At 43.3% G+C, this 57,671-nt stretch carries 50 protein-coding genes and 1 other RNA gene (1 of these 51 running past the window's edge); 46 read left to right on the forward strand and 5 right to left on the reverse strand.

Going from position 1 to position 57,671, the window contains the following annotated elements; all coding sequences use genetic code 11:
* Nucleotides 1-195 precede the first annotated feature (195 nt).
* Nucleotides 196-480: a hypothetical protein gene (locus FZ952_RS05945; RefSeq protein WP_148880975.1), complete on the reverse strand. Its 285-nt coding sequence runs from the start codon at nucleotides 478-480 to the stop codon at nucleotides 196-198.
* A gap of 9 nt (nucleotides 481-489) precedes the next feature.
* Nucleotides 490-900, reverse strand: a complete 411-nt coding sequence (locus tag FZ952_RS05950) for an HIT family protein (protein WP_148880976.1) — start codon at nucleotides 898-900, stop codon at nucleotides 490-492.
* Nucleotides 901-974: 74 nt separating this feature from the next.
* On the opposite strand from FZ952_RS05950, the gene FZ952_RS05955 reads away from it, so the two are divergent.
* The 41 genes from FZ952_RS05955 to pepC all read left to right on the forward strand — a co-directional run bounded on the left by FZ952_RS05955 (nucleotide 975) and on the right by pepC (nucleotide 50,285).
* On the forward strand, nucleotides 975-1,706 hold the full coding sequence (locus FZ952_RS05955) for an ABC transporter ATP-binding protein (protein WP_187423876.1): 732 nt from the start codon (nucleotides 975-977) through the stop codon (nucleotides 1,704-1,706).
* The gene (locus tag FZ952_RS05960; protein ID WP_148880978.1) at nucleotides 1,703-2,749 is read left to right on the forward strand and encodes an ABC transporter permease; all 1,047 of its coding nucleotides are present in this window, start codon (nucleotides 1,703-1,705) and stop codon (nucleotides 2,747-2,749) included. The genes FZ952_RS05955 and FZ952_RS05960 overlap by 4 nt, the downstream gene beginning before the upstream one ends.
* A gap of 50 nt (nucleotides 2,750-2,799) precedes the next feature.
* Nucleotides 2,800-3,594 (forward strand): cell cycle regulator CcrZ, encoded by a 795-nt coding sequence (ccrZ, locus tag FZ952_RS05965; protein ID WP_037617278.1) that lies wholly within the window; start codon nucleotides 2,800-2,802, stop codon nucleotides 3,592-3,594.
* Nucleotides 3,591-4,229 carry a tRNA (guanosine(46)-N7)-methyltransferase TrmB gene (trmB, locus tag FZ952_RS05970; protein ID WP_148880979.1) on the forward strand — a complete coding sequence of 213 codons (639 nt, stop codon included), beginning with the start codon at nucleotides 3,591-3,593 and terminating at the stop codon, nucleotides 4,227-4,229. Before ccrZ ends, trmB begins: the two co-directional genes overlap by 4 nt.
* A gap of 190 nt (nucleotides 4,230-4,419) precedes the next feature.
* On the forward strand, nucleotides 4,420-4,908 hold the full coding sequence (rimP, locus tag FZ952_RS05975) for a ribosome maturation factor RimP (protein ID WP_187423881.1): 489 nt from the start codon (nucleotides 4,420-4,422) through the stop codon (nucleotides 4,906-4,908).
* Nucleotides 4,909-4,968: 60 nt separating this feature from the next.
* The gene (gene nusA / locus FZ952_RS05980; protein WP_304948729.1) at nucleotides 4,969-6,177 is read left to right on the forward strand and encodes a transcription termination factor NusA; all 1,209 of its coding nucleotides are present in this window, start codon (nucleotides 4,969-4,971) and stop codon (nucleotides 6,175-6,177) included.
* A gap of 11 nt (nucleotides 6,178-6,188) precedes the next feature.
* Nucleotides 6,189-6,485, forward strand: a complete 297-nt coding sequence (gene rnpM, locus FZ952_RS05985; protein WP_037617263.1) for an RNase P modulator RnpM — start codon at nucleotides 6,189-6,191, stop codon at nucleotides 6,483-6,485.
* A complete protein-coding gene (locus FZ952_RS05990; RefSeq protein ID WP_062201891.1) occupies nucleotides 6,478-6,777 on the forward strand; it encodes a YlxQ-related RNA-binding protein in 300 nt (99 codons plus the stop codon). The genes rnpM and FZ952_RS05990 overlap by 8 nt, the downstream gene beginning before the upstream one ends.
* 16 nt (nucleotides 6,778-6,793) lie before the next feature.
* Nucleotides 6,794-9,595: a translation initiation factor IF-2 gene (infB, locus tag FZ952_RS05995; RefSeq protein WP_148880982.1), complete on the forward strand. Its 2,802-nt coding sequence runs from the start codon at nucleotides 6,794-6,796 to the stop codon at nucleotides 9,593-9,595.
* Nucleotides 9,596-9,915: 320 nt separating this feature from the next.
* Nucleotides 9,916-10,266 carry a 30S ribosome-binding factor RbfA gene (rbfA, locus tag FZ952_RS06005; RefSeq protein ID WP_062201889.1) on the forward strand — a complete coding sequence of 117 codons (351 nt, stop codon included), beginning with the start codon at nucleotides 9,916-9,918 and terminating at the stop codon, nucleotides 10,264-10,266.
* A 179-nt stretch (nucleotides 10,267-10,445) separates the two neighbouring features.
* Nucleotides 10,446-12,077, forward strand: a complete 1,632-nt coding sequence (locus tag FZ952_RS06010) for a Na/Pi cotransporter family protein (protein ID WP_148880983.1) — start codon at nucleotides 10,446-10,448, stop codon at nucleotides 12,075-12,077.
* A 146-nt stretch (nucleotides 12,078-12,223) separates the two neighbouring features.
* Nucleotides 12,224-13,375: an N-acetylglucosamine-6-phosphate deacetylase gene (gene nagA, locus FZ952_RS06015; protein WP_148880984.1), complete on the forward strand. Its 1,152-nt coding sequence runs from the start codon at nucleotides 12,224-12,226 to the stop codon at nucleotides 13,373-13,375.
* A gap of 325 nt (nucleotides 13,376-13,700) precedes the next feature.
* Nucleotides 13,701-13,892 carry a hypothetical protein gene (locus FZ952_RS06020; protein ID WP_148880985.1) on the forward strand — a complete coding sequence of 64 codons (192 nt, stop codon included), beginning with the start codon at nucleotides 13,701-13,703 and terminating at the stop codon, nucleotides 13,890-13,892.
* Nucleotides 13,893-13,974: 82 nt separating this feature from the next.
* On the forward strand, nucleotides 13,975-14,817 hold the full coding sequence (locus FZ952_RS06025; protein WP_148880986.1) for an aldo/keto reductase: 843 nt from the start codon (nucleotides 13,975-13,977) through the stop codon (nucleotides 14,815-14,817).
* 304 nt (nucleotides 14,818-15,121) lie between these two features.
* A complete protein-coding gene (locus FZ952_RS06030) occupies nucleotides 15,122-18,109 on the forward strand; it encodes a type I restriction endonuclease subunit R, EcoR124 family (protein ID WP_148880987.1) in 2,988 nt (995 codons plus the stop codon).
* A gap of 433 nt (nucleotides 18,110-18,542) precedes the next feature.
* Nucleotides 18,543-19,295: a DUF6261 family protein gene (locus FZ952_RS06035; RefSeq protein ID WP_187423877.1), complete on the forward strand. Its 753-nt coding sequence runs from the start codon at nucleotides 18,543-18,545 to the stop codon at nucleotides 19,293-19,295.
* A 190-nt stretch (nucleotides 19,296-19,485) separates the two neighbouring features.
* Nucleotides 19,486-21,687, forward strand: coding sequence for an AAA family ATPase (locus FZ952_RS06040; protein WP_148880988.1), 2,202 nt, complete (start codon nucleotides 19,486-19,488; stop codon nucleotides 21,685-21,687).
* A gap of 31 nt (nucleotides 21,688-21,718) precedes the next feature.
* Nucleotides 21,719-22,456 carry a hypothetical protein gene (locus FZ952_RS06045; RefSeq protein ID WP_148880989.1) on the forward strand — a complete coding sequence of 246 codons (738 nt, stop codon included), beginning with the start codon at nucleotides 21,719-21,721 and terminating at the stop codon, nucleotides 22,454-22,456.
* A 21-nt stretch (nucleotides 22,457-22,477) separates the two neighbouring features.
* Nucleotides 22,478-23,698, forward strand: a complete 1,221-nt coding sequence (locus FZ952_RS06050) for a restriction endonuclease subunit S (protein ID WP_148880990.1) — start codon at nucleotides 22,478-22,480, stop codon at nucleotides 23,696-23,698.
* 23 nt (nucleotides 23,699-23,721) lie between these two features.
* Nucleotides 23,722-24,474 (forward strand): hypothetical protein, encoded by a 753-nt coding sequence (locus FZ952_RS06055; protein WP_148880991.1) that lies wholly within the window; start codon nucleotides 23,722-23,724, stop codon nucleotides 24,472-24,474.
* Between the two features lie 46 nt (nucleotides 24,475-24,520).
* A complete protein-coding gene (locus FZ952_RS06060) occupies nucleotides 24,521-26,128 on the forward strand; it encodes a type I restriction-modification system subunit M (RefSeq protein ID WP_148880992.1) in 1,608 nt (535 codons plus the stop codon).
* Between the two features lie 477 nt (nucleotides 26,129-26,605).
* The gene (locus FZ952_RS11785; protein WP_262366338.1) at nucleotides 26,606-26,950 is read left to right on the forward strand and encodes a CPBP family intramembrane glutamic endopeptidase; all 345 of its coding nucleotides are present in this window, start codon (nucleotides 26,606-26,608) and stop codon (nucleotides 26,948-26,950) included.
* A gap of 602 nt (nucleotides 26,951-27,552) precedes the next feature.
* Nucleotides 27,553-28,470 carry a glycine--tRNA ligase subunit alpha gene (gene glyQ / locus FZ952_RS06070; protein WP_148880994.1) on the forward strand — a complete coding sequence of 306 codons (918 nt, stop codon included), beginning with the start codon at nucleotides 27,553-27,555 and terminating at the stop codon, nucleotides 28,468-28,470.
* 2 nt (nucleotides 28,471-28,472) lie between these two features.
* A complete protein-coding gene (glyS, locus tag FZ952_RS06075) occupies nucleotides 28,473-30,512 on the forward strand; it encodes a glycine--tRNA ligase subunit beta (RefSeq protein WP_148880995.1) in 2,040 nt (679 codons plus the stop codon).
* Nucleotides 30,513-30,534: 22 nt separating this feature from the next.
* On the forward strand, nucleotides 30,535-30,792 hold the full coding sequence (locus FZ952_RS06080) for a DUF896 family protein (RefSeq protein ID WP_148880996.1): 258 nt from the start codon (nucleotides 30,535-30,537) through the stop codon (nucleotides 30,790-30,792).
* 272 nt (nucleotides 30,793-31,064) lie between these two features.
* On the forward strand, nucleotides 31,065-32,015 hold the full coding sequence (gene rsmH / locus FZ952_RS06085; RefSeq protein ID WP_062201870.1) for a 16S rRNA (cytosine(1402)-N(4))-methyltransferase RsmH: 951 nt from the start codon (nucleotides 31,065-31,067) through the stop codon (nucleotides 32,013-32,015).
* 5 nt (nucleotides 32,016-32,020) lie between these two features.
* A complete protein-coding gene (gene ftsL / locus FZ952_RS06090) occupies nucleotides 32,021-32,344 on the forward strand; it encodes a cell division protein FtsL (RefSeq protein WP_037615236.1) in 324 nt (107 codons plus the stop codon).
* Nucleotides 32,334-34,619, forward strand: coding sequence for a penicillin-binding protein PBP2X (pbp2X, locus tag FZ952_RS06095; RefSeq protein WP_148880997.1), 2,286 nt, complete (start codon nucleotides 32,334-32,336; stop codon nucleotides 34,617-34,619). The genes ftsL and pbp2X overlap by 11 nt, the downstream gene beginning before the upstream one ends.
* A gap of 1 nt (nucleotide 34,620) precedes the next feature.
* On the forward strand, nucleotides 34,621-35,604 hold the full coding sequence (gene mraY, locus FZ952_RS06100; protein ID WP_148880998.1) for a phospho-N-acetylmuramoyl-pentapeptide-transferase: 984 nt from the start codon (nucleotides 34,621-34,623) through the stop codon (nucleotides 35,602-35,604).
* A 100-nt stretch (nucleotides 35,605-35,704) separates the two neighbouring features.
* Nucleotides 35,705-37,048 carry a DEAD/DEAH box helicase gene (locus FZ952_RS06105; RefSeq protein ID WP_148880999.1) on the forward strand — a complete coding sequence of 448 codons (1,344 nt, stop codon included), beginning with the start codon at nucleotides 35,705-35,707 and terminating at the stop codon, nucleotides 37,046-37,048.
* A gap of 209 nt (nucleotides 37,049-37,257) precedes the next feature.
* Nucleotides 37,258-38,064 carry an amino acid ABC transporter permease gene (locus FZ952_RS06110; protein WP_148881000.1) on the forward strand — a complete coding sequence of 269 codons (807 nt, stop codon included), beginning with the start codon at nucleotides 37,258-37,260 and terminating at the stop codon, nucleotides 38,062-38,064.
* The gene (locus FZ952_RS06115; RefSeq protein ID WP_148881001.1) at nucleotides 38,064-38,807 is read left to right on the forward strand and encodes an amino acid ABC transporter ATP-binding protein; all 744 of its coding nucleotides are present in this window, start codon (nucleotides 38,064-38,066) and stop codon (nucleotides 38,805-38,807) included. The genes FZ952_RS06110 and FZ952_RS06115 overlap by 1 nt, the downstream gene beginning before the upstream one ends.
* A 107-nt stretch (nucleotides 38,808-38,914) precedes the next feature.
* Nucleotides 38,915-39,139, forward strand: a complete 225-nt coding sequence (locus tag FZ952_RS06120; protein ID WP_037615226.1) for a DUF4059 family protein — start codon at nucleotides 38,915-38,917, stop codon at nucleotides 39,137-39,139.
* A gap of 66 nt (nucleotides 39,140-39,205) precedes the next feature.
* Entirely contained in the window at nucleotides 39,206-40,117 is a 912-nt protein-coding gene (trxB, locus tag FZ952_RS06125; RefSeq protein WP_148881002.1) for a thioredoxin-disulfide reductase, read from the forward strand.
* A 295-nt stretch (nucleotides 40,118-40,412) separates the two neighbouring features.
* The gene (locus tag FZ952_RS06130) at nucleotides 40,413-43,895 is read left to right on the forward strand and encodes a GBS Bsp-like repeat-containing protein (protein ID WP_148881003.1); all 3,483 of its coding nucleotides are present in this window, start codon (nucleotides 40,413-40,415) and stop codon (nucleotides 43,893-43,895) included.
* A 156-nt stretch (nucleotides 43,896-44,051) separates the two neighbouring features.
* On the forward strand, nucleotides 44,052-45,449 hold the full coding sequence (locus FZ952_RS06135) for an amino acid permease (protein WP_148881004.1): 1,398 nt from the start codon (nucleotides 44,052-44,054) through the stop codon (nucleotides 45,447-45,449).
* A gap of 216 nt (nucleotides 45,450-45,665) precedes the next feature.
* A complete protein-coding gene (locus tag FZ952_RS11585) occupies nucleotides 45,666-45,824 on the forward strand; it encodes a hypothetical protein (protein ID WP_156956252.1) in 159 nt (52 codons plus the stop codon).
* A gap of 158 nt (nucleotides 45,825-45,982) precedes the next feature.
* Nucleotides 45,983-47,443, forward strand: coding sequence for a nicotinate phosphoribosyltransferase (locus FZ952_RS06140; protein ID WP_037614377.1), 1,461 nt, complete (start codon nucleotides 45,983-45,985; stop codon nucleotides 47,441-47,443).
* A complete protein-coding gene (gene nadE / locus FZ952_RS06145; protein WP_148881005.1) occupies nucleotides 47,440-48,264 on the forward strand; it encodes an ammonia-dependent NAD(+) synthetase in 825 nt (274 codons plus the stop codon). Before FZ952_RS06140 ends, nadE begins: the two co-directional genes overlap by 4 nt.
* A gap of 47 nt (nucleotides 48,265-48,311) precedes the next feature.
* Complete coding sequence (locus FZ952_RS06150) at nucleotides 48,312-48,875, forward strand: GNAT family N-acetyltransferase (RefSeq protein ID WP_148881006.1); 564 nt, start codon at nucleotides 48,312-48,314, stop codon at nucleotides 48,873-48,875.
* Between the two features lie 72 nt (nucleotides 48,876-48,947).
* Nucleotides 48,948-50,285 carry an aminopeptidase C gene (gene pepC, locus FZ952_RS06155; RefSeq protein ID WP_148881007.1) on the forward strand — a complete coding sequence of 446 codons (1,338 nt, stop codon included), beginning with the start codon at nucleotides 48,948-48,950 and terminating at the stop codon, nucleotides 50,283-50,285.
* A gap of 191 nt (nucleotides 50,286-50,476) precedes the next feature.
* Here the strand turns inward: pepC and pbp1a are convergent, their stop codons facing one another.
* Both pbp1a and recU read right to left on the reverse strand, forming a co-directional pair.
* Nucleotides 50,477-52,645: a penicillin-binding protein PBP1A gene (gene pbp1a, locus FZ952_RS06160; protein ID WP_148881008.1), complete on the reverse strand. Its 2,169-nt coding sequence runs from the start codon at nucleotides 52,643-52,645 to the stop codon at nucleotides 50,477-50,479.
* Nucleotides 52,638-53,240 carry a Holliday junction resolvase RecU gene (recU, locus tag FZ952_RS06165; RefSeq protein WP_037617697.1) on the reverse strand — a complete coding sequence of 201 codons (603 nt, stop codon included), beginning with the start codon at nucleotides 53,238-53,240 and terminating at the stop codon, nucleotides 52,638-52,640. Before recU ends, pbp1a begins: the two co-directional genes overlap by 8 nt.
* 67 nt (nucleotides 53,241-53,307) lie before the next feature.
* Here recU and FZ952_RS06170 point away from each other — a divergent pair, with 67 nt between their 5' ends.
* The 5 genes from FZ952_RS06170 (at nucleotide 53,308) to FZ952_RS06190 (ending at nucleotide 57,413) form a co-directional block, all read left to right on the forward strand.
* Nucleotides 53,308-53,835 carry a DUF1273 domain-containing protein gene (locus FZ952_RS06170; protein WP_148881009.1) on the forward strand — a complete coding sequence of 176 codons (528 nt, stop codon included), beginning with the start codon at nucleotides 53,308-53,310 and terminating at the stop codon, nucleotides 53,833-53,835.
* A 71-nt stretch (nucleotides 53,836-53,906) separates the two neighbouring features.
* Entirely contained in the window at nucleotides 53,907-54,242 is a 336-nt protein-coding gene (gene gpsB, locus FZ952_RS06175) for a cell division regulator GpsB (RefSeq protein ID WP_148881010.1), read from the forward strand.
* Nucleotides 54,243-54,261: 19 nt separating this feature from the next.
* An RNA gene (gene rnpB / locus FZ952_RS06180) (RNase P RNA component class B) lies at nucleotides 54,262-54,629 on the forward strand.
* A gap of 198 nt (nucleotides 54,630-54,827) precedes the next feature.
* Nucleotides 54,828-55,985, forward strand: a complete 1,158-nt coding sequence (locus FZ952_RS06185; protein WP_148881011.1) for a class I SAM-dependent RNA methyltransferase — start codon at nucleotides 54,828-54,830, stop codon at nucleotides 55,983-55,985.
* A 15-nt stretch (nucleotides 55,986-56,000) separates the two neighbouring features.
* Nucleotides 56,001-57,413 carry a cell division site-positioning protein MapZ family protein gene (locus FZ952_RS06190; RefSeq protein ID WP_410468289.1) on the forward strand — a complete coding sequence of 471 codons (1,413 nt, stop codon included), beginning with the start codon at nucleotides 56,001-56,003 and terminating at the stop codon, nucleotides 57,411-57,413.
* Between the two features lie 107 nt (nucleotides 57,414-57,520).
* Here FZ952_RS06190 and FZ952_RS06195 read toward each other — a convergent pair whose 3' ends face one another.
* Nucleotides 57,521-57,671 carry the final stretch of an S-ribosylhomocysteine lyase gene (locus FZ952_RS06195; protein WP_148881013.1) on the reverse strand. The gene runs 332 nt beyond the window's last position, so the window shows 151 of its 483 coding nt (coding positions 333-483); its start codon lies beyond the right edge, outside the window; it ends in the stop codon at nucleotides 57,521-57,523.

Here is a 57,671-nt window from a genome sequence, read left to right on the forward strand (position 1 = left end):
AATCTAGAATGATGATATTTTTGTCTTTAATTTCGAGTAGGTTTGTGATAAAATTTAATTGTTCCATAAGATTCTTTCTAATGATGGTTTCGTTGCTTTTCATTATAGGTCTTATGGGACTTTTTTTCTACAACAAAATAGGCTCCATAATCCCTGCGGTGGATTTACCCACTACAGAAATTATAGAGCCGTTTTTTATTGATAGGATTCCCATAAATCCTTTATTTGTTCAATTTGAATCGTCGCTTGGTTTTCAAGGACTTTGTATTTGTAGCTTAAATCCTGAGTGATGTCTTTTAAGTTGTCTCTTTGTTCTTGGATGATGGCAAGGTTGCGTTGGATATTAGCTAGATTGTCCTGGATCTTGTCTAAGATATCCGATGTTTCAGTGACTTCTTCTCGGATTTTTTGGCGGTTTTCAACCAGCTTATAGCTGGCTGCTGCGGAACCGATAAAAAGGAGAATATTTGAAAGTTTCATAGTTCCTCCTTAAGCTTGGGCAATTTTCGCTGCTAATTCAGCCAAGGCTGTAAAATCTGGTTCGTGAGTTTCAAAGCTAATTTGCAGGCCATCCGTCTCCTCATAGCGAGGAGCTAGATGGACGTGGGTGTGAAAGACAGTTTGACCAGCGATTTCTTCGTTGTTATTAAGGATATTCATCCCCTTGGCTTTCGTTACCTTCATGACTTTGCGGGCAATGTCCGGTACACGGGCGAAGAGTTGACTAATGCTATCTGCATCCATTTCCAGAAGGTTTCGGAAATGTTGTTTGGGAACAACCAGAGTATGGCCAGGTGTGACCTGAGAAATATCTAGGAAGGCCAGTACTTGGTCGTCTTCATAGACTTTAGAAGCTGGAATTTCCCCTGCAATAATTTTACAAAAAATACAATCAGCCATAAATGATACCTCTATTCGCTAGTTTTTGTTATAATTTAAAATATAAGAACATTATACCAGAATTTGGAGAAAATATGTTAGAAATCAAGGGTCTTACAGGAGGCTATATCAATATTCCTGTCTTAAAAGATATCAGTTTTGAGGTTGGCGACGGTCAATTGGTTGGTCTGATTGGTCTTAATGGTGCCGGCAAGTCTACTACGATCAATGAAATCATCGGCTTTCTAACGCCCTATAAGGGAGAGATTCGGATTGACGGCTTACAGCTGCGGGAAAATCCCAGTGCTTATCGCAAGAAGATCGGTTTTATCCCTGAGACGCCTAGTCTCTATGAGGAGCTGACCCTGCGTGAGCATATTGAAACGGTGGCCATGGCTTACGATATCGAGCAGGAAGCTGCTTTTGAGCGCGTGGAAGGCCTGTTAACTATCTTCCGGCTCAAGGATAAGCTGGACTGGTTTCCGGTGCATTTTTCCAAGGGGATGAAACAGAAGGTCATGATTATCTGTGCTTTCGTGGTAGATCCTAGTCTTTTTATCGTGGATGAGCCTTTTTTGGGTCTGGATCCCGTAGCTATTGCAGACCTTATCCAGCTCTTGGAGGAGGAAAAGAAAAAAGGCAAGTCCATCCTCATGAGTACCCACGTTCTGGATTCAGCTGAGAAGATGTGCGATAGCTTTGTGATTTTGCATAAAGGACAGGTGCGTGCCAAGGGCAATCTAGCTGAGTTGCGAGGACAATTTCAGATGCCAGAAGCTAGTCTCAATGACATCTATCTGGCCTTGACGGAAGAGGCTGCGGTATGAAAGAAGTATTTGCTAAACGCAAGCAGGATTTCCGTCAGCAGTGTCTGAAATACCTGCGTTATGTGCTTAATGATCATTTTGTCCTTTTTCTGCTGGTCTTTATGGGGTTTTTAGGTGTTCAGTATAGTCAGCTATTGCGGCATTTTCCGACGAATCACTTACCAATCATTGCCAGTCTGGTTGTTCTATCGCTTTTTATCCTGCCTTTTGGGCGTATTGCGACCTATCTAGAAAAGCCAGATATGCTCTTTTTGCTAGTGCAGGAGCAGGCAGTGATTGATTTTATCAAGGAGCAGATTTGGCGCTCTTATCTTTTGTACGCAGTCTTACAGACTGGAATGTTGTTGCTGTTGGCTCCGCTTTTTCTGGCTCTGGGCTTACCAATCTGGGGCTTTGGGCTCTACTGCCTGCTTATGCTGCTGCTAAAATGGTTTTTATTTCAAGGCAAGGGAGGCCGCTTTTTTATGGCGGATCGCCTCAATTGGCAGTATGCGATTGCGGCTGAGGAGGGACGCAAGCAGAAGCTCCTGCGTTTCTTTGCTCTCTTTACCAATGTCAAGGGCATTTCGAACAGTGTCAAGCGTCGGGAGTATCTGGATGGTTTGACAAGACTCGTGAGCAAACAGCATAGCAAGACATGGCAGAATATGTTTTTGCGCTCCTATCTGCGCAATGGCGACTTGTTTCCTTTGACCCTGCGACTTCTGCTGTTAGCTCTGCTAACGATCATTTTTGTCAGCCAGTCTTGGATTGCTGCAGCTTTTGTTGTCCTCTTCAATTATCTCTTGCTCTTTCAGTTGCTTGCTCTTTATGAAGCATTTGATTATCAGTATCTCACCCAGCTTTTCCCGCTTGACAGAAAAGATAAGATTAAGGGAGCGAGGCAGATTATTACAGCGGTTGGACATAGTGTCTTGCTTTTTGAAACACTAGTGGCTTTGTTCTTTTTCCAAGATAGAGCCGCTGTACTGCCAATCCTTGGAGTCACAGTATTATTGTATCTTTTATATTTGCCATTTAAATTAAATAGATTGGTTGACTAAAAGAGGTAAAACTAGTAAAATAGATAGGAAACTTTTTACGGAGGGGAATCATGGACTTGGTTGATAATGAGCTAACCCTGACACCAATAGCTGGTAAGAGTGGAAAGGCCTATATGGGGACTTATCCAGACGGGGGGCGCGTTTTCGTCAAGATGAATACAACCCCAATCTTAGCAGGCTTAGCCAGGGAACAAATTGCACCGCAGCTTTTATGGAGCCGCCGCTTACCGGATGGTAATGTTATAAGTGGGCAGGAGTGGCTTGCGGGCACGATCCTGACACCAAATGATATGTCTAAAAAGCAAGTGGTCAATATTTTAACGCGTTTGCATCGTTCGCGGCCCTTAATGACACAATTAACAAAGTTGGGCTATACTTTGGAAACTCCGATTGATTTGCTGAATGCTTGGCTAAATCAAGCACCTGCAGTTTTGAGGAACAATCAATATCTGCAGTCAGTTATCCGTGAACTGCGCCAAACAGTGCCAGCCTTTCGGGAGGATTATGCGACCATCGTTCACGGAGATGTTCGTCATAGCAATTGGATTGAAACGGACAGCGGTTTGATTTATCTGGTGGATTGGGATTCCGTTCGGCTAACCGATAGGATGCTGGATGTAGCCCATATCCTGAGCCATTATGTGCCGGATTCAGGCTGGCAAGAATGGCTGACCTACTATGGCTACAAGTACAATCAAACAGTTTTCAATAAAATGTATTGGTTTGGGCAATATTCCTACCTGATGCAAATTGCTAAGTATTACGAGAATAATGATTTAGAAAATGTGAACCGGGAGATTTACGCCTTACGCAACTTCCGTTCCAAGTATGGAAAGGTAAAATGAGAGTAAGAAATCGCAAAGGCGCAACAGAATTGTTAGAGGCCAATCCGCAGTATGTGGTCTTAAATCCAGCCGATGCTAAGGGGAAATGGCGGAAGATTTTTGGGAATGACCACTCTATTCATGTCGAAGTGGGCAGCGGTAAGGGAGCCTTTATCACTGGAATGGCCAAGGCCAATCCGACAATCAACTATATTGGTATTGATATTCAAAAATCCGTACTCAGCTATGCCTTGGATAAAGTGCTGGCAGCGGATGTGCCCAATATCAAGTTGCTTTGGGTCGATGGTTCAGATTTGACCAACTACTTTGAAGACGGGGAAATTGACCAACTTTATCTCAATTTCTCTGATCCATGGCCCAAGAAACGTCATGAGAAGCGCCGGCTGACCTACAAGTCCTTTCTGGATACCTTTAAGCAGATTCTGCCGGAAAATGGAGAAATCCACTTCAAAACAGACAACCGTGGTCTATTCGAGTACAGCTTAGTTAGCTTTTCTCAGTATGGTATGAAGTTAAAAGGCGTGTGGTTGGATTTGCATGCCAGTGACTTTGAGGACAATGTCCTGACAGAATATGAAAAGAAATTCTCCAGCAAGGGACAGGTCATCTACCGAGTTGAGGCGAAGTTTGAATAGATAGCAGTCCTGACAGGTTTGTGAGACTTAAGGATTGTTCACAAATTTCGGTGTTTTTCTATTTTTACAAAGAGATATAAGAAGCGAAATTTTTAAATCAAGCATATCCCTTGCTTTTCTATGCAGGCTGTGGTATACTGAAATTAGTAAATATGAAAGAGAGGCGAGGAAATATCTTCGCCTCTTGTCTGTGAGGAGGTGCAGTCTTATCGCAACGATTGTTGAATTAGTAAGAGAAGTCATTGAGCCAGCCATCCAAGAACCTTATGAATTGGTGGATATTGAGTATGGAAAGATGGGCGGTGACTATGTTCTCAGTGTTTTTGTAGACAAGCCCGAGGGGATTACGGTCAACGATACAGCAGATTTGACCGATATTATCAGTCCTCTGTTGGACTCTATCAAGCCAGATCCTTTTCCTGACCAGTATTTTCTGGAGGTGACCAGTCCAGGCTTGGAGCGCCCGCTCAAGACCAAGGAAGCTGTGGCAGCTGCAGTCGGCAGTTATATCCATGTCAGCCTTTATAAAGCACTGGATAAAAACAAGGTTTTTGAAGGAACTTTACTTGGATTTGAAGATGATGTCTTGCTTATGGAATATATGGACAAAATACGCAAAAAAGAAGTTGAAATTCCATATGGTCTAGTGTCAAAAGCAAGATTGGCCGTTAAATTTTAGTAACAAATCGCAATATAATGAAGAAAGGAATACTTTTGTTTCGGCAAAAGTTACATGAAGATGAGTAAAGAAATGCTAGAGGCCTTCCGTATTTTGGAAGAGGACAAAGGTATTAAAAAAGAAGATATTATCGAAGCAGTGACAGAATCCCTTCGCTCTGCTTATCGTCGCCGCTATGGTCAAGCAGACAGCGCAGCTATTGAGTTTAATGAAAAAACAGGTGATTTCCGTGTCTATACTGTCCGCGAAGTTGTGGACGAGGTCTTTGACAGTCGCTTGGAAATCAGCCTCAAGGATGCCTTGGCTATCAGCTCTGCCTATGAGCTGGGAGACAAAATCAAGTTTGAAGAAGCGCCAGCTGAGTTTGGTCGCGTAGCAGCTCAATCTGCCAAGCAAACCATCATGGAAAAGATGCGCAAGCAGACTCGTGCTATCACTTACAACACCTACAAAGAACATGAAAATGAAATCATGTCAGGGACAGTGGAGCGCTTTGACAATCGCTTTATCTATGTCAATCTAGGCAGTATCGAAGCGCAACTGTCTAAGCAAGACCAGATTCCTGGTGAGGTTTTTGCCTCTCATGACCGCATTGAAGTCTTTGTCTACAAAGTTGAAGACAATCCTCGTGGTGTCAATGTTTTCGTTAGCCGTAGTCATCCAGAAATGATCAAGCGCTTGATGGAGCAGGAAATTCCTGAAGTTTACGACGGAACCGTGGAAATTATGAGCGTGGCGCGTGAAGCAGGTGACCGGACCAAGGTAGCGGTGCGCAGCCATAATCCAAATGTGGATGCTATCGGAACCATCGTCGGCCGAGGCGGCGCTAATATCAAGAAGATTACCAGCAAGTTCCATCCAGCTAAATATGATGCCAAAAGTGGCCGTATGATACCGACTGAAGAAAATATTGACGTTATCGAGTGGGTGGCAGATCCGGCTGAATTTATCTACAATGCTATTGCACCAGCAGAAGTGGACCAAGTTATCTTCCATGCTGAAGATAATAAGCGAGCTTTGGTTGTGGTACCGGATAATAAACTTTCTCTGGCTATCGGCCGTCGCGGTCAGAATGTCCGTCTGGCAGCTCATTTGACTGGCTTTAGAATTGACATCAAGTCAGCCAGCGAGTTCGAAGAAATGGAAGCAGCCAATGAACTCGGAGGCTTTGCACAAGATGCGGAAGCATTTGTGGCAGAAGAAGTCTCAACTGAGGGAGTTTTGGCAGAAGCAGAACTGGAAGAAAGTGAAGCAGTAGCCGCAGAATAAGGGAGGCAGATATGGCAAAAACAAGAAAAATCCCTTTAAGAAAATCAGTTGTGTCCAATGAAGTGATTGACAAGCGTGATTTATTGCGCATTGTCAAGAATAAAGAAGGTCAGGTATTCATTGATCCGACAGGCAAGGCTAATGGGCGAGGAGCTTATATTAAGCTAGATAATGAGGAAGCCCATCTGGCTAAGAAAAAGCGAGTTTTCAACCGCAGTTTCAGCATGGAAGTAGAAGAGAGTTTCTACGACGAGCTGATTGCCTATGTCGATCACAAGGTCAAGAGAAGAGAGTTGGGTCTTGAATAAAGAAAAACTAGCAAACTTGCTGGGTTTGGCCCAGCGGGCTGGCCGTATCATTTCAGGGGAAGAATTGGTCATCAAAGCCATCCAAGAAGGAAAAGCCCATCTGGTCTTTCTAGCTGAGGATGCTGGACCAAATCTAACGAAAAAGATTACTGATAAAAGCCATTATTACAAGATAGAAGTGTCAACCGTGTTTTCAACACTGGAATTAAGCTCTGCGATTGGCAAGGCCCGAAAAGTGGCTGCCGTCACAGATGCTGGTTTTACAAAGAAAATGAGGTCTCTTATGCAATAGAAGAGGAGGACAAGAATTGTCTAAAGTTAGATTGTACGAAATCGCAAAAGAACTGGGAAAGGAAAGCAAAGAGGTGGTGGCTCGTGCTAAGGAGCTGGGCTTGGAAGTCAAAAGTCACTCTTCCAGCGTAGAAGCAGAAGCGGGTCAACGCATCAGGGATAGCTTTGGTGCCTCTAAGCCAGCGCCAGAAAAAGTGCCTGCTGCCCAGCCAGTACCGGAGAAAGCACCTCAAAAAGAATCTGCTCCAGCTAAAAAGGAAGATTCTACGGCTGTTAAGCCAGAAAAGCCCAAAGTGGCAGATACTCCAGCCGCAGCAGCTCCGGCGAAACCGGCTTCAGTTCGGCCGCAAAGTCGTAACTTTAAGGCAGAGCGGGAAGCTAGGGCCAAGGAACAGGCAGAGCGCCGCAAGCAGCAAAATAATCGCCAACCACAAAGCGGTGATAAGAAGGAACGTGGCGATCGCAATCGCAACCAAGGTCGTTCTGACCGCAACACCAATAACGGCCGTCAAGAACGTCGTAATGAAGCTCGCAATGACCGTCGTGACAACCGCGGTCAGGACCGGAATCGAGGCGGTCAAAATAATCGTCCACAGTTAAATCAAGGTCCTAAAATTGATTTTAAAGCGCGAGCAGCGGCTCTGAAAGCAGAGCAAAATGCGGAGTACGCACGTTCTAGCGAGGAGCGCTTCAAGCAGGCTCAGGCAGCCAGAGAAGCGCAAGAACGTCAGAATAGGCGGAAAGAGCCAGTTCAAGCAGAAGTACCTGTTGTCGAAACGGTCAAATCTGCTCCGGCCGAACCTGCACCAGCTGCCGCTCCTACTGCAGCACCAGTTGCAGTAGATACTCGTCGCAAAAAACAAGCCCGACCAGATAAGAAGCGTGATGAATTTGAACGCGAAGAAGAAGGTCCAAGAAAACAACAAAAGAATCGAAGCAGTCAAAATCAAGTGAGAAATCAAAGAAACAGTAACTGGAATAATAACAAAAAGAATAAACGCGGAAAGGGCAACCACAATCAGGCTCCAAAACCTGTTACAGAACGCAAGTTCCATGAGTTGCCGACCGAATTTGAATATACAGATGGCATGACCGTTGCAGAAATCGCAAAACGGATCAAGCGCGAGCCAGCTGAAATCGTCAAGAAGCTCTTTATGATGGGTGTGATGGCAACGCAAAACCAATCTCTTGACGGCGATACTATTGAGCTCCTCATGGTAGACTACGGTATCGAAGCTAAGAAGAAGGTTGAAGTTGACACTGCCGATATCGAGCGCTTCTTTGTCGAAGAAGGCTATATCAATCCGGATGAATTGGTAGAACGTCCACCGGTTGTGACCATCATGGGACACGTTGACCATGGTAAAACGACCCTCTTGGATACCTTGCGTAACTCTCGGGTAGCGACAGGTGAAGCGGGTGGGATCACCCAGCATATCGGTGCTTACCAGATTGAGGAAAACGGCAAGAAGATTACCTTCTTGGATACACCAGGACACGCAGCCTTTACCTCTATGCGGGCCCGTGGTGCGTCTGTGACAGACATCACCATCTTGGTCGTAGCAGCTGATGACGGTGTGATGCCTCAGACTATCGAAGCCATTAACCACTCCAAAGCAGCTAATGTGCCAATTATCGTAGCGATCAACAAGATTGATAAGCCAGGAGCAAATCCTGAGCGTGTAATTGGTGAATTGGCTGAGCATGGTGTCATATCGACTGCTTGGGGCGGTGAGTCTGAATTTGTCGAAATCTCAGCGAAATTCAACCAAAATATCGATGAACTTTTGGAAACAGTCCTCTTGGTGGCTGAAATCCAAGAGCTTAAGGCTGATCCGACTGTTCGAGCGATTGGTACAGTCATCGAAGCCCGTCTGGATAAAGGAAAAGGTGCGGTTGCAACCTTGCTTGTCCAACAAGGTACGCTGAATGTGCAAGATCCAATCGTTGTCGGAAATACCTTCGGTCGGGTTCGGGCTATGACCAATGACTTGGGACGTCGCGTTAAGGTGGCAGGACCATCGACACCGGTTTCCATCACTGGTCTCAATGAAACTCCGATGGCTGGTGACCACTTTGCGGTTTATGAAGATGAAAAAGCTGCGCGTGCAGCCGGTGAAGAACGTGCCAAACGTGCCCTTCTCAAGCAACGTCAAGCTACTCATCGTGTCAGTCTGGAAAATCTCTTTGACACCCTCAAAGCTGGTGAAGTCAAGTCTGTTAATGTTATCATCAAGGCTGATGTACAAGGTTCTGTAGAAGCCTTGGCTGCTTCCCTGCAGAAGATTGAAGTGGAAGGTGTTAAGATTACTATCGTCCACTCAGCAGTTGGTGCTATCAATGAATCCGATGTAACGCTGGCAGCAGCTTCAAATGCCCTGATTATTGGTTTTAACGTCCGTCCTACATCTCAAGCTCGCCAGCAGGCGGAAGCTGACGATGTAGAAATTCGTCTCCACAGCATTATCTACAAGGTTATCGAGGAAATGGAAGATGCCATGAAGGGAATGCTGGATCCAGAGTACGAAGAAAAAGTCATCGGGGAAGCCCTTATTCGCGAAACCTTCAAGGTTTCCAAGGTCGGAACTATCGGTGGATTTATGGTTATCAATGGTAAAGTTACCCGTGATTCCAAAGTTCGTGTTATCCGTGATGGTGTCGTGATTTATGATGGTGCTCTTGCCAGCCTCAAGCACTTTAAGGATGACGTTAAGGAAATTACCAATGGCCGCGAAGGTGGACTCATGATTGACGGTTACAATGACATCCAAGTAGATGACACGATTGAAGCTTACATCATGGAAGAGATTAAAAAATAAAAAACTCGCAGCGAAAATCAGGAACGCGATAAAGAATCAATGATTCTAGGCGAATCCATCTTTTCGCAAAGAGTTCAGAACAAACTTAATTAAACTGAAACTAAAAATATGAGAGTGGGACAGAAATCGGTAATTCGTTAGAATTCGATTTCGTCGTCCCACCTCCGCACAGTTGAGTAGGGCTGTAAAAGCTGATGAAATCAGCGTAGTAGAGCCCACTCAACCACTGCGTCTTGCTCGACAATCCAAAAACAATTGAGAGGCTAGGACTTTTGTCCCAGCCTCATATTGCAGAAGAAAAAAATTAGAAAGGAAATCCTATGGCAAACAATTTTCGTGCAGACCGTGTGGGAATGGAAATTAAGCGTGAAGTCAATGAGATTTTGCAGAAAAAGGTTCGTGATCCACGAGTTCAGGGTGTGACCATCACCGATGTCCAAATGTTGGGTGACTTGTCCATGGCCAAGGTCTACTACACGATTATGAGTGACTTGGCTTCTGACAATCAGAAAGCCCAGCTTGGTCTGGAAAAGGCGACTGGTACCATCAAGCGAGAACTGGGACACAATCTTAAAATGTATAAGATTCCAGATTTGACCTTTATTAAGGATGAATCTATTGAGTATGGCAACAAGATTGATCAGATGTTGCGCAATCTAGATAAAAAATAAAGAGGAACTCAGCTGAAACTAGCTGAGTTTTTGCTTTTGACTCTCCCAAAAATAGGCCGTATGAAAAACATAAACGAAAAAGATGATATTTTTTTTTAAAAAAAGCTTGTTACTTTAATTAATATCCTTTACAATAGAAAAAGGAGAATATTCGATATTTATTTTTCGGAGGAAAAGAAATGTCCATTAATTGGCAAGAAATTATATTTAGCTTCTTGGGAGGCTTGGGGCTGTTTCTATACAGTATCCGCATGATGGGAGATGGGCTGCAGCAGGCGGCGGGAGACCGATTGCGTTACTTTATCGACAAGTACACCAGCAATCCTTTTTTAGGTGTCCTGGTTGGTATCGGCATGACTGCCCTGATTCAGTCCAGTTCAGGTGTGACAGTCATTACAGTCGGTCTAGTTAGTGCGGGGCTGTTGACCTTGCGTCAGGCCATCGGGATTGTCATGGGGGCCAATATCGGGACGACTGTGACCTCCTTCATCATCGGTTTTAAGCTGGGTGATTACGCCTTGCCTTTACTCTTTGTCGGCGCGGTTTGCCTCTTTTTTACCAAAAATCGCTCGGTTAATAATGTCGGCCGAATCCTCTTTGGTGTCGGCGGTATCTTTTTTGCGCTCAATCTGATGAGCGGAGCCATGGAGCCTCTCAAGGATCTGCAGGTCTTCCGGGATTATATGGTTCAGCTTAGTAAAAATCCGATTTTGGGTGTCTTTGTCGGGACGGGGCTGACCCTCCTCATTCAGGCTTCCTCAGCGACCATTGGGATTCTGCAGAATCTCTATGCCAGCAATCTCATTGACCTGCAAGGAGCCTTGCCAGTGCTGTTTGGTGACAATATCGGAACCACGATTACAGCGATTATCGCTTCCTTAGGAGCCAATATCGCAGCCAAACGCGTAGCTGGTGCCCATGTGGCCTTTAATGTCATTGGAACAGTTATCTGCTTGATCTTTCTCGTGCCGTTTACGGCTCTGATTCAGTGGTTTGAGACAGCGCTGCATCTGTCACCGGAAATGACCATTGCCTTTGCCCACGGGACCTTTAATATCACCAATACCATCGTTCAATTTCCCTTTATCGGTGTTTTAGCCTATGTGGTTACGAAACTGATTGCGGGTGAGGATGAAACAGTCAAATACGAACCTCTTTATCTGGACAAGATTTTGATTCATCAGGCACCATCTCTGGCTTTGGGAAATGCCAAAAAGGAACTGCTTCACATGGGTGGTTATGCTTTTAAATCTTTTGAACTGGCCTATGATTATATCATTAACCATGAAGAAAAAGCTGCTGAAAAGGGGCATAAGACGGAGGAAGCCATCAATGCGATTGATGATGAACTGACTCGTTATCTGATTGCACTTTCTGGTGAGCAGCTCAGTCAAAAGGAAAGTGAGATTCTGACCAATATTTTAGACTCTAGCCGAGATTTGGAGCGAATTGGGGATCACTCAGAGGCTTTGATAAATCTGACAGACTACCTGCTTCGCAAGAAGGTTACCTTCTCACCAGCCGCCTTGGAAGAACTAGAAAAAATTTATCACATGACTTTAGAGTTTATCAAAGAAGCTTTAACTTCAGTGGAAACAAATGATGTTGAGTTGGCGAATAATTTGACAGCGAAACATGAAGCGATTGATAAGCTAGAGCGCAAGCTGCGTAAGACGCATATTTCTCGTCTAAATAGAGGAAAATGTACGCCTCAGGCTGGTGTCAACTTTATCGAAATTATTTCGCACTATACTAGGGTTGCTGACCATGCCATGAATTTGGCAGAAAAAGTCCAAATCGAGCAGATTTAAGAATTTTAAAAAGCAGGTTTCCTGCTTTTTTGTTTGTTCAAATAATATAATAAATTTTTTCAAAAAACAGGTATAGACCATTTACAAATAAAACAGAAAGCGTTATAATAGAGTCAATAAAAAATTGAACAAGAGGAGGCAGTCAGATGCCTAAATATATTAAAGCAGATCAATTTTTCTATCCTCAAGGGATTCGTAAGGGTGGATTTTTGGAATTGATCGATGGAAAATTTGGGAAATTGGTGCAAGAAGTGCCTGCTGATGCGGAAGTGATTGATTACACAGGCTACTCTGTCGCACCAGGTCTGGTCGATACCCATATCCATGGTTTTGGTGGGGTCGATGTCATGGACAATAACATCGAAGGTACCCTCCACACCATGAGTGAAGGGCTTTTGACGACTGGGGTGACCAGTTTCCTGCCGACCACGCTGACATCATCTTACGAGCAACTCCTAGCTGTGACGGAAAATATCGGTGCCCGCTATCAGGAAGCTAGCGGTGCCAAGATTCGTGGTCTCTACTTTGAAGGGCCTTACTTCACTGAAAAGTACAAGGGTGCCCAAAATCCAGCCTATATGAAAGATCCTCGTATGGATGAATTTCGTGCTTGGCAAAAGGCTTCCAATGGTCTTCTCAATAAGATCGCTCTGGCACCAGAACGTGCTGGCGTGGAGGAATTTGTCCGCACCATCACTGATGAAGGTGTAACTGTGGCTCTGGGTCACTCCAATGCGACTTATGATGAAGCCAAGACAGCAGTAGAAGCGGGTGCCAGTGTTTGGGTGCATGCTTACAATGGCATGCGGGGCTTGACCCACCGCGAGCTGGGCATGGTTGGGGCTATGTATGAGCTGCCCCACACTTACGCAGAGCTGATTTGTGATGGTCACCATGTGGATCCTAAGGCCTGTGATATTTTGCTCAAGCAAAAAGGGCATGAATATGTAGCCCTCATCACCGACTGTATGACTGCAGGAGGTCTGGACGACGGCGACTACATGCTGGGCGAATTTCCAGTAGTCGTAGCCAATGGTACAGCCCGCCTCAAATCTACCGGCAACTTAGCAGGATCAATCCTGCAGCTCAAAGACGGCCTGAAAAACGTGGTTGAGTGGGGCATTGCTAACCCTCACCAAGCAGTCATGATGGCTAGTCTGATTCCAGCAAAATCCGTACACATTGATGATGTCTGCGGCCAGATTAAGGAAGGCTACGATGCTGACTTTATCGTTCTGGACAAGGATTTAGAGCTGGTTGCCACTTATCTGGATGGTGAAAAACGTTTTACAGTATAAAATAGTAAACCATTCGTTTTAAAAAGTCTCCTTATATTTTTCAGAAAGGATAGGTTAATGGCCTATCCTTTTTGTTGGCTTTGGCAAACTTTCAAAACTCAATCCCAGGTCGCTCCTTATATCTGCTTCAAAAGAGTTGTTTCTGAACGGAGCTCCCATCTTTCCCTGAAGAATTTGCTTAGCCTTTGAGGTTAGATTAAGAGCTGTATGCGACTTTCTTCAGTAGTCTAATCAGCCAGAAGATGTGAAATGCGGGATGAGAGAAGTTTGAATTGCTGGTGGGGGCGTGATATAATATGATTATATGATTAGACGGGGGTAGGATATGAAAAAGATTGACGTAAAATTTCTGGTAATGGGAGTTGTTTTCCTTCTTTTCGGGCTTGTTTTGAAACGTTTTTTAATGACCTTTATCGGCTTGGCCTTTATCAGCTACAGCTTTTTCAGTAAAGGCATGGCACCAACGAAAGAAAATATTTTCAAACCAAAATTTCCTAAAAAGAAAAAAGGGAAATGAGCTTTGTTGGCATTGGCGAGGAAGCTTCTGCCGGATAAAAGAATGCTGAACTGTGCATAGATAAAAATCAAGGAGGCATGAGATGAAAGACTATCTCTTAAACAATGGTGTAAAAATTCCAGTCTTGGGCTTTGGCACTTGGAAGGCTCAGGATGGTGAGGAAGCCTATCAGGCGGTGCTGGCCGCTCTCAAGGCAGGCTACCGGCACATTGATACGGCAGCGGTCTATAAGAATGAAGAAAGTGTTGGCCGAGCCATTAAAGACAGTGGCATTGCGCGTGAGGAGCTTTTTATTACCACCAAGCTCTGGAATGGCAATCATACTTATGAAGAAGCTCAGGCAGCTTTTGCCCGTTCTATGGAAAGGCTGGGCTTGGACTATCTGGATCTCTATCTCATCCACTGGCCCAATCCAAAACCTTTGCGAGAAGATGGTGTTTGGAAAAAGCGCAATGCGGAAGTATGGCGGGCCATGGAAGATCTCTATGAGGCAGGCAAGATTCGGGCCATCGGCGTCAGCAATTTCCTGCCCCATCACCTAGAAGCTCTGCTTGAGACAGCGCGCATCACTCCGGCTGTCAATCAAATCCGCCTAGCGCCAGGCGTCTATCAGACAGAAGCGGTGGACTTCTGCCGTGAGCGTGGTATTTTGCTAGAAGCTTGGGGACCTTTTGGTCAGGGAGAGCTTTTCCAAAATCCAGCAGTGCAGGCTGTAGCAGATAAGTATGGCAAGACTATTGCTCAAGTCGCTCTGGCTTGGAGCTTGCAAGAAGGCTTTCTGCCTTTGCCTAAGTCAGTCACTCCGAGCCGAATTACCAGCAATCTAGATTGCTTTGACATCGAGCTAGATGCTGCTGATATGGAACTTCTTAAAAGCATACCTGTCGAAGCCGGGGCGCCAGATCCGGACAATAAGGATTTTTGATAAAAGTGTCCTTTTGTCAAAGTTCAGACAGTGAAAGCTTGTCAGTTGATTAAGGAACTCGCCTTTTTTAGCTATGCCAGCGAGACTGTCACAGTTTCAGATCAGCACCATGCAGTCTTGGAGCTTGCTGGTTGGGAAGAGATTTATGAACTAAAAATTTGAAAGTATCCCCAGATTGAAGAGAGCTGGGGATTTTTATCTATGGCAATATGGAAACGCTATAAAACAAGAGCTTTCTGTGCTATAATGAGGTATGTAAAACGAGACCGATATCCAAATAAAAAGAGTTAGATAAGGGAGTCAGATGAAAAAGACCCAGGAATTAGAAATAGAAAAGCAGCTGATTGAGCGCCTGACTAGTGGAGAAAGTCAGTGGACTTATCGTCAGGAGTTGCGAACAGAGGAGCAGCTGTGGGAGAATTTTTTTGCTAAGCTAGAGCAAAATAATCTGCCTGCCTTGAAAGATCAGCTGTTGACCGCGCAGGAGAAGGAGCAAATCAAAAATCAGCTCAACTTTGTTAACTACTATGAAGCAGCTAAATGGCTGGCAGGTGAGAATGGTATTGCCAAAGTCCAGGTCCAGCGGGAGGATGCCAGACTTGGAACGATTCGTCTCTCAGTGATCTGGCGGGACAATGTGGCAGGCGGCAAGTCCAGCTATGAGATTGTCCATCAGGTGGAGCGTGATAAGGCCTATCCTATGGATCCGAACCGCCGTCTGGATGTGACTCTGCTCATCAACGGCCTGCCCATGATTCATATCGAGCTGAAAAGCCGACAAGCGCCTTTTTTGGACGCTTTTCGACAAATCCAGAAATACGATAAAGAAGGCAAGTTTCACGGGATTTACTCCAGCCTGCAGATGTTTGTCGTATCCAATGTCATTGACACTCGCTATATTGCAGCCGCAAAGGAAAATAAGCTCAACGCACAGTTTCTGACCAAGTGGGTTGACAGCAAGAACCAGCCGGTTACAGACCTCTTTTCCTTTGCGGAGCAGGTACTGTCAATTCCACGCGCCCATCAGATGGTCATGCAGTACTCTGTCATTGATGATGTGAGAAAGGCACTTATTTTACTGCGGCCCTATCAGGTGCATGCCATCGAAGCCGTCCGAGAAGCCTCCATGCGTCAAGAGTCGGGCTATATCTGGCATACGACAGGTTCTGGTAAGACGCTGACCTCCTATAAAGTGGCTCGAAATCTCCTGCAAATCCCAGCGATTCAAAAGACCATCTTTGTCGTGGACCGCAGAGACCTCGATGACCAGACCACCTCGAGCTTTCTCTCCTATGCAGCAAATGATGTCATTGATATTGATGAGACGGACAATACCAAAGAGCTGGTTCGCCGTCTCTCTGCTGATAATAAAGCACTAGTCGTCACGACCATTCAAAAGATCAATGCTATGCTGCGCAAGTTTGAAGAGGGACATTATCAGCGGGAATATAAGAAAATCAAAGAGCTCAGAGTGGCCTTTGTCGTGGATGAGTGCCACCGAGCTGTTACGCCTCAAGCTCAGAAGTCTCTCAGCGAGTTTTTTGTCTACTCGCTCTGGTATGGCTTTACCGGAACACCTATCTTTGGGGAAAATAAACGCAAGCAGGTAGGCGACTTGGCCCAGACTACCCAGCAGCAGTATGGTGATCGTCTGCATGAATATACGGTCAAAGAAGCCATCCATGACAATGCCGTTCTAGGCTTCAAGGTGGACTATCGCAATACCCTCATCACGGATGCAGCAGAAGAAGCTATCCCTGATAGTGCCTATGAGCATGAAGACCATATGCTGGAAGTACTGGAAACTATCCTCAATAAAAGCCATCGTCAACTGGGACTTGAAAACGGGGTCGGCCGGACCTACAATGCTATCCTGACTGTCAAGTCTATCCATCAGGCTCAGCGCTACTATGACCTGCTCAAGCGGGTCAAGGAAGGCCAGAGTCGTATTAAGATCTCTGAGCGGACGAAGCGCGTGCTGCCTGACTTTCCTAAGTTTACCATTACCTACTCGGTGACGGAGAATGAAGAGGAATCCTCTGTCAATCAGGATAAGATGAAGCAGGCTTTGGAGGACTACAATCAGGAGTTCGGCACTCACTATAATCTATCGACCCTTCGGAGCTTCAATACTGATGTCAATGAGCGCCTAGCCAGAAAGAAAGAGAAGTATCTCTACCGGGATGAACAGCTGGACTTGGTCATCGTCGTCAATCGACTTTTAACAGGCTTTGATGCTCCTTGCCTATCTACGCTCTACATTGACAGAAAGCCTATGCAGCCACAAGATCTGATTCAGGCTTTCAGCCGAACCAACCGGATCTTTGACCAGCGTAAGTCCTATGGACATGTCATGACTTTTCAAAAGCCATTGGCCTTTAAGGAAGCAGTGGACAACGCCCTGCGCCTCTACTCCAATGGTGGGGAAAATGAGGTGCTAGCTCCAGAGTGGCCAGAAGAGAAAGCCAACTTTGACCGAGCTTTGGCTGATTTTCAAGTGCAGCTATCCAGTAGCTTCGAGGAAGGACTGGCTATCGAAAGCGCCCCAACAGCCTTGCTGAAGAAGCTAGCCAAAAGCTACCAGCAGCTGGACAAGTATCTGGCTTCTATTCAGGTCTATGCAGAGTATGATAAGGAGATGCTCTATCAGGAGACAGGCCTCAGCGATGCGAGACTGGAAGATTACCTAGGCCTGTATCAGAATATCCTAGCCGAGCTCAAGCTCCGGAAGGATGGTGACGAAGAGGAAGAACCACTGGACATCCTCTATGAGCTGGAATCCGTCCATGTCGATGAAATCAACTACAGCTATATCCTCTCCCTCATTCAGGCTTTTATCCCCCAAGAGGATACAGACAGCCCAGAGCTGAGTCCAAAGGATATCCAAGCTGTGGATGACTATATCACCAGCCTAAGCAAGACCAATCCAGGCCTAGCCCAAATCATCGCCAATCTCTGGCAGGAAATCCAAACAGAGCCCGAAAACTACCGCAGTCAGTCCATCTCTCATATCCTAGAGCAGATGATCCAGTCGGTCATCGACCAGCATGTTCAGGCTTTTGCTAAAAAGTGGTATGTCGGAGCAGATGAGCTTCGCTATCTCATCGACAACTACCGTAAGGGAGCCAAAAAGCAAGCTGGCGAAAGCCAGCTCAATCAGAGCCAGCGCTACCAAGACTACAAGACAGAAGTCGCAGATGCCCTCAACCCTCTGCGCTACAAAAAAGAAATCAAAGAAGCTTACACCCGACTAATTGAGGAGGTTATCGAGCCCTTGAGAGTTGGAAGGTAGGGGAGAAAGATAATCACCGAAACTTCGAAGAGTAGCTTTTGTCTAAATATCCAATCAATCTAAACGCTGAACACTATCTTTTACTAAGATTTCTGGGCAATCTGACTTCCGAATAGCTCTGTTTGTAAAAAATTCCACGCTTTCTACCTATCGTATGGTGTGATTTACTAAAATTTCCAAGCGTTTTAAAGGTCGAATAATAACATTTACTAAAGATTAAAAGTATTCTAAGCGTAAAATGTTCTGATAACCCATTTTTTTAAAAGAGATAATCCCCATCTGAAGGCGAAGAAATCATCAGGTGGGGATATTTTTTGTCTTTTCGTTAAAAAATGCTGTTTCGGGGATAAAAAACGACAGTTCAGGGCAACTTCTTAAAGATTTATCGTTGCATGCTATACTTAGTTTATCACATTATTGGAAAGGTTTTATTATGACAACGAACTATACCATTCGTCCTCTGACTTATAGCAACTTTACTCACCGTGAGTTTGAAAGTCTGATGATAGATTCTCATCAGATCATCACAAACTTTGCCAAGGCCAATAAGAATGAGGATATGTATGGCAAACACTTGGAGCCCTTTGCGAGCAAGCTAGAGCAGTTTCAAGAACAGCTGGCCAGCGTGGAAAAGAAACAAACCACGAGTCTGGCAGAGGTGGATAAGGAGCGAGATAGTGCTCTGGTTGGGCTCTTTACCCTGCATAGGGGATTTGCCAAGATAAAGGAAGCGAAGTTCAAGGAAGCGCATGAGACGTTGGCTCCAGTCCTGACTAAGTACAAGGATATCACTAAGCATAATAACGATGTCGCTACTGCTGAGATTAAGAGTCTCCTCAAAACTCTCAAGGAAGAGCCCTACAATGCGGCAGTAACTACGCTGGGACTCTCACCTGTGATTAGCGCAGTGACGACTGCCCAGGAAGACTATGATAAGGCCGAAGCCCTAGCGCGTACAGCCAAGTCCAGCAAAGAAGTCGGTAAGACCAAGCAGCTGCGCACAGAAATCGCCCGCACCTATGACCTCTTTATGCGCTATACCGCAGCCTCCGCAGAGGCCTATCCAGAGAAGAGCCACTTTGCCAAACTCCTCAAAGATCTCAACACCATCCGAGACAGCAAGCGCCGCCTAGCCAGCCCAAATAAGAAAACCAAACCGGAACAAGCACCGGAAGTAACAGGATAGACAATAATCCCTTAGAATTATATTCTAGGGGATTTTTGGTGATTTCGTGGTATAATTTTATTAAATAAAAGGAGTAGATATTTTTATGTCATGAGTGCATTCTTTGAATGTTTATTTGACTAAAATATAAAAAATCTATATTCCTTACTAAACTATCTGTTGAATAGCCGAGACGAAAGAAAGGATTTTTATGGTTAACACATCTATTAACTTAACGCAAATCCAATTTGAAGATTCAGATACTCCACTTTTTAAGGGAGAAGAATTAGAATTAGTTTCAAAGAATTTTATTTTTGCTAAAAATGGATCCGGAAAATCAACTTTGAGTAAAGCAATATTAGATCAAAAAAAATCAGAATTTGAAGTTTACGTTTTTAATGGCTTTGAGTCTTTGATAGGTGAAAATGACAATCTGGATGCTTTTTCTTTAGCAGTAGGAGCGGGTGAAAAAGAAGCAGAAATAAAGGAGTTAGAAGATGAAATTATTAAAAAGGAGCAGGAGTTATTTCTAATTCAAAATCAACTTGTTGAGAGAGGTGCAGGAGAGCAAGAGGCCACTTTATTTGATAAGTATTCCGAGAAAGAAAAATTATTTAACGAACAAGATAGGAAATTAGACAATTTTTATAAGAAATCTGCAAGAACTATTTCATTAAAAAATGAACCTATAATTGTAGATAATCCAAAATCTTATAATAAAAATATTTTCAAGTCGGAGATTGCTAATGCTAGTCGTTTAGAGGAAACTGAGATAAAACGATATAAGGATATATTGCAGAGTTCTCCAAGTGAAATCAACATTTTTTCAGTAAAAAATATTAGATTCGAAAAATATTTGACTGCTGTTAATGAAATAATTTCAAACAAAGTTATTGAGCGAGTCGTCATTGGTAGATTAAATAATCAAAGAAAAATAAACTTCGCCAAAGAAGGGTTGGAAATCCATAAGGATGAAACAACATGTTCGTTTTGTGGGAATAAGATTTCTGATGGGGTGCTGATGGAGTTGGAAAGTTATTTTTCGGCAGATGAGGTAAAGAATCTACAAAATCGAATTAAATCTGGGAAAGAACAAATTGCAAATTTATTAACGGAGATTACAGGAAATGTAAAGATTAAAACGGCAGAGTTTTTTCCAGATCTAATTGAAGAAGCCCAAAAAGAGAAGAATAAAATTGAAATAACCCTAGAAGAGCAGAAATCCTTTTTTGAAACTTTGCTTAATACTTTGGAACAGAAAGAAAGCAATCTATTTGTGGAGAGTGAAGAACTAGAATTACCTATGCCAAATAATGTGAATTATGGAGAACTAAACAAGATAATTGAAACTCACAATAAGAATGTTTTAGATATAAAAAATAAACAAAAAGAAGCTAGGGACTTAATTCGATATCATGAAATTAAGCTACTGCTTGAGGATTTTAAATATGATGTTGAAATTGAAAAATTAATTACTTGCGAGAAAGATAAAAAAGATTATCTTAATTCTTTAAATCGTAAAGAAGCTGAAAAGAAGAAGGTAGAGCAAGTTTTGCTTGAATATCAGAAGCGGATTGATAGATTAAAACCAAAAGCGGAAAGACAGGCTATAGAGAGAATTAATAGAAAACTTAGATTAAAAGTTTCTTGGGAATTAGATCATGTAGATAATGAAAATCTTGGTTATTATAGAATCAAAGAAGGTAATCGATACAGAAGTGTAAAAAAACTATCAACAGGTGAAAAAAATGTTATTGCATTTTTATACTTCATTGAGCGTTTGGAAGAGGTCAAAGAGTCTCGGCAGAATAATAAAATTATAGTCTTTGATGATCCAATGAGTTCAAATGATGATACAATGCAATATTTAATTATTTGGGAACTGCAGAGACTTTATCAAAGTAAAGATAGGAATAAATTTGATGTTAATAGAGACATCATGATAATTTTAACTCACAATGTCCATTTCTATTTAAATGTTCAACCTCATGGTAATTTCAAAGATGACCGAGGTAGAACAAAATATGATAAATTTAATTTCTATCGTATAGAGCACCGTGAATTCATTAAAATTACAAGTGAAAAAGAGGATTTTAAAACAAGCTATGATGCCTTGTGGATAGAATTGAAAGATTTGTATGAATGTGGTCACAAGTTATCAATGTTAAATACAATGAGACGAATAATTGAAACATTTATGAAATTTAATTCTTTTAGTCAAGATATATTTTATCAGGAAAATGAGCAATATTTGAAATTATTTAATGTAAATTCACATTCGATAGATGATTTATATGCGGTTCAGTTTACAGAGTCAAGAGAAGAAATGAGAAATCTTTTCTATCAAATTTTTAAAGATAACAAGTGTGACGCTCATTTTGAATATTATTGGAAATTTGATACTGATAATTAATTTTAGTGTAGGAGAGGGGAGAGCATGAAAATTGAAAAAAACAAAGCAAATAAAAGTGTTGTTAAGCCAGGGAAATGCATTGTCTGCGATAATCAAAAGAACTCTAAGTGATAATTCGGATGTAGTTGGAAAATATAATTCTTGTGTAGAGTATGCAAAAAGTTATAATAGATTAATCCCAAAATCATATGATGTACTGGATGATGCTGAAGATTTAGTTACTTATTCATTAGAAAATGTGAGTTCGTATAATATGACTTGGCCACAACAAAAAACACTAATGGAAAGTGTATTAACTAATTTAGAATTTTTGCTTTCTCACTTGAATAGTTCACTAGAATTTGTTGAGGACGAATTTAACAATCTGGAGAATTTTATAAGAATAAGATTACGTTCAGTTCTATTCAATATTCCCGAAAAAGAACTAGATGTTCAAAATGCTCTGGAGTCGCTTTTTATTGGAAAAGGTTGGTCAAAAGGAGTAGATTATGATAGAGAAACTGGGAAATTTAATTTTTCTGGCCGAGAATATATTCCTGATTTTATAATACCGAATCTGAAGCTGTGCATAGAAGTAAAATTGCTTAGAAAAGGGAAAAAATCTAAAATTATCGAAGAGATAAATGCAGATGTAACTGCCTACGGTAAGCGCTATTCTAAGCAAATATACGTTGTTTATGATTTAGGAGAAATCAGAGATGAAATCGAATTTCGTCGTGATATAGAGTTGGCAGATGACAACATTCGTGTATTGGTTATAAAACATTAATAAAAGGAAAATTATTTAAATATGGATAATCAAAATACTCCCAGAATTAGAATTGGAAGATTCAGTAATACATGGGGGAAAGAACAATTGGGAGAAATAGCACGCATTTTCCAAAGTGGTGGAACTCCCAGTACAAAAGAAGAAAAATACTGGAATGGAGACATACCTTGGATTCAGTCGTCTGATTTAGAAAAGGATAGCTTATTTGGAGTCGAACCTCAAAAATTTATTACAGAATTTGGCCTTCAGAATTCGTCAGCTAAACTAATTCCTGAAAATTCTATTGCAATTGTTACGAGAGTGGGTGTTGGGAAATTGGCTATAGTAGATCAAGATTATACAACAAGTCAAGATTTTTTATCCCTCTCTAATTTGAATGGAGATATTCATTTTCTGGTCTACAGTTTATATAGGATGCTCCAAAAAGAAAGTACACAATTACAAGGAACATCAATTAAAGGAATTACCAAAGAAGATTTGCTTTCTAAGAAAATAGGTGTTCCAGATATTCAAGAACAATCCGCCATCGGCTCCCTCTTTCACACTCTAGACGATTTGTTGGCTGCCTACAAGGACAATCTTGCCAACTATCAGGCTTTCAAGTCATCCATGCTGTCCAAGATGTTTCCAAAGGCTGGTCAGAAAGTTCCAGAGATTCGTTTGGCAGGGTTTGAGGGGGAGTGGGAGAAGTATTACCTGGGTGATATTTTTGAACAAGTATCAAATTATATAGAACCTTCTGTAGAGAACGAATTATGGAGTTTAACAGTTGAGAAGGGATTAACACCTAAAACAGAACGTTATAAAAGAGATTTTTTGGTAAAAAAGAATGATAAATTTAAAAAGGTTGATGTAAATGAGTTTGTTTATAATCCAATGAATCTTACATTAGGTGCTTTGGATTTAAACAATAATGAAGTTACTGTTTCAGTTTCTGGTTATTATGTTGTGATGAAAAACAGAGGTATAGAAAAATTTGATAATGATTTTTTAAAAATTCTATTGAAAACAATGTACGCAATTTATCAATATAAACAGTTTGCTACAGGAACTTTAATTGAAAAACAACGTGTACAGTTTCCAACTTTTTCGGAAATTCCATTTTATCTACCACCAATAGCTGAACAACAAGCCGTAGGCTCCTTTTTCTCCAATCTCGACACTCTTATCAGCTCTTATCAAGATAAGATTTCTCAGTTGGAAAACTTGAAGAAAAAACTCTTGCAGGATATGTTTATTTAAATTTTTATGATGGGGAGATTATCATGACATCTGTAACGCAACGGATTTCACAAATTAAACAACCTCGTGGCGGTTTTCTGCCGGCTAAGCTCTTTTCAGTGACAGAGCTTTCAGATGGGAAAGAATTGTCTACTCAAGAAAATATTGCACCTAGTTTAATTGGGCTTTGTGTTGATTATCTGAGTAGATTTATGAGTGGTTCAGCAAAGGAGCAGGCATTTGAGATTTCTTTGAAGGGTGCTAGCTTAGCTGGGGAAGAGCTTTGGGCTCAAAAGTTCCTCGGCAATATTACTGGTCTGGATGACAGTTCTATTTCCAATGCTTGCAAGCTAGTAGGCTTTGATGTGGTCTATCGCGCTGGTCTGAGCTTTTACAAGCCCATTGAGGAGATTGAGCCTGATCCTCAGACCCTTGCTAATATCCGTACTATGGTTAAAAGAAGTTTGGCTTTTTTTACGGACTATGGGCCGGTAGTGAAGGACGGTTTCACCTTGGAAGGTGCCTATACTAAGTTAATTACGATTGGAGATGGGGATTTTTTGACGGCAGACACTTTGTGGGATTTTAAAGTGTCAAAGGCTAAGCCAAAGAAAGAACATACCTTGCAGTTGCTGATTTATTACCTCATGGGTATTCGTTCCGTTTACCCTGAGTTTGCTAGTATCAAGCACCTAGGGCTTTACAATCCTAGACAGAATCTGGTTTACATATTAGCTATCTCAGATATTCCAAAGGAAACGATAGAAGTAGTCGAGCATAAAGTTATCGGTTACTGATAACCGCTCTGCCATTCCTCAAAACCTAACAACTAGAAAGAAACTTATGACACAAGAAACAACTCAAACTTCCCAAGGGCTTTATCAGGCTCTCTGGAACTCAGCGGATGTGCTCCGCTCTAAGATGGATGCCAATGACTACAAGTCTTACTTGCTAGGCATGGTCTTTTATAAGTACCTGTCTGATAAGCTGCTCTTTTTCGTGGCGGAGACCATGGGGGAGGAGACGGAGGACTTGGAGCAGGCGCTGGATATTTATCGTGGCTACTACGAGGATGAGGAGACCAAGGGCGACCTGATTGATGTCATCAAGCAGGAGCTGTCCTATGCCATGGAGCCAGATCTGACTTTTACAAGCTTGGTGCTGCAGGTCAATAGTGGCACCTTTCAGCTGGAGCATCTAGCACAAGGTTTTCGTAATATAGAGCAGAGCGATGAGCTCTTTGAAAATCTCTTCGAGGATATTGACCTCTATTCTAAAAAACTAGGGGCAACACCTCAGAAGCAAAATCAAACGGTCGCAGCGGTCATGAAGGAGCTGGCAGTCCTAGATGTAGCTGGTCATGCTGGTGATATGCTGGGCGATGCCTATGAGTATCTGATCGGTCAGTTTGCGACCGACTCGGGCAAGAAAGCCGGAGAGTTTTATACGCCTCAGCCGGTAGCCAAGCTCATGACTCAGATTGCTTTTCTGGGGCGTGAAGACCAGAAAGGTTTCACTCTCTATGACCCGACCATGGGCTCAGGCTCGCTGCTGCTAAATGCCAAGCGCTATTCTCATGAGGTAGGGACTGTCTCTTATTTCGGTCAGGAGCTCAATACAGCTACCTATAATCTTGCTCGGATGAATATGATTCTGCACGGCGTTCCGATTGAGAATCAATTTCTCCATAATGCCGATACCTTGGATGAGGATTGGCCGACTCAAGAGCCGACCAACTTTGATGGGGTGCTGATGAATCCGCCTTACTCGGCCAAGTGGTCAGCGGCAGATGGCTTCTTGCAGGATCCGCGCTTCTCTAGCTTCGGTGCTTTGGCGCCTAAGTCTAAGGCTGACTTTGCCTTTCTCCTGCATGGCTTTTACCACCTCAAGCAGGCTGGTGGTGTCATGGCCATTGTCCTGCCTCATGGTGTCCTCTTCCGGGGCAATGCCGAAGGAAAGATTCGTAAGGCTCTGCTAGAGGAAGGAGCTATTGATACGGTTATCGGGCTTCCTGCCAATATCTTCTTTAACACCAGCATTCCGACGACCGTCATTATTCTCAAGAAAGACCGAACTAGCCGCGATGTTTTCTTCATCGATGCTTCCAAGGAATTTGACAAGGGCAAGAACCAGAATATCATGACGGATGCCCATATTGACAAGATTCTCAAAGTCTATCAGGTTCGGGAAGATGTGGATAAGTTTGCTCATCTGGCCAGTTTTGAAGAAATTGTTGAGAATGAATACAATCTCAACATTCCCCGCTATGTAGATACTTTTGAGGAGGAAGAAGTTGTTCCGCTGACAGAGATTGTTGCCAATATCAATCGCACTAACAGCGAGATTGCCAGCAAAACAGCTGACCTAGTAGACATGCTGGGACAGCTCAGAGGTACAACGCCTGAAGCTGATGCAGAACTCAAAGCATTTCTTGAAGCCTTTAAGGGATAAGCACTTTCTGCACTGTCCAGTGGCTGGAACATCATGTGATTAGATGTTCCCAATTGCATATTATGCCCTCCTTTCTCATTTTCCTTTTCTTATGAGAGTGATTGAGGCCTCGTCTGTACGGGTGGTGCCGTTCCTTAGAGTGGTTTGTGAAGACGCTAGAAGTAAAAGAATGGGGTGTGAAGTATGAAAAATAACTACTTGAAGTCTTTGATTTTTCCCATTTCGATAGAAATGCTCTTTATCACAGGATGCTGCCTATCCAATCCCAAAGATCATATTTTTCTTAACTTTTTGTTTTATCTAGTCTTAGCCATTTATTTTTGTTGGAATAAGGATTTTTTCTTAAAAGAGTGGTGGAGTGCTCTAAGAAGTGGCCGCAGGTTTTGGAAACAGGTCCTCCTGACTACCCTCTTTCTTAGTCTAGCTTTTGTTTTTACCAACTTCTTGGAGAGTCTATTTCCTGATTTGGATAAGGGAATGATTCATTTAAGAGCGGACAGTTGGTTGAAACTTGTGTTATACGCAGCCTCTACCATTCTATTGCCACCCATTGTAGAAGAAATTTTCTACCGAAAACTCCTTATATCCTTTAAAAGCAAGAAAATTCTAATAGCAACAACAGTTCTGAGCATGTTTCTATTTGCCTTGGAACATGCTTTTGCCATTTGGGGCATCTTCTTATGCATGATCTGGGCCCTGCCTTTAAGCCTTTCCTATATTAGGACAAGAAATCTTTATGTTCCTATGACGGCTCATCTCATCTGTAATATGATTATAAATGGGCTAACGGTTATTGAAGTTTGTAACTTTTTACTCAGCTAGATGCTCATTATATTATGTTAGCGAAATTGATAAACCAGCTCTGGCTGATTTTTTGTTTGTCGATACGAGAAGAGGAGATGATTCAATTTTCAAACGAAATTGAAAGCTATCCTAGCATTCTATTAGGGCAGTTACAAGGTGAGCAGATTCTTATATTTAAGTATTTTAGAGGGTTAAAATCAACTTATTGCTTTGTTTCGTGAGTCTTTTTAGAATTTCTAAGAAAACTGTCACAAAGTTTAAGAAAAGACATGAGAGAATGTTTTTACAGTGTCCTACTACTTTCAACGGAATTTTTTACCAATCATCAGAAAAGCATTTTACAAAAGCAATCTTTTTTGTTACAATAATGCCTAGAAAGAATTCTCATTGTCTACTTTCTAGCGAGTCCGGGTTGGTGGGAGCCGGATAGGGAAGCAGTGCAGATGGCGCTTTCGGTTAGAATTTACAAATAGAATGAAGTAATAAATTAGGGTGGAACCGCGTCTTGACGCCCCTAGGTTGAAATAGCCTAGGTGTGTCTGATGTGGTTCTTTTGCTTGTTCAAACAGAACAGAGGACAGGTCCAGCGCTAGAAATGAAATAAACTAAAGGAGTAACAAATGTCTAAGAAGTTAACGTTTCAAGAAATTATCTTGACTTTACAGCAATTCTGGAATGACCAAGGCTGTATGCTCATGCAGGCTTATGATAATGAGAAGGGGGCGGGAACGATGAGTCCTTATACCTTCCTGCGGGCTATTGGGCCTGAACCATGGAATGCGGCCTATGTAGAGCCGTCTCGCCGGCCGGCAGATGGACGCTATGGGGAAAATCCGAACCGTCTTTACCAGCACCACCAATTTCAGGTGGTTATGAAGCCATCTCCAAGCAATATCCAAGAACTTTACTTGCAGTCTTTGGAGCTCTTGGGCATCGATCCGCTGGAGCACGATATTCGCTTTGTTGAGGATAACTGGGAAAATCCATCAACTGGCTCAGCTGGTCTGGGTTGGGAAGTATGGCTGGATGGGATGGAAATCACTCAGTTCACTTACTTCCAGCAGGTCGGAGGTCTGCCAACTCAGCCGGTGACTGCTGAGGTGACTTATGGTCTGGAGCGTCTGGCTTCTTATATCCAAGAAGTGGACTCAGTCTACGACATTGAGTGGGCTGATGGCGTTAAGTACGGCGAAATTTTCACGCATCCTGAGTATGAGCATTCTAAATACAGCTTTGAAGTCAGTGACCAAGACTTGCTCTTGGAGAATTTTGAGAAGTTTGAAGCGGAAGCTAAGCGCTGTCTGGACGAGCATCTGGTGCACCCAGCCTATGACTATGTTCTCAAATGCTCGCATACCTTTAACCTCTTGGATGCGCGTGGTGCTGTATCTGTGACTGAGCGGGCTGGCTATATCGCCCGTATTCGTAATCTAGCCCGTGTCGTGGCCAAGACCTTTGTGGCTGAGCGCAAGCGTCTGGGCTATCCGCTTTTGGATGTAGAGACGCGCGAGAAACTCTTGGCAGAGGAGGGAGAATAATCATGGTAAAAAATTTATTAGTTGAATTAGGCTTGGAGGAAATGCCGGCCTATGTCGTGACACCGAGCATGAAGCAGCTGCGCGACAAGATGGGAGCCTTCCTGACAGACCATCGTCTGACCTTTGAGAACATTGAAATGTTCTCTACACCTCGTCGTTTGGCGGTGCGCGTGGTTGGCTTGGCAGACAAGCAGTCCGATTTGACTGAGGATTTCAAAGGGCCTTCTAAGAAAATCGCTCTGGATGCTGATGGCAACTTTACTAAGGCGGCAGAAGGCTTTGTCCGTGGCAAGGGCTTAACGGTTGAGGACATTACTTTCCGAGAAATCAAGGGTGAAGAATACGTCTATGTGACCAAGGAAGAGGTCGGTCGCCCTGTAGAAGAGATTATCCCAGCAGTGACAGAGGTTCTGCAAGCTTTGAGTTTCCCTGTCAGCATGCACTGGGCCAACAACACCTTTGAATACATCCGCCCTGTCCACACCTTAACTGTACTCTTAGATGAGCGGGCCTTTGACTTGGATTTCTTGGACATCAAGAGCGGCCGTACTAGTCGTGGACATCGCTTTTTGGGGCAAGAAACAGAGATTGCTTCAGCGAATTCCTATGAAGATGATCTGCGGAATCAGTTTGTCATTGCCAATCCTCTTGAGCGGGAAAATATGATTGTCGAGCAGATTCGAGCACTTGAAGAGGAGCACGGGGTTTCTATCGAGATTGACGAAGACCTGCTCAATGAGGTCTTGAATCTGGTAGAATATCCAACTGCTTTCTTGGGTAATTTTGACGCCAAATATTTAGAGGTGCCTGAGGAAGTCTTGGTAACTTCCATGAAAGAGCACCAGCGTTACTTTGTTGTGCGTGATAGCCAAGGCAAACTGTTGCCGCACTTTATCTCTGTCCGCAACGGTAATGCAGAACATCTGGAAAATGTCATCAAGGGAAATAAGAAAGTCTTGGTGGCTCGTCTGGAAGACGGGGAATTCTTCTGGCGGGAAGACCAAAAACTAGCTATTGCCGACTTGGTTGAAAAGCTGAGCAATGTGACCTTCCACGAAAAGATTGGCTCTCTAGCAGAGCACATGGAGCGGACTGGCAAGATTGCGGCTCTCTTGGCGCAGGAAGCGGGACTGGATGCTGAGGAGACAGCCGACTTGGCTCGTGCAGCGGCTATTTATAAGTTTGACTTGCTGACTGGTATGGTTGGTGAGTTTGATGAGCTGCAAGGTATCATGGGCGAGAAGTATGCTCTTCTGGCTGGTGAGAATGCTGTGGTGGCAGCTGCCATTCGGGAGCACTATATGCCGACATCAGCCGATGGCGAATTGCCGGACACCAAGGTCGGTGCGGTCTTGGCTCTGTCTGATAAGCTGGATACGATTCTGTCCTTCTTCTCAGTTGGGCTGATTCCGAGCGGTTCCAATGACCCTTATGCTCTGCGCCGTGCGACTCAGGGTGTCGTGCGTATCTTGGACAAGTTTGGCTGGAACATTGACTTGGCTCAGCTTCTTGGTCGACTTTACGGTCTCAAGTTTGATAGTCTAAGTTATGACAATCAAGAGGCGGTGCTGGACTTCTTCCGTGCCCGTGTTGAGAAAATGATGGATCGCAGCATTCCGAAAGACATCGTGACAGCTGTTCTTCAAAGCACTCACTTTGTCGTACGCGATTTGGTAGAAACAGCTGCTCTTCTAGCAGAAAAAGCTCAGGAAGCTAGCTTCAAGTCAGCAGTGGAAAGCCTGTCTCGGGTCTTCAATCTTGCTGAGAAAGCCCAAGGGCAGACAGCTGTCAATCCAGCTCTCTTTGACAATCAAGAGGAAAAAGACTTGGCTGCGGCCATTGAAGCAGTAGAGCTGACATCTGACTTAGCTACCAATCTGGACCAACTCTTTGCACTCAGTCCAGTTATTGACGCTTTCTTTGACCATACCATGGTTATGGCTGATGATGAGGCTGTGCGTAACAATCGCCTAGCTCTCCTCGCATCTCTGACAGCAAAGGCTGGACAGCTTGCCCAGTTTAATCAGATTAATACCAAATAAAAGGTAAGAGAGAGGTAGAATCATGGATCCTAAAAAAATTGCCCGTATTAATGAACTGGCTAAAAAGAAAAAAACAGTTGGTCTGACTGGTGAAGAAAAGGTAGAGCAGGCCAAGCTTCGTGAAGAGTATATCGAAGGCTACCGTCTCTCTGTTCGCCATCACATCGAAGGCATCAAGATTGTCGACGAGGCTGGCAATGATATCACGCCTGAAAAGCTGCGTCAAATCCAGCGTGAGAAAGGTCTTCACGGCCGCAGTCTGGATGATCCAGAATCATAAGAGAAAAGACCGAAAGTCATTAAAAGCAAGGCTTAGAACCGCGTTTAAAACGCTGATTCTAGGCCTTTTGTAATAGTTACTCGGCATGCAACACTGCGAAAATGAGTGCTTGCTTAGTAGTTTGTCACTGCCATCCGTTCATTTTTTGTAAAAGATACGATAACAACAGTCAGTTTTTCTCGTTTTACGACCGCAGACTTTTTCATACCTTTGTCATGTTCAATTCTCTTTTTATGATTTTTTGGGTCTGAGTGTGGTATAATAGATAAGATATGACAAAAGAATTTCATCACATTACTGTACTTCTTCACGAAACGATTGACCAGCTTGCTGTTCAGCCAGATGGCATCTATGTTGATGCGACTTTGGGCGGAGCTGGTCACAGCGAGTATCTCTTGAGCAAGCTGGGGGAAAAGGGGCATTTGTATGCTTTTGACCAAGATCAGGCTGCGATTGACAATGCCAAAAAACGTCTGGCTCCCTACATTGAGCGGGGAATGGTGACCTTTATCAAGGATAATTTCCGCAATCTCAAGACTCGTCTGAATGAAGCAGGAGTTGAGAAAATCGATGGGATTTGTTACGACTTGGGTGTATCTAGTCCGCAGCTGGATGAGCGGGAGCGCGGTTTTTCTTATAAGCAGGATGCGCCTTTGGATATGCGGATGAATCAAGATGCTGCTTTGACAGCTTACCAAGTTGTGAATCAATATGCTTATCATGATTTGGTTCGTATTTTTTTCAAATATGGCGAAGATAAGTTTTCGAAGCAGATTGCTCGTAAGATTGAGCAGGCGAGGAGCATCAAGCCCATCGAAACGACGACAGAGCTGGCTGAGATTATCAAATCAGCCAAACCTGCTAAGGAACTGAAGAAAAAAGGTCATCCGGCCAAGCAGATTTTTCAGGCCATTCGGATTGAGGTCAATGATGAGCTGGGAGCGGCTGATGAGTCGATTCAGCAGGCCATTGACTTGTTGGCTATAGGTGGTCGCATTTCAGTGATTACCTTTCATTCGCTGGAAGATCGTCTGACCAAACAGCTTTTTAAAGAAGCCTCAACCGTAGATGTTCCAAAAGGTCTGCCTTTCATACCAGATGATTTGCAGCCCAAGCTAGAACTGGTAAGCCGCAAGCCGATTTTACCAAGCAAAGAAGAATTAGAAGCCAACAATCGCGCTCATTCTGCTAAGCTGCGCGTGGCTAGGAAGGTACATGAGTAAGTTTCATGGCAGATAAAAAAAATCATTCTATTCAAAATCGTATTCGAAAATTTTCTCGAGTTGAAAAAGCCTTCTATGGTTCCATTATTTTAACAGCGATTATCCTTGCGGTTAGTATCGTTTTTATGCAGACAAAGCTGCTGCAGGTTGACCGTGATTTGACTGAAGTCAATGCTAATATTGAGTCGGAGCAGGCTGAGCTTGATGATATCAAGCAGGAGGTCAATGAATTGACACGCTATGAAAGACTTTCCCAGCTGGCTAGTTCTCAGGATATGAAGCTCCAAAAGGGAAATCGTAAAACAGTGAGCACAACGAATGAAGAATAAAATGTTAACTACTATAAAGAAATATGCATTGAAAAATCGGCGTACTGCCCAGTACAATCGACGACGGGTAGGAAAAAGCATGAGTGTGTTGGCGATTTTTCTCTTTTTCATCTTTTTGATTAATTTTGCTATTATTATCGGAACGGATCAAAAATTTGGCGTTGATTTGTCGGAGGGAGCACAGATTGTTCACCAAAAAACAGTAGTTGTTGCGGCCAAGCGGGGAACTATTTATGATCGAAATGGTGTTCCGATTGCGGAAGATGCAACGACCTATAATGTTTATGCTGTCATCGATAAAGCGTATAAGTCGGCTGCGGGGAAAATCCTTTATGTAGAAGAGTCGCAGTATGATAAGGTTGCTGACATTTTTAATAAATATCTGGAAATGGATAAGGACTATGTCAAGCAGCAGCTTTCTCAAAAAAACTTAAAGCAGGTTTCTTTCGGTTCCCAAGGTAATGGTGTTACCTATAGCACTATGAGTGCGATTCGGGAGGATCTGAAAGCTGCTGGGGTTGAGGGGGTGGACTTTACGACAAGCCCTAATCGAAGCTACAGCAATGGCGTTTTTGCATCCCAATTTATCGGGCAGGCACAGTTGCAGGAAGACAAAGAGGGTAATAAAACCCTTGCAGGAACCTCGGGACTGGAGCAGTCGCTCAATCGGATTTTGGCGGGGCAAAATGGCCTCGTCACCTATGAAAAAGACCGCAATGGAAATATTGTCCCAGGATCTGAGCAGGTTTCCGTTAAAACAGAAGATGGAAAAGATGTCTACACCACACTTTCTGCCCAGTTGCAGACATACTTGGAAACGCGGATGGATGCTTTTCAGGAGACTGCAAAAGGAAAATATGTCAGTGCAACCTTGGTCAGTGCGAAAACAGGTGAGATTTTGGCCACGACCCAGCGTCCGACTTACAATGCCGATACCAAGGAAGGTTTGAACGCAGAGCATTTAAAAACCTGGAATAGTTTCCTTTATCAGACGCAGTACGAGCCGGGTTCGACGATGAAGGTGATGACTCTGGCTTCGGCGATTGATAATGGCACTTTTAATCCTAATGGTACTTATGACAACACGGAATATAAGATTGCGGATGCAACCATTCGTGACTGGGATGTAAACTCAGGCCTATCAACAGGGCAAGTCCTGACCTATGCCCAAGGTTTTATTTTCTCTAGTAATATCGGTATGACGCGCATTGAGCAAGCCATGGGAAATGAGAAGTGGCTGGATTATCTGTCGAAATTCAAATTTGGCTTACCGACCCGTTTCGGTATGGGCTATGAGGAATATGGCGCCCTGCCTGATGATAATGCTGTAACCATTGCTATGAGTGCTTTCGGTCAGGGGATTGGGGTGACTCAGGTTCAGATGCTGCGCGCCTTTTCAGCTATTTCAAATAATGGTGTGATGCTGGAGCCAAAATTTATCTCAGCTATCTATGATTCTAAAACAGACAGTGCCCGTAAATCTCAGCCAGAAATCGTTGGAAATCCAGTCTCAGAGAAAGCTGCGAAAACGACTCGGGATTATATGATCCAGGTCGGAACAGTTCCTTATTATGGAACACTGAATATCGGTGGCGAACCAGTCATCAAGGTTTCTGGGCAGAATGTTGCTGTTAAATCAGGAACGGCTCAGATTGCATCGGAAAAGGGGTACTTGGAAGGGGAGAATGATTATATTCACTCCGTTGTAGCCATGACGCCAGCCGAAGATCCAGATTTCATCATGTATATTACTGTTCAGCAGCCAGAAGTCAAATTTTCGCCTATTTTCTGGCAGGAAGTTGTCAACCCTGTTTTAGAGGAAGCCGTAGCTCTTAAAGACAGTTTGAATCTGGCTGGCGATAGCCCTGCTTTGGAATTAGTTGACAAAGAAACGACCTACAAAATGCCGTCTATCGATGGTTTGACCAAGCAACTGAAGCTGAAAAACCAAATTAGCCCAGGAGGCTTGGCTGACGAACTGCGCCGTAATCTGGTGCAGCCGATCATTTTAGGGACAGGCAGTGACATCAAAAAGGTGTCTGTAAAAGAAGGAAAAAAACTAAAGGCTAATCAACAGATTTTAATTTTAACTGACAAATTTGAAGATTTGCCGGATATGTATGGCTGGACCAAGGAGAATGCTGAGCAATTTGCCGAATGGCAGGGGCTTGAAATCACTTTTAAAGGTGAAGGCTCAAAAGTTGTCAAGCAGAGCGAGAAAGTCAATACAGCACTGAAAGATTTGAAAAAAATTACAATTACACTGGGAGACTAGCATGTTAACAGCAATTATTGCAGGAATTCTAACCTTTATCCTAACGATTGTGGGGATTCCTGCCTTTATCCGTTTTTATCACAAGGCGCGTATATCAGGGCAACAGATGCATGAGGATGTCAAACAGCATCAGGCTAAGGCTGGAACGCCGACGATGGGGGGAACCGTTTTTCTGGTCGCTTCGGTTTTAGCTAGTTTTGTGACAGCTTTGGTTGGTCATCAGCTGTCCAACAGCTTGATTATGATTCTTTTTATCTTGGTCCTCTATGGAATCGTTGGCTTTTTGGACGATTTCCTCAAAGTCTTCCGTAAAATCAATGAGGGGCTCAATCCCAAACAGAAACTATTTCTGCAGTTGGTTGGCGGAGTCGTCTTTTACTTCTTTTACAATCAGCATGGAGCAGGCGACTTCCTCAATGTTTTTACTATTCCAGTGCATCTGGGCTTCCTCTATATCTTTTTCGTCCTCTTTTGGCTGGTTGGCTTTTCCAATGCTGTGAATTTGACCGATGGAATTGACGGTTTGGCCAGTATCTCCGTTGCGATTAGCTTGGTAGCCTATGGAGTGATTGCTGTGGAGCAAAAGCGTTTTGACATTTTGATTGTCATCATCAGTATGATTGGCGGCTTGCTGGGCTTCTTTACCTTTAATCATAAGCCAGCCAAGATCTTTATGGGAGATGTGGGGAGTTTGGCTCTGGGCGGTATGCTAGCCGCAATCTCGATTGCTCTGCACCAAGAGTGGACCTTGCTTCTTATCGGCATCGTCTATGTTTTTGAGACAACTTCTGTCATGATGCAAGTGACTTATTTCAAGTTGACTGGCGGCAAGCGGATTTTCCGTATGACCCCGGTCCATCACCATTTTGAGTTGGGCGGCTTTTCTGGTCATGGGCAACCTTGGAGCGAATGGAAGGTTGACTTCTTCTTCTGGGGAGTAGGCCTCTTAGGTAGCTTGCTAACTTTGGCAATTCTATATTTGTGATGTGAAGGTGGGCGCAAGCCCGCCTTTTCTCGTCCTGAGCTGAGCAGAAAAGATATTTTTTTGGTATAATGGATAAGATTAAGAGTGAACAGAGGAAAAAATGAAATTTACAGAATTTAACTTTAAAGATTATATTCAGGAAGCCCTCAAGGACCTGAACTTTGTGGAGGCGACGGAGGTTCAGGAAAAGCTGATTCCCGTGGTTTTATCTGGCCGAGACTTGGTCGGGGAGTCCAAGACAGGATCAGGCAAGACGCATACCTTTTTGCTGCCTATCTTCCAAGAACTAGATGAGGAGGCTGACAGTGTCCAAGCGGTGATTACAGCACCCAGCCGAGAATTAGCAACCCAGATCTATCAGGCAGCACGTCAGCTGGCTAGCTTTTCGGAGCAAGAAATTCGAATTGCCAACTATGTCGGCGGGACTGATAAGGTTCGCCAAATCGGCAAATTAGAGTCTAGCCAGCCCCATATCGTCATTGGAACGCCGGGGCGGATTTATGACTTAGTTGAGTCAGGTGATTTGGCTATCCACAAGGCTCATATCTTTGTCGTGGACGAGGCCGACATGACGTTGGACATGGGCTTTTTGGAGACGGTAGACCGGATTGCAGCTCGTCTGCCCAAAGAATTGCAGTTTCTGGTTTTTTCGGCTACCATTCCGCAGAAGCTCCAGCCTTTCTTGAAAAAATACCTGTCTAGTCCAGTCATGGAGCAGATTAAGACCAAGACAGTGATCGCCGATACCATTGATAATTGGCTCCTGTCAACCAAGGGGCGGGATAAGAATGCCCAGATTTATGAGATTAGTCAGATCCTCCAGCCTTATTTGGCGATGATTTTTGTCAATACCAAGACTCGGGCGGATGAATTGCAGGCCTATCTGACTGCGCAAGGGCTAAAAGTGGCTAAGATTCACGGTGACATCCCGCCGCGGGAGCGCAAGCGTATCATGAATCAGGTCAAGAATCTGGATTTTGAATACATCGTAGCGACGGACTTGGCGGCTCGGGGGATTGACATCGAGGGTGTCAGCCATGTCATCAATGATGCCATTCCGCAGGATTTATCTTTCTTTGTCCATCGGGTTGGCCGGACGGGACGAAATGGTCTTCTCGGCACAGCCATTACCCTCTATCAACCGAGTGATGATTCGGATATTCGAGAGCTGGAAAAGATGGGTATCAAGTTTACTCCTAAGATGATAAAAAATGGTGAATTTCAAGATACCTATGATCGGGATCGCCGGGCTAATCGGGAGAAGACTAGGGAGAAGCTGGACACAGAAATGATTGGTCTGGTCAAGAAGAAAAAGAAAAAAATCAAACCAGGCTATAAGAAGAAAATCCAATGGGCGGTTAATGAAAAGCGCCGCAAGACCAAGCGAGCTGAGAACCGCGCACGTGGTCGAGCAGAACGCAAGGCTAAGCGCCAGACTTTTTAGTCATAAATTCTTTCTATGGCGGATATAGAAAAATTATATTTTAAAGACCAGTGAAACTATGATAGACTAGGATTACTGGTCTATTTTATTGCAATTTTCCAGCTATCTACCAGAGGTTCAGAGATTGGCTATTTCCTGATGCTAAATAGTTTGCATCTGACTAAAATTATGATAGAATAATCCATTATCGAGAAAGGGAAGTAACTATAATGTTTACAACTTATATCCTAACTGCGAACTGGTATGCAGAGTTGCTGCAGCTCCTACCAGATGGCAAATTATTTAGTTTACGGGCTGTTTTTGATGCCATTCCAGCAATTCTGAAAAATTTGCCCATTACACTTTTATTAACGCTTGGTGGCGCACTTTTTGGTATCATCTTGGCTATGATTTTCGCAGTGGTCAAGATTAACCGTACGCGGATTCTTTATCCCATTCAGGCACTTTTTGTTAGTTTTCTCCGTGGGACGCCCCTTCTGGTTCAGCTCATGCTGACCTATTTCGGGATTCCGCTCTTGCTGAAAGCCATCAATCAAAAATATGGCACGGCTTTTAATATCAATGCCATCCCTGCCTCAGTCTTTGCGATTATCGCCTTTGCCTTTAATGAAGCGGCCTACGCCAGTGAGACGATTCGGGCAGCTATTCTTTCGGTGGACGCAGGTGAGATTGAAGCGGCTCGGAGTCTGGGAATGACCAACCGTCAAGTCTATTTGCGGATCATCATTCCAAATGCAGCAGTTGTGGCAACGCCGACTCTGATTAACTCTCTCATCGGCTTGACCAAGGGGACTTCTCTGGCCTTTAGTGCGGGTGTCGTGGAAGTCTTTGCCAAGGCTCAGGCTATCGGTGGCTCGGATTATCGTTATTTTGAGCGCTTCATTTCCGTTTCGATTATTTACTGGATTATCAATATCGTGATTGAGCAAATCGGTCGTGTGATTGAAAAGGCTATGGATATCAAGGCGCCAGCCAATCTGGAAAAAATGGAGCAAGCGCAAGGAGGTAGGATTTAATGATTAAAATTTCCCAGTTAAGTAAGGAATTTTCTGGACAAAAGGTTTTGGATAACCTGAGTTTGGAAATTCAAAAAGGCGAAGTTATTGCTCTAATAGGCTCCTCAGGTGCTGGTAAATCAACCTTCCTGCGCAGTCTCAACTATTTGGAGCAACCAGGTAGCGGAAGGATTGAAATTGATAACTTCAAGGTGGATTTTTCAACCATTTCACCAGATGAGATTTTGACTCTGCGTCGAAAATTGGCCATGGTTTTCCAGCAGTTCAATTTATTTTCCCGTCGGACAGCTCTGGAAAATGTCAAGGAAGGTCTGCTGGTAGTCAAGAACTTGTCTGATCAAGAAGCAACTAAAATTGCCAAGGAAGAGTTGGCAAAAGTTGGCTTGTCTGACCGTGAGAATCATTATCCCAAGCATTTATCAGGCGGTCAAAAACAGAGGGTGGCTTTGGCGCGGGCCTTGGCCATGAAGCCAGATGTTCTGTTGTTGGATGAGCCTACCTCAGCCCTTGACCCAGAGTTAGTCGGTGAGGTAGAGAAATCCATTGCCGACGCTGCTAAAGCAGGACAAACTATGATCCTGGTCAGCCATGATATATCTTTTGTTTCCCAGGTAGCAGATCGAGTGCTTTTTCTGGATAAGGGGCATATTATCGAGTCCGGCAGTCCAGAGGAGATTATCAATCATCCCAAGGAAGTTAGAACCAAAGAATTCTTTGCTAGTTACAAACGGACTTATATTTGATATAATGGAAAAAGTGAAAGCTCAGTTGGCTAGACCAGCTGGGTTTGTTTTCGACCAGAGTCTTTTTAAAGGCTACTAAGAATGCAATTGATGATTGAGGAGTTGACATGTTAAATCAGATTTTTTCTCTCTATATCGAAAGTCTTATTTATACCACTATCGCTGTAGGAATTGTTGATGGCTTGTGGATCGGCCTGCGTATGATTCGTCGCAAGGATAAGACTGCTAAAGAGCGTCAAAGTCATCTTTACGATGTTCTCTTGATTGCGATTATGACGATTCCGGTTTTGTCTTTTGCAGTTTTAGGTCTGCTGATTGTTTTCAAAGCTTAATTGCTTGTAAAAAATCAGGAGCTTTGTTAGACTAATCATAGTTACAACAAAGAGAAAGGAAAAACGATGTACGATACAATGATTATTGGGGCTGGTCCTGCGGGAATGACAGCAGCCCTCTATGCAGCTAGAAGTAATCTTAAAGTGGCCCTGCTTGAACGCGGTATTTACGGCGGTCAGATGAATAATACAGCAGAGATTGAAAATTATCCTGGTTATGCCCATATCAGCGGACCAGAGCTGGCTGAGAAAATGTTTGAACCTTTAGAAAATCTAGGTGTTGAACACCTCTTTGGTCAGGTTGAAAAGATTGAAGATCAGGGTGAATATAAAAGAATCATCACAGAGGATGAAGTATTTGAAACCAAGACAGTGATTCTGGCTTCTGGAGCCAATCACCGTCATTTAGGAGTCCCTGGAGAGGAAGAATACAACAGTCGCGGCGTTTCCTATTGTGCGGTCTGCGACGGTGCCTTTTTCCGTGATGAGAATCTCTTAGTGGTTGGAGGTGGCGATTCTGCCGTTGAGGAGGCGATTTTCCTCACACGCTTCGCAAAATCTGTGACGATTGTTCACCGCCGTGACCAATTGCGGGCGCAAAAGCTCTTGCAGGAGCGAGCCTTTGCCAATGAAAAAATCAGCTTTATCTGGGATTCAGTTGTAAAAGAAATCAAAGGGGATAACCGTAAGGTAACCAGTGTAGTTTTTGAAAATGTTAAAACGGGACAAAGCAGTGAGGCAGATTTTGGCGGCGTCTTTGTTTATGTCGGCTTAGATCCAGTTAGCGATTTTGTCAAAGATCTAGGAATCTGCGATGAAGCTGGCTGGATTGTCACAGATCAGCATATGAAAACAGCTCTTGACGGCATCTATGCCATTGGTGATGTCCGTCAGAAAGACCTGCGTCAAATTACCACAGCCGTTGGGGATGGAGCAGTAGCAGGCCAAGAAGTTTATAAGTATATTACAGAGCATTAAAAAGCAGATGAGGCTGGGACAAAAGTCCGACCTCAAATATAAAAAGCGAACAAAACTAGTTTTCTGGTAATCAGAATTCTGCTTTGTTCGCTTTTTGCATTTAATTATAGATTTGAAGGGCTTAATAATTAAGATTTTTAAAAATTGAAATCTTTTTGTCTCAGCCTCATTTTTATATTTTTTTACGAATGAAATAATAGGGACAATTTTTGAATAGAGGCTGATAAAAATGATACGAAACTATCATATTATGTTACAATAAAAATAGGAATCATTAATGAGGACGGAAAGAAATATGAAAACTAAAGGATTTGTTTATCTGGCCAGCACGGCTATTTTATTAGCAGCAAGTGCCAATAGCGTATTTGCTGAGGAAGCAAGTCACACAGTAAATGATAGGCAGCAAGTTGAGCCGTCGGCTGCAGTGACGAACCCAGATGCATCAAAGCAATCAGAGTTGCCAAAAATCTCTTCAGAGCAGGATTCTGAAAGCAAGCAAGCTGTTACTGCATCTGCGAATTCTTCGAGTCAAGATGAAAGAGCGATTACAACTTCATCTATAGAAGAGCAAAAAGAATCAGCTGCAGGAGTCTCAGAGACAGCTGAGGAACCTAAAATCAATCCTGAAACAGATAAATCCGCTCAAAACAAAGATGAAACAGCAAGTGAAGAAGCTTCCAAACTTGCTGAAAACACTATTGAAAGCAAAATTCGCTCAGAAGCAAAAGCAGTCTCAGAGGCAGAAACGAGAGCGCCTCGTGCAGTAGATGACACTCCCCAAGGCACCCTCACTATTACAAATGTAGATTCAAATGCTGGTAGCTTCGATGTACATGTAACCAATATTTCAGCTCCTAAGCCCATCAAAAAAGTAGCCCTGCCCACTTGGTCCAGCGTTAATGGGCAGGATGACATTATCTGGTATGATGCTAAAAAACAAGTGGATGGGAGCTATAAGATCAGCGTCGCTGCCCGTGACCATAAGTATTCCACAGGCGAGTACAATATCCACCTTTATTATCTACTGGCAGACAATCAGCTGGTCGGCGTAGGCGGTACCCAAACAACTGTCACCATCGGCAAACCGCAAGGAAAACTGGATATCACCAATAATAATCCAGACACAGGTAGCTTTGATGTCGTCGTCTCAGAAGTCTCAAATCCTTATGGTGTCAAGGAGGTTAAGCTCCCAACCTGGTCTAATGATAAAGGTCAAGATGATTTGGTCTGGTACACAGCAACCAAGCAGGCTGATGGCACTTACAGGGCTCGCATTCAGGCTCGCGATCACAAATATTCTCTGGGAGACTACACAGTTCATCTTTATTATGTCCAAGATGACGGCCAATTAGTCGGTGTGGGTGGCACCCAGTTCAGTCTGACCGCTAAGCCCAAAGGAACTTTGAAAATCGAGAACAATAATCCCGATACAGGTAGCTTTGATGTCGTTGTCTCCGGTGTTTCCAATCCCTTTGGTGTCAAGGAGGTTAAGCTCCCAACCTGGTCTAATGACAAAGGTCAAGATGATCTGGTCTGGTACACAGCAACCAAGCAGGCTGACGGCACTTACAAAGCTAGTATTCAAGCCCGCAATCATAAGCTGTCCACTGGTGAGTACCATGTCCATCTCTATTATGTTCAGGATAATGGCCAGCTGATTGGAGTCGGTGGAACAACGACCACCGTTTCCATCGCCAAACCAAAGGGAACCCTGACGATTAAAAATAACAATCCCGATACGGGTAGCTTCGATGTGATTGTTTCTGGAGTATCTAGTCCTTTTGGAGTCAAGAGTGTGCATCTACCAACCTGGTCCAGCGACAAAGGTCAAGATGATCTGGTCTGGTACACAGCAACCAAGCAGGCTGATGGCACTTACAAAGCTAGTATTCAAGCCCGCAATCATAAGCTGTCCACTGGTGAGTATCATGTCCATCTCTATTATGTTCAGGATAATGGCCAGCTGATTGGAGTCGGTGGAACAACGACCACCGTTTCCATCGCCAAACCAAAGGGAACCCTGACGATTAAAAATAACAATCCTGCAACAGGTACTTTTGATGTTTTAGTCAGTGGAGTGAGCAGTCCAGTGGGAGTTCGTGAGGTTCTTCTTCCGACCTGGTCTAGTGCTGAGGGTCAGGATGATCTTATCTGGTATCGGGGTGTTCGTCAGGCTGATGGTGTTTACAAACTGACGGTCAAGGCTAGCGATCATAAGTATTCTACTGGTGAGTATCATGTCCACCTTTACTATGTAGGGGACAATGGTCGTATGGTCGGTGTTGGCGGCACTAAGACGACAGTTTCTCTGGCAGCTCCAAAGGGCAAGTTGACCATCCAGAACAACAATCAACAGACGGGCACTTTTGAAGTGGTGGTTTCTGAAGTCGAGAATGGCTATGGCATAAAGGAAGTGAAACTTCCGACCTGGTCTAGTGCCAAGGGTCAGGACGATCTTATCTGGTACACAGCGGCTAAGCAAGCCGATGGCACCTACAAGGCGCAGGTCAATCTACGCGACCACAAGTATTCCACAGGTGAATACAACATCCACCTCTACTATGTCCAGAATGATGGTCGTATGGTCGGCGTTGGCGGCACCAAGACGACAGTTTCTCTGGCAGCTCCAAAGGGCAAGTTGACCATCCAGAACAACAATCAACAGACGGGCACTTTTGAAGTGGTGGTTTCTGAAGTCGAGAATGGCTATGGCATAAAGGAAGTGAAACTTCCGACTTGGTCTAGTGCCAAGGGTCAGGACGATCTTATCTGGTACACAGCGGCTAAGCAAGCCGATGGCACCTACAAGGCGCAGGTCAATCTACGCGACCACAAGTATTCCACAGGTGAATACAACATCCACCTCTACTATGTCCAGAATGATGGTCGTATGGTCGGCGTTGGTGGCACCAAGACGACAGCAAATATAGATGCAGAAAATATCAAGCCAATAGGAAAAATTACCATTCAAAACAACAATCCTCGGCTAGGTACTTTTGAAGTGGTAGTGTCCAATATATTTAACCCCAAAGGAGTCAAGGCAGTTTATTTACCAACTTGGTCTAGTGTCAATGGGCAGGATGATATCGTTTGGTATCAAGCTCAAAAACAAGCAGATGGTAGTTATAAAGCCTTGGTACGGGCCTCAAATCATAAATATTCAACGGGTGAATATATTGTCCATTTATATTATACCCAAAATGATGGCAGCTTAGTAGGAGTTGGTGGTACGACTACGACAGTCAATAGGGGGCTTTATAGTACGCCGTATTATTCCCAACGTGATCCTCGATGGGCTGGCCGAGTCTATGGGAATTATAATTTGAATGCTACTGGCTGTGTTCCGACCACTTTGGCAATGGCTATCTCTGGCATTACTGGTCAAACTGTTTTGCCGACAACTGTAGCAGATTTCCTGTATCATAATACAGATTCCTTTAACAAAAATGGCCTATTCGGAACTTCAAGTCGAGGAATTGTCCAAGCGGCTCAGAACTGGGGACTGACAACGGATATTTTATCCTCATCAGCAGCGGTTAAACAATCTTTGGCGATTGGGCATCATGTGTTAGCAGCTGTTGGTAGTAGTGTTTTTGCAAACTACCCAGTCACCCATGAGTTGGTCATGAGAGGTTATCAAAACGGACAAACACAGGTGTTTGATCCTTACAATGCCAATAATAATGGCTGGTACTCAGTTGATTATCTTTTTGGTGTAAAAAGTGGTGCTCCAGAAGATAACACGGAAGGTTCACCGTTTATTACCGTGAGATCTTAGATGTTGGCCTAGTTCAAAACAATGAAGAGCTGGATTTCTATCCCAGCTCTTTTTTGTATTTTCACAGAGCAGAGATTTGTAGAAAATAAAAAATATCTGGTAGAATTGTCAGAATTGTGATACAATAAGTCAGTTCACATGAAAAGGAGAGGTCAAATGATTGAAAATGACAGGAAAAAATTTGAAACAAAAACCAAAAATGGGATGAAACGTGGATTGCAGAATCGACATGTTCAGATTATTGCCATAGCTGGGACCATTGGTACAGGGCTCTTTTTGGGAGCTGGGCGCTCGATTAGTCTGACTGGTCCGTCCATCATCTTGATTTATATGCTAACGGGGATGTTCATGTATCTGATGATGCGGGCTATCGGAGAAATGCTTTATTACGACCCTGATCAGCATACTTTTATTAACTTTATTACGAAATATTTGGGAACTGGCTGGGGTTATTTTTCAGGCTGGTCCTACTGGATTTCTCTGATTTTTATTGGAATGGCTGAGATTACGGCTGTTGCCCAGTATGTGCAGTACTGGTTTCCTGACTGGCCAGCTTGGCTGATTCAGCTCGTCTTTCTAGCCCTTCTTAGTTTGGTCAATCTGATTGCAGTTCGAGTCTTCGGCGAGGTTGAATTTTGGTTTGCTATGATAAAGATTGTAGCCATTATGGCCTTGATTGCAACAGCTATTTTTATGATGCTGACAGGATTTGAAACACCGCACGGAGTAGCCAGTCTTGGGAATATCAGCCAAGATTTTCAGCTTTTTCCTAATGGCTTTATGAACTTTATTATGGCTTTCCAGATGGTTTTCTTTGCCTATCAGGCTATTGAATTTATCGGTATTACCACTTCTGAAACGGAAAATCCGCGAGCGGTGCTGCCAAAAGCAATCAAAGAAATTCCTTTGCGGATTATCTTGTTTTACGGAGGCTCTCTCCTTGCCATTATGGCTATTATTCCTTGGAAAGAGCTGGCAACGGCTGATTCTCCCTTTGTTATCGTTTTTAAGTTGGCTGGCCTCAAGTGGGCGGCAGCATTGATTAACTTCGTAGTCCTAACTTCAGCAGCCTCGGCTCTGAATTCGACTCTTTACTCAACTGGGCGCCATTTGTATCAGATTGCTCACGATACGCCTAATCGTTTCCTAAAGAAAATAGGAGCTGGGAAGCTGTCTCGACAAAATGTTCCACAGAATGCTATTTTGACTTCGGCGGCTGTCATTGCCTTTGCGGCCTTTATCAAGATTCTGCCGGGAGTATCGGATTCCTTTGCCTTGATTACGGCTTCCTCATCTGGTGTCTACATCGCCATCTATGGTCTGACCATGCTAGCCCACCTCAAATATCGCAAGTCACCGGAGTTTATGGCGGCTGGCTATCTCATGCCGGCCTATAAGTTTCTCAATCCTTTGACCATTCTCTTCTTTGCCTTTGTCTTTGTCACTCTTTTCTTACAAGAGTCAACGGTTGTAGGAGCAATCGGATCTGCCGTCTGGATTGTTGCGTTTGGCCTGTATAGCCAACTCAAGTTTCCAATTAAGAAAACAAAATGAATGATAGAGCTGATTTTTCAGCTCTTTTTCTATTTTTAGTCTAATGCTTTTTGTCATTTGTGTTATAATAAATACAATTAATACATACTCAAAATTTAAATGTGACTTTGAAGAGTTGAAATTAACTTTCAATCAAATTCTTTTTGATACTTTCCCTTGTCATCAAGACAAGGCTAGTTCAAAATTCCTAAGCTTCTGAAAAGTTGTAGTTCATTGTTGCAAGATATATTGCCGATGCTGTCTAGTTTGAAAGATGCTTGTTTTGAGCTTTCCTTGTATCTGACTTCGTTAGCTATTTGCAAGCTCAAAGAGCTTTTGGGACGATTGGAATTAGCCATCGTGACGGGGATGGAACCACGAATCACAAATCTTTGATTTTCTGATCTCTTGTCTAGTTTTCTATGGAACTTTGAGTCTTTAGCCTTCAGGATAAGTCAGGAAGTATCTGGACTGCACCGCCACTAGAAAGCGATTAAAAAGAAAGGTTTCATGTTGATTTTGAGCCAGTATAAAAGGATAGAGGAGTAAGGAACATGTACCCAGATGATAGTTTAACTTTACACACTGATTTATATCAAATCAATATGATGCAAGTTTATTTTAATAAAAATATTCATAATAAACGTGCTGTTTTTGAGGTCTTTTTCCGCAAGAATCCTTTTAATAATGGCTATGCGGTTTTCGCAGGTTTGGAGAGGATTGTGGCTTACCTGAATGATTTGAAATTTAGCCAGACGGATTTGGACTATTTAGAGTCATTAGGTTATAATGGGGCATTTTTAGATTATTTACGTAATTTGAAGATGCAACTGACAGTTCGTTCTGCCCAAGAAGGCGATTTGGTTTTTGCCAATGAGCCCATTGTTCAGGTAGAAGGCCCGCTGGCACAATGTCAGTTGGTAGAAACTGCGATTTTAAATATCGTTAATTTCCAAACCTTGATTGCCACTAAGGCAGCTCGCATTCGCTCTGTGATCGAAGATGAGCCACTGATGGAGTTTGGTACCCGTCGTGCTCAGGAAATGGATGCAGCGATTTGGGGAACACGGGCAGCCGTTATTGGCGGAGCCAATGGCACCAGCAATGTTCGGGCAGGGAAGCTCTTTGATATTCCTGTTTTGGGAACGCATGCCCATGCACTTGTGCAGGTTTACGGTAATGATTATGAGGCTTTTAAGGCTTATGCAAGCACTCATCGGGACTGTGTGTTCTTAGTAGACACCTACGATACACTTCGGATCGGGGTTCCTATGGCCATTCGCGTAGCGCGTGAATTGGGCGATAAAATTAATTTCCTAGGTGTGCGGATTGACTCTGGAGACTTGGCCTATATTTCTAAAAAAGTTCGCCAGCAATTGGATGAAGCGGGCTTCCCAGATGCTAAAATTTACGCTTCCAATGATTTGGATGAGAATACCATCCTCAACTTGAAAATGCAAAAGGCCAAGATTGATGTCTGGGGTGTGGGAACCAAGCTGATTACTGCCTACGATCAGCCAGCTCTAGGCGCGGTTTACAAGATTGTAGCGATTGAAGATGAGAATGGGCACTTGCGTAACACCATCAAGCTCTCCAACAATGCTGAAAAGGTTTCGACTCCGGGCAAGAAGCAGGTTTGGCGGATTACCAGCCGTGAAAAAGGCAAGTCTGAGGGCGACTACATCACTTATGATGGAGTTGACGTCACCCATCTGGCAGAGCTGGAGATGTTCCATCCGACTTATACTTATATCAATAAGACAGTCAAGAATTTTGATGCGGTGCCGCTCTTGGTGGATATTTATAAAGAAGGCCAGCTCGTTTACGATTTGCCGACTCTGTCTGAGATTCAGGACTATGCCCGCCGAGAATTTGACAAACTCTGGGACGAGTACAAGCGGGTCCTCAATCCCCAAGATTATCCGGTCGATTTGGCGCGTGATATTTGGCAGGATAAGATGGACTTGATTGACCAGATGCGCAAGAAAGCCTACCAGATAGGAGCAGAAAAATGAGCCTACAAGAAGAAATCATCCGCCAACTGGGCGTCAAGCCCGTCATTGACCCAGAGGAAGAAATCCGCAAGACGGTGGACTTTCTCAAGGCCTATCTGAGAAAACATCCTTTTTTGAAAAGCTATGTTCTGGGCATTTCTGGTGGTCAAGACTCAACTTTGGCTGGTCGCTTGGCCCAGATAGCCGTAGAAGAAATGAGGGCAGAGACAGGAGATGAGAGCTATCGTTTTATCGCTGTCCGCCTGCCTTACGGCGTTCAAGCGGATGAAGATGATGCGCAGAAGGCTCTGGCTTTTATCCAACCTGATGTCAGTCTGACAGTCAATATCAAGGAATCTGCTGATGCCATGACAAAGGCTGTGGAGGCAACGGGTGCCAAAGTCTCTGACTTTAACAAGGGCAATATCAAGGCGCGTAGCCGCATGATTGCCCAGTATGCTTTGGCTGGTTCATATAGCGGAGCTGTCATTGGGACCGACCATGCAGCAGAAAATGTCACGGCCTTTTTCACCAAGTTTGGGGATGGCGGAGCAGATATTGTGCCCCTCTATCGTCTCAATAAGCGTCAAGGCAAGCAGCTTTTGGCCGCCTTAGGAGCGAATCCGGCTCTCTATGAAAAGGTGCCGACGGCTGACTTGGAAGAAGAAAAACCTGGAATTGCTGATGAAGTCGCTCTGGGCGTGACCTATAATGAAATTGACGATTATCTCGAAGGTAAGTCCGTTTCCGCTCAAGCTCAAGAAACTATCGAGTCTTGGTGGCATAAAGGCCAGCACAAACGCCATTTGCCGATTACGATTTTTGATGAATTTTGGAAGTGAAAAGCTCTAGTGAATCTTTTTAACCCCGGCTAGGAAGCGAGAAAGCAATGAAAAAGGTAGGTACACAGTCCATCGAAACGAAACGTCTTTTGCTAAGACCTTTTGTAGCATCTGACTATCAAGCTATGTACGACAACTGGGCTTCCCGCCCTGATAATCTGTTGCATGTGACATGGGATGCTTACGAGAGTCCCGATATGGCCAAACAATCAATTGCTTGCTGGGCTGAGAATTACCAAAACTTGGATTTTTACAAATGGGCGATATGCCTGAAAGAAAATCCTAAGCACGTGATTGGTGACATCAGTGTGGTAGACAGGGATGAGACCGTCAATGCTTGCGAGGTCGGTTATATTTTAAGTAAGGACTATTGGGGGCAAGGGTTGATGACAGAAGCGCTGAAAGCTGTTTTGAACTATCTCTTGCTGGAAGCAGGTTTCAATCGTGTGAGGGCTGATTTTGTAACAGCTAATCCAGCTTCTGGCCGTGTTATGGCTAAGGCTGGTATGAGTTATGAAGGGACCTTTCGTCAAGCTGTATTTCATAAGGGAGAAGTCAAAGATTTTTCTGTCTATGGAATTCTAAAATCAGATTTAAAAAGAAAAAGTTAGGCGTGCTTAACTTTTTTACTTTGCAGGAATTTTTAAAAGGTCTATAATAGTCTATAGAACAAGGAGGAATTTATGCATTCATTAAAACAAGATTTTACAGATAAGCTTTTTGCGGACTATGAGGCTAATGCTAAATATGCCGCTATGGAAAACGCCATTAGTCACAATGGACTCTTGACTTCTTTGGAAAAACGGACTGCTGCTGTAGAAAATGCACCTGTTTTCTCACTGGATCTCACCAAAGATAAGGTCAGTGACCAAAAAGCTTCTGGTCGTTGCTGGATGTTTGCAGCTCTTAATACCTTCCGCCATAAGATGATTGCGGGCTTCCAGCTGGAAGATTTTGAGCTATCCCAAGCTCATACCTTCTTTTGGGATAAATATGAAAAATCCAACTGGTTCTTAGAGCAGGTTTTGGAAACGGCTGATCAAGAATTGACCAGCCGTAAGGTCAAATTCCTCTTAGATACGCCTCAACAGGACGGCGGTCAGTGGGATATGGTTGTGGCTCTTTTTGAGAAATACGGGGTCGTGCCCAAGTCAGTTTATCCGGAGTCCATTTCTTCCAGCAATAGCCGTGAGCTCGATCAGTTGCTCAATAAACTCCTGCGTCAGGATGCTCAAATCTTGCGTGAGCTAGCTCTGAGTTGTGCAGATGAAGCTAGTCTACAAGCCAAGAAAGAAGCTTTACTACAGGAAATTTTCAACTTCCTAGCGATGTCACTGGGCTTACCGCCTCGGAAGTTTGACTTTGCTTATCGGGACAAGGATGGCAACTACCGCAGTGAATCAGATTTGACCCCACAGGCCTTTTACCAAAAATATGTAGACCTCAAGCTGGATGACTATGTGTCAATTATCAATGCGCCAACAGCTGATAAACCTTATGGCAAGTCTTACACGGTCGAGATGTTGGGCAATGTAGTCGGCAGTAAACCAGTTCGCTATTTGAATGTAGAAATGAAACGGCTCAAGGAATTGGCTATTGCTCAGATGCAGGCTGGTGAGACCGTTTGGTTTGGCTCTGATGTGGGTCAATCCAGCAATCGCAAGGCAGGAATCATGGAGGAAGGTATGCATGATTTGACTGCCAGCATGGATATCCAGTTGACCCAAGATAAGGCAGGCCGCCTTGATTATAGCGAGAGCCTTATGACCCATGCTATGGTGTTGGCTGGGGTGGACTTGGATGAAAATGGTCAAGCTAAAAAATGGAAGGTAGAAAATTCTTGGGGAGACAAGGTTGGAGATAAGGGGTACTTTGTCGCCAGCGATGCTTGGATGGATGAGTACACCTATCAAATCGTGGTCAGAAAAGAATTCTTAACTCCAGAAGAACTGGCAGCCTACAATGCTGAACTAATCCTCTTAGCGCCTTGGGATCCAATGGGAGCTTTGGCGAGTAAGTAGATTTTTTTACTCCTTTCAAATTAAGGTATTGTTCTCTCTGTTTTATATACGAGAATTCAATTCTTATTCACATGACAGAGTTATGAGCAATCAGTTATCAATAGGCTTGTTTTCTACTGGATGACAGCTGTTTTAAACTTTGATATAAATAAAAAAGTGATTGGAGATAATTTCCAATCACTTTTAGCATTCTAACGGTTTCCGCTATTCTGACTGCTTTGATTTTGATTATTTGACTCGCTTCCATTTGTTTGTTCTGAGGAAGAAGTCGATTGATTAGCGGAGGGAGCTGAGCTACTTGTCTCTGAAGAACTGCTAGAAGAAGCTTCTGTGCTAGTTTCTGAAGAAGTAGAGCTATAATATTGTTGGGTATTATAGCGATTATTTATAGTTGCTCCATTTAGATAGAGATAATATCCGCTGCGGAACAAGCCGTTTGGCATTTCCCAATCTTCTGAAGCTGATCCGTCTTGAGCTAAATAGAGCATCATCTCGCGGTAAACATCTGTTGCAACCTTAACTCCGTCATCAAGAATCGGAGTCAGACGGTTGGAGTAGCCAGTCCAAACAGCCATTGAGTACTTAGGCGTATAACCAACGAAGAGTTCGTCTGGTGTGACAATACTAGAGTAGTAGTAAGGCTTGGTCAGCTTAGCTAATTCATCATCAGCATAGTTGGAGGTTCCAGTCTTACCAGCCTGATAAACCCCAGAAAGAGCAGCATTTGTACCTGTACCTGAGTGAAGAACGGTTTTCATCATATCCGTCATCATGTAGGCTGTGGTTTCTTTCATCGCCTTGGTTCCATTATCAGCAAAGATCTTTTCTGTTCCGTCACTGAAGACGACACGATTGACATACTGCGGTTTATAGTAGGTACCGCCATTGGCAAAGGCAGCATAGGCAGCAGCCATTTTTTCACTGCTAGCTCCGTATTCATTGCCGGCTTTGCTGGTGTTACTTGAAAAGGCGTTAACATAGAACATTTCAGGGTAGTTAATGCCGATGCGATTGAGGAACTTAAGCGATTCATCTAGACCGACGGCTTCCAGCGTTTTCACAGCAGGAACGTTACGGGATTCCTGAATAGCGTACTGAATCGTCATAGTACCATAGTATTTCTTGTCCCAGTTGTAGACTGGTGTGCTGGAATACGGGAAATTGTATGGAGCATCTGTAATAGGGGCAGCCGTAGAGGTATAGATTTCATTTTCAAGAGCCGGAGCATAATCAGTGATTGGTTTCATGGTTGAACCGAAATCGCGGTTAGTTTCAACGGCTTGGTTGGTACCGAAAGATACGTTGGTAGACTGGTGACGGGAGCCGAGTTGGGCAATCACTTTACCAGTTCGCACATCCATAACGGTGGAAGCAACCTGCATTTCATCATCAGGATAAGCAACGTATTCCTCAGTATTGTAAATATCCCAAAGTTTTTTCTGGGCTTCTGTGTTGACATTGGTATACACTTCCATTCCGGTTGTCAATACGTTATAGCCGGTTTCTTCTTCAACTTGTTCAATTACTTGTTTTAGATAATTATCCATGTAAGCTGGATAGCTAGACGAAGCTTTTAGGCTTTGGAGGCCGTCGGTAACAGGCGTATTGACAGCCTGTTCATATTGCTCTGGTGTGAGGTACTTCAGTTCATACATTTCTGACAAGACCAGATTTCGGCGTTCGGTGGCTGCTTCTGGTTTTGTGTAAGGATCATACTGATTAGGAGCCTGCGGCATTCCAGCTAAAAGGGCTAATTGAGGAATTGTTAAATCTTTTAAATCTTTTCCGTAGTAACTTTGGGCTGCTGTTTGCATACCATAGTTACCATTGGACATGTAGACCTTGTTGACATAGTAGGTCAGGATTTCTTGCTTCGTTGCCTTGCGCTCTAATTGAGTGGCTAACCAGGCCTCTTGTATCTTACGAGAAAGAGTCGCATCTGAAGAAGAGGTTGAGAAGTAGCTCAATTTGATGAGCTGTTGGGTCAGCGTAGACCCCCCTTGTCTGCCTCCACCTTTGAGGTTGCTGAGAAATGCACCGATGATACGAATAAAGTCAACTCCTCGGTGACTAAAGAAACGATGATCTTCAATGGCAGTAATGGCATTGACCAAATCCGTAGGAATCTCATTTGTATTTGTATTCACTCGCTTCTCAGCACCTAAGTCAGCAATTAAATTATTATCACTGTCATAGATTTTACTTGAAGTAGTCGCGATTAAATCTTTCTCAGAAAGCGTAGGAGCCTTGGAAGCGTAATAAGTAAACACCAAACAACCGGCTACAAAGCCAAGCAAGAGAAGAGAAATGAGGGCGCTTGCAAGATATTTTAATATCTGCATAACAGTCTGTTTATTCATTTGTAATACCACCTAGTAGTTTTTGTTCAATAATATCAAGATAGGGAACGCTGGGGAAATGCTGGATTTCGATTCGATAGCCATTTTCCTGAATATAAGATAAAGGCATGGACTTTCCGCCCTTGTCTATCTTGTAAAACTCAATCAAATAGGAAGCCGGAAGCAGATAAGTTTCCCTTAGGCTTGAGAAATGCAACAAGACAAAACAAATTCCCTTTTGTTTCAGCACAGCCTCCATATGCTCAATCTGGTGTTGATGGAAGTTTTTCATCGGCATCGCATTTTTTTGCCGCGTTTCCTTGGCCTCAAAATCAATATAGTGCCCCTTGTAAACACCAGAATAGTCTGTTGTAGAAGCTTGCCGAAAATAGGCCTCTACGATTTTAGCACGACTGCGCTGCGGATAATCAACTTTAACAATCTGGATGGGTGTTGGCTTTTTGTGGATAACAGCGAGTCCTCTACTTAGGTAGTAGTTGTTGGATTCGTTGATCATTTTTTCAAAAGACATCCCACGATTGGCAAAGCTGATAAAATCTGTGGATGAGCTAAAGATTTTATTTTTTACCTTTAGTTTGTGAGGATAGTTGACCATAGAACTCCTTATTGGTACAATAACATCACTCTATTATATCATAAAAACATTTTTTAAGGGAGAATAAATGACAAGTCTACTTATCGCGGGTTATAAGCCTTTTGAAATTGGCATTGTGACCGAGAAAGACATGCGCATTAAGATTATCAAAGAGGGTGTCAGGCGGGATTTGCTGCGCTTACTCGATGAGGGGGTGGATTGGCTCATTTTTATGGGGAATCTGGGATTTGAATCATGGGTGTTGGATGTTGCCAAGGAATTAAAAACAGAGTACAGTTTTCAGATAGCAACTATTTTTCTATTTGAAAATCAAGGAGAAAACTGGAATGAAGCTAATCAGGCGAAACTTGCGGCTTTTAAGCAAGTAGATTTTGTTAAATATGCTTACCCTAGCTACCAAAATCCCAGTCAGTTTCGAGAATACAATCAATTTCTTATCCAAAATACAGACGGAGCTTATCTATTTTACGATGAAGAAAATGAGACAAACCTCAACTATCTTTACCAAGAGATGAAAAATCAGGAACAGTATTTTATCAAAAAATTAACATTTGATGACTTAAACGAGGTAGCAGAAAATTTTTTAGGAAAATAAGGGCTAAATCTTGATTTTTATAGTGGATTTTGTTTATAATTGAATATGATGAACTAGATTGGAGAGAGAAGATGGCAAGTATTATTTTTACAGCAAAAGATATTTTTGATCAAGATTTTAAGCGCGAAGTGCGTGGCTACAGCAAGGCAGAAGTAGATGAATTTTTGGATGATGTTATCAAAGATTATGAAACTTACGCTGCTTTGGTGCAAGAACTGCGTGAAGAAAATCGTCGTTTGAAAGAAGAATTGGCGAATAAGCCTGAAGAAACGGCTCCAGCAAAGCCGGTTCAACCAACAGTAGAAATGCCACAAATGACATCGGCAACCAACTTTGATATTTTGAAGCGCTTGAACCGTCTGGAAAAGGAAGTTTTTGGCAAGCAAATTGTAGAGCGTGAATTGTAATTGGTCTAATAACTGTGCAATTTTTGGATAATCGCGTGAAAATTTGATATTTTCATGAGGAAAGTCCATGCTAGCACCGGCTGTGATGCTGGTAGTGTTTGTGCTAGGCGAAACAATAAGCCTAGGGACGGATTTTTCCGTTACGGCGACTGAAAAGGCTAAGTCTTTGGATAGGTCTGATTAGGTCTGAAAGTGCCACAGTGACGTAGTTCTTCTGGAAACAGAAGAAGTGGAACGCGGTAAACCCCTCAAGCTAGCAACCCAAACTTTGGTCGGGGCACGGAATGCGTGGAAACGAACATAGCATTCTGACTGGAAACAGTAGACAGATGATTATCGAAGGAGATGGTACCTAGTCATTTCTGGAACAAAACATGGCTTATAGAAAATTGCACATAGGTTAGCTAGCGTATGCTAGCTTTTTGATTAAGATATAAAGCCCCTTAGACAGAAGATTGCTGCAAGGGATGAAATAGGAAAGCAAGGTTTTTTTAAAGAGAATAGCCAAGTAAGGACATTCTGATTCCGAGCTGAGACCAATTTTTCAATGGCTTGGCCAAGCGGATCTTGATAGAGTAAGAAAGAATGAAAGAAAATTTTAATTTAATTGCTACTGCGGCAGCAGGTCTGGAAGCAGTGGTCGGCCGTGAGATTCGGGATTTGGGTATAGATTGTCAGGTTGAAAACGGTCGCGTCCGCTTTAGAGGCGATGTCAAAACTATTATTCAAACCAATCTCTGGCTGCGCTCGGCAGATCGGATAAAGATTATTGTGGAGACATTTCCAGCCAAAACATTTGAAGAGCTTTTTCAAGGCGTCTTTGCTTTGGACTGGGAAAATTATCTACCCTTAGGTGCGAAATTTCCCATTTCTAAAGCCAAATGTGTCAAATCAAAACTGCATAATGAGCCCAGCGTTCAAGCCATTTCAAAAAAAGCAGTTGTGAAAAAATTGCAAAAGCATTATGCTCGTCCAGAAGGTGTTCCCTTGCAGGAAAATGGAGCAGAGTTTAAGATTGAAGTTTCCATTTTAAAAGACCTTGTTACGATCATGATTGATACAAGTGGTTCTAGCTTGTTCAAGCGTGGTTATCGGACTGAGAAGGGCGGAGCGCCAATCAAGGAAAATATGGCAGCCGCGATTTTACTTTTGTCAAACTGGTATCCAGATAAACCCTTGATTGACCCGACTTGCGGATCAGGAACCTTCTGTATCGAAGCGGCTATGATTGGGATGAAGATGGCACCAGGTCTACACCGTTCTTTTGCTTTTGAGGACTGGAATTGGGTAGATCGGGACTTGGTTCGCCAGCTTCGGGCAGAAGCCCTGGCTCAGATTGACCAAGATATCCAATTGGATATTTCGGGCTCTGATTTGGATGCCCGTCTGGTAGAGATTGCCAAGAAAAATGCTGAAGAAGCCGGCGTTGCTGACCAGATTCACTTTAAGCAAATGCGGCTACAAGACCTTCATACGGACAAGATCAATGGTGTCATTATCTCTAATCCGCCTTATGGCGAGCGTTTATTGGACGATGATGCTGTGACCAAGCTCTATCAGGAAATGGGGGAAACTTTTACCCCATTGAAGACCTGGAGTAAATTTATCTTGACGAGCGACGAGGCCTTCGAAGCCAAATATGGCGGTCAGGCAGATAAAAAACGAAAACTCTACAACGGTACTTTAAAAGTTGATTTATATCAATATTTTGGAGAGCGTGTCAAACGTCAAATTCTTGATTAGGAAGGAATGCAGATAATGAATGAAAAAGATTTAGAATCTTCGCAAGAGTCGATCTTGGATTTTGAAGAAGCCAAGGATTTGACAGTTGGTCAAGTCAAACGTAAAAATGAGGAAGTCGAAGCTGGAGTAACAGACGAAGATAGTATTTTAGATAAATACATCAAACAGCACCGAGAAGAAATAGAAGCAGGGAAGTTTGATACTCAGAACTTTGAAGAAACTCCAGAAGAGTCGCACCCGCTTTATGTTGCTGTTGATTTAGATCATTTTGCCAAAGAAACATATGAGGATGGGGGAAGTGAAGAACTGGAAACTGCGTCAGACCATTCTGCAGATTTGTATGAAACACAGTTGGCAGAAGAGGAAGAACTCGCTCCTAACAAATCAGCTTTAGAAATCGATGATTTACCAGTTGAGACTTTTGTTGAGCCTTCCGATGATTCGCTTCAAGAGGTAGATGAAGAAGACTTTGAAAGCCTTGAAGTTCCTTTTTACAAGAAGAAGATAGTTTTATATTCTGTACTTGCGCTTTTTGTGGTTACGGCCATTGGAACCTCTCTCTATTTTACCTTGGGAAGAAATAGTAGCAATAGAACAGCAGGGAGTTCCAGCGTTTCAACCACTCAATCAAGTAAAAAGTCAGTTTCATCAAGTTCAAAGAAAGAAGCTTCTTTGAAAGAATTTAATGATTTGTACGCTTCATTCTTTACAGATAGCAGCCAAACAGCAGTGAAAAACAGCAAATTTGGAGAGTTAGAAAGTTTGAAAGCCAAGCTTGAGGCTCTAAAAGGTACTAGCGACTACGACGCAGCTAAAACCAAATACGATGCTCTGGTCAAACAAATTTCAGCTATCCAAAGTGTAAATTCACAATTTGACGGCGGTGCCATTACAGACGGTGTCCTCAATACAGAAGCCAAGGCAAATGCTGATGCTAATTTCTCTGATGTATCAAGCGGAAATGCAAAATTGGATGAAGTCCTGAAAGCAGCCGTTGCTCAAGGACGCAGTCAAATAGTACCGGCACCAGCTCCTGGCACAGACCAGGGAGGAAGCCCTGCAACAGCTGGAGGTGCTTCAGGCTCAGGCACTGTCTCCAACTCCTATACTGGCTTCGGCCTCCCAAGTGATGGGGTAAACCTCCAGCGTCATCTCAGCCGAGTTCCTTACAATCAAGCGGCTATCGATGATGTCAATAATCCAGCTTGGGTTTTTAATCCTGGAGTTTTAGAGAAAATTTTGCAAACATCACGTGAACGTGGATATATCACAGGGGATCAATTCATCCTTGAAAAAGTTAATATTATCAAGGGCAATGGTTATTATAACCTCTTCAAGCCAGATGGAACTTATCTTTTCAGTATCAACTGTAAGACGGGTTATTTTGTAGGAAACGGCCCAGGTTATGCGGAGGATTTAGATTATTAAATCAATGTACTTCAGCAGATTGTCTAGCAACCCTTAAGCTTGCTAGACGATGCATCAAAATAAAAAATGCAGAAATTCCATTTCGGACGATTTCTGCATTTTTTTGTTTAGATAACATGGCGCTCAAAGGCATTATCAGAAATTCCTTGGCTGAGAATGAGTTTTGCCCATTCTTTGGCTGAAAAGAGGCTGTGATCCTTATAATTTCCACAGGATTCGATGGTAGTGCCAGGGACATCTGCCCAAGTAGTTGTCTGG

The organism is Streptococcus sp. Marseille-P7376 (assembly GCF_902460385.1).
Taxonomy (GTDB): Bacteria; Bacillota; Bacilli; order Lactobacillales; family Streptococcaceae; genus Streptococcus; species Streptococcus sinensis.

Excerpts from the sequence above, each read along its gene's own strand:
- pbp2X (WP_148880997.1), top strand. The coding sequence starts at position 32,334 with ATGAAGAATAAAATGTTAACTACTATAAAGAAATATGCATTGAAAAAT.
- FZ952_RS06135 (WP_148881004.1), top strand. The coding sequence starts at position 44,052 with ATGATTGAAAATGACAGGAAAAAATTTGAAACAAAAACCAAAAATGGG.
- nusA (WP_304948729.1), top strand. The coding sequence starts at position 4,969 with ATGAGTAAAGAAATGCTAGAGGCCTTCCGTATTTTGGAAGAGGACAAA.
- FZ952_RS05960 (WP_148880978.1), top strand. The coding sequence starts at position 1,703 with ATGAAAGAAGTATTTGCTAAACGCAAGCAGGATTTCCGTCAGCAGTGT.
- FZ952_RS06185 (WP_148881011.1), top strand. The coding sequence starts at position 54,828 with ATGAAAGAAAATTTTAATTTAATTGCTACTGCGGCAGCAGGTCTGGAA.
- recU (WP_037617697.1), bottom strand. The coding sequence starts at position 53,240 with ATGGTCAACTATCCTCACAAACTAAAGGTAAAAAATAAAATCTTTAGC.
- FZ952_RS06060 (WP_148880992.1), top strand. The coding sequence starts at position 24,521 with ATGACACAAGAAACAACTCAAACTTCCCAAGGGCTTTATCAGGCTCTC.
- FZ952_RS06010 (WP_148880983.1), top strand. The coding sequence starts at position 10,446 with ATGTCCATTAATTGGCAAGAAATTATATTTAGCTTCTTGGGAGGCTTG.
- rnpM (WP_037617263.1), top strand. The coding sequence starts at position 6,189 with ATGGCAAAAACAAGAAAAATCCCTTTAAGAAAATCAGTTGTGTCCAAT.
- ccrZ (WP_037617278.1), top strand. The coding sequence starts at position 2,800 with ATGGACTTGGTTGATAATGAGCTAACCCTGACACCAATAGCTGGTAAG.
- glyS (WP_148880995.1), top strand. The coding sequence starts at position 28,473 with ATGGTAAAAAATTTATTAGTTGAATTAGGCTTGGAGGAAATGCCGGCC.
- rsmH (WP_062201870.1), top strand. The coding sequence starts at position 31,065 with ATGACAAAAGAATTTCATCACATTACTGTACTTCTTCACGAAACGATT.
- FZ952_RS06120 (WP_037615226.1), top strand. The coding sequence starts at position 38,915 with ATGTTAAATCAGATTTTTTCTCTCTATATCGAAAGTCTTATTTATACC.
- nagA (WP_148880984.1), top strand. The coding sequence starts at position 12,224 with ATGCCTAAATATATTAAAGCAGATCAATTTTTCTATCCTCAAGGGATT.
- FZ952_RS06110 (WP_148881000.1), top strand. The coding sequence starts at position 37,258 with ATGTTTACAACTTATATCCTAACTGCGAACTGGTATGCAGAGTTGCTG.
- FZ952_RS06130 (WP_148881003.1), top strand. The coding sequence starts at position 40,413 with ATGAAAACTAAAGGATTTGTTTATCTGGCCAGCACGGCTATTTTATTA.
- FZ952_RS05950 (WP_148880976.1), bottom strand. The coding sequence starts at position 900 with ATGGCTGATTGTATTTTTTGTAAAATTATTGCAGGGGAAATTCCAGCT.
- nadE (WP_148881005.1), top strand. The coding sequence starts at position 47,440 with ATGAGCCTACAAGAAGAAATCATCCGCCAACTGGGCGTCAAGCCCGTC.
- mraY (WP_148880998.1), top strand. The coding sequence starts at position 34,621 with ATGTTAACAGCAATTATTGCAGGAATTCTAACCTTTATCCTAACGATT.
- FZ952_RS06035 (WP_187423877.1), top strand. The coding sequence starts at position 18,543 with ATGACAACGAACTATACCATTCGTCCTCTGACTTATAGCAACTTTACT.
- gpsB (WP_148881010.1), top strand. The coding sequence starts at position 53,907 with ATGGCAAGTATTATTTTTACAGCAAAAGATATTTTTGATCAAGATTTT.
- pbp1a (WP_148881008.1), bottom strand. The coding sequence starts at position 52,645 with ATGAATAAACAGACTGTTATGCAGATATTAAAATATCTTGCAAGCGCC.
- pepC (WP_148881007.1), top strand. The coding sequence starts at position 48,948 with ATGCATTCATTAAAACAAGATTTTACAGATAAGCTTTTTGCGGACTAT.
- FZ952_RS05945 (WP_148880975.1), bottom strand. The coding sequence starts at position 480 with ATGAAACTTTCAAATATTCTCCTTTTTATCGGTTCCGCAGCAGCCAGC.
- FZ952_RS06050 (WP_148880990.1), top strand. The coding sequence starts at position 22,478 with ATGGATAATCAAAATACTCCCAGAATTAGAATTGGAAGATTCAGTAAT.
- FZ952_RS06170 (WP_148881009.1), top strand. The coding sequence starts at position 53,308 with ATGACAAGTCTACTTATCGCGGGTTATAAGCCTTTTGAAATTGGCATT.
- FZ952_RS11785 (WP_262366338.1), top strand. The coding sequence starts at position 26,606 with ATGATTCATTTAAGAGCGGACAGTTGGTTGAAACTTGTGTTATACGCA.
- FZ952_RS06020 (WP_148880985.1), top strand. The coding sequence starts at position 13,701 with ATGAAAAAGATTGACGTAAAATTTCTGGTAATGGGAGTTGTTTTCCTT.
- rbfA (WP_062201889.1), top strand. The coding sequence starts at position 9,916 with ATGGCAAACAATTTTCGTGCAGACCGTGTGGGAATGGAAATTAAGCGT.
- FZ952_RS06040 (WP_148880988.1), top strand. The coding sequence starts at position 19,486 with ATGGTTAACACATCTATTAACTTAACGCAAATCCAATTTGAAGATTCA.
- trmB (WP_148880979.1), top strand. The coding sequence starts at position 3,591 with ATGAGAGTAAGAAATCGCAAAGGCGCAACAGAATTGTTAGAGGCCAAT.
- FZ952_RS05955 (WP_187423876.1), top strand. The coding sequence starts at position 975 with ATGTTAGAAATCAAGGGTCTTACAGGAGGCTATATCAATATTCCTGTC.
- trxB (WP_148881002.1), top strand. The coding sequence starts at position 39,206 with ATGTACGATACAATGATTATTGGGGCTGGTCCTGCGGGAATGACAGCA.
- FZ952_RS06025 (WP_148880986.1), top strand. The coding sequence starts at position 13,975 with ATGAAAGACTATCTCTTAAACAATGGTGTAAAAATTCCAGTCTTGGGC.
- ftsL (WP_037615236.1), top strand. The coding sequence starts at position 32,021 with ATGGCAGATAAAAAAAATCATTCTATTCAAAATCGTATTCGAAAATTT.
- glyQ (WP_148880994.1), top strand. The coding sequence starts at position 27,553 with ATGTCTAAGAAGTTAACGTTTCAAGAAATTATCTTGACTTTACAGCAA.
- FZ952_RS06140 (WP_037614377.1), top strand. The coding sequence starts at position 45,983 with ATGTACCCAGATGATAGTTTAACTTTACACACTGATTTATATCAAATC.
- FZ952_RS06115 (WP_148881001.1), top strand. The coding sequence starts at position 38,064 with ATGATTAAAATTTCCCAGTTAAGTAAGGAATTTTCTGGACAAAAGGTT.
- FZ952_RS06055 (WP_148880991.1), top strand. The coding sequence starts at position 23,722 with ATGACATCTGTAACGCAACGGATTTCACAAATTAAACAACCTCGTGGC.
- FZ952_RS06150 (WP_148881006.1), top strand. The coding sequence starts at position 48,312 with ATGAAAAAGGTAGGTACACAGTCCATCGAAACGAAACGTCTTTTGCTA.
- FZ952_RS06030 (WP_148880987.1), top strand. The coding sequence starts at position 15,122 with ATGAAAAAGACCCAGGAATTAGAAATAGAAAAGCAGCTGATTGAGCGC.
- FZ952_RS06080 (WP_148880996.1), top strand. The coding sequence starts at position 30,535 with ATGGATCCTAAAAAAATTGCCCGTATTAATGAACTGGCTAAAAAGAAA.
- FZ952_RS06105 (WP_148880999.1), top strand. The coding sequence starts at position 35,705 with ATGAAATTTACAGAATTTAACTTTAAAGATTATATTCAGGAAGCCCTC.
- FZ952_RS06190 (WP_410468289.1), top strand. The coding sequence starts at position 56,001 with ATGAATGAAAAAGATTTAGAATCTTCGCAAGAGTCGATCTTGGATTTT.